Below are 57,671 nucleotides of genomic sequence, written 5' to 3'. Positions count from 1 at the left end.
TGGTTGTACGGTAGTCTGCTTGTTCCTCTCTAATTGACACTTTAAGTAACATTAGAAAAAGGTCGTTTTAAAAACGTAGCTTAAACACCCCGACGATCATTCTGTTAAAATGAAGGTTGACGCATGATTCATCTAAAAAACAACGAAAAAAAAAGGATAAGACCTAGTCTTATCCTTTTTTGATGATCAGCGGAGTCAATTAGATTGCTGTTGTTTCGCCACGGTATACAATACCACGACGTGAGTCTACAGTTACTAACTCGCCATCAGTGATTGTTGAAGTTGCATCTTGTGCACCAACGATTACAGGAATGTCTTGTGCAATTCCTACAACTGCTGCGTGTGAAGTCAATCCGCCTTCTTCAACGATAACTGCTGCTGCTTTTTCAATTGCAGGCATGTATTCTTTATCAGTTGTTGGAACAACTAAAACCATGCCGTCTTTTGCTTTTTTGATTGCTTCATCAGCTGATGAAGCAACAACTGCATTTGCAACGACTGATTTTTGACCAACGCCTTGAGCTTCTAATAATTTTGAACCAATCATTTGAATTTTCATTACGTTAGTTGTTCCACGTTCACCAACTGGTACACCAGCAGTGATCAAGATCAAATCGCCTTCTGAAGCAAAGCCTAAGTCAACTGCTTTTTGAGCAGCTAATTCAAACATTTCGTCAGTTGTTGTTGGTTTTTCAGCAACTGTTGGGTAAACACCCCAGTTAAGCATCAAACCACGTTTTGTACGTTCGTCAAAAGTAACAGCCAAGATGTCAGCATCTGGACGGTATTTTGAGATCATTTTAGCTGTATAACCAGATTCAGTTGCAGCTACGATTGTTTTAACGCCTAAGTTTTTAGCAGCGCGTGCTACAGATAGACCGATTGTTTCAGTCACATCAGTTTTATCAAATTCGTTTAATTGGAAAGTACCTAATTCTGATAATGCATTTTCAGCTTGTTGGTCAATACGAGCCATTGTTGCAACAGCTTCTACAGGGTAGTCACCGTTTGCTGATTCTCCTGATAACATTGTTGCATCAGTTCCGTCAAATACGGCATTGGCAACGTCAGAAGCTTCTGCACGTGTTGGACGTGGGTTTTCTTGCATTGATTCCAACATTTGTGTTGCTGTGATTACTGGGATACCAGCTGCATTACATTTTTTGATAATACGTTTTTGAACCATTGGAACTAATTCGGCAGGAATTTCAACACCCATGTCACCACGAGCGATCATTACACCATCAGAAACTTTGATGATTTCGTCGATGTTGTCGATTCCTTCTTGTGATTCAATTTTAGGGAAGATTTGAACGTGTGTCATATCTTTTTCTTCTAAAATTTCACGAATATCTAAAACGTCTTGCGCTTTACGTACAAAACTTGCAGCGATAAAGTCGATATCGTTATCTAGACCAAAACGAATATCATCTGCATCTTTAGGAGTAATCCCTGGTAAGCTAATTGAAACGCCTGGTGCATTAACCCCTTTACGAGATCCTAGCATTCCAGCATTCTTCACTTCTACAACTAATTCACGAGTTGCTTCGTCTTTTTCAATGATTTCCATATCGATCAAGCCATCATCGAATAAAATGTGTCCACCTACATGAACGTCTTCAAATAGTCCAGGGTAAGTAACAGCGATTTTTTCTTTTGAACCTACATGTTCAGGATCCATTGAGATACGAGTTTTATCTCCTACTTCAAATTTGATGTATCCTGCACGACCAAAATCAGCTTCAGTTGTGCCTTGAACAGTTGTACGAATTTCAGCACCTTTTGTATCTAAAAGGATACCTACATCTTTACCTGTTTTTTTAACTGCTTCACGGACCATTGTCATACGTGATAATTGTTCTTCATGATCACCATGTGAAAAGTTAAAGCGGAAGACATTTGCCCCAGATTCAATCAATTTAGAAATAGTTTCTACTGAATTACTTGCTGGTCCTAATGTACTAACGATTTTGGTTTTTTTCATTTTACAAAACTCTCCCATTCAATTTTGTTTATTTAAAGCTGGTTAAAGCCTAAATACAAAGATAACAAGCTATACCTATTTTTAACTATAGCTTAAATTTAAAATAACAGGCTTTCAATCTTAGAATGAAAGTGAGTTATTTAAGTCATAAAGTGATAAGTCTGGTTTGTGTTTGTTGCTTTCTAGTGTTTCGATGATATCTGCAGCGACCATTTCATTGTCGCGGATACCCACACATAGTCCACCTTTACCTGCACGAAGCAAGTCAACAGCATAAGCACCAAATTTGCTTGCTAACACACGGTCACGTGCGCTAGGTGAGCCACCACGTACTACGTGTCCTAAGATGGATACACGTGTATGGTAATCACCATATTCAGAAAGTTTTTCGGCAAATTCATTTCCGCCCATTACGCCTTCTGCTAAGATGATCAAGCAATGTTTTTTACCACGATCGCGGCCTTCTTGGATTTTTTTAGCCACAGATGCCATATCAAAATCATGTTCAGGAATGATAATTTCATCTGCGCCACCGGCAACACCTGACCATAATGCGATATCGCCAGCGTTACGTCCCATTACTTCAATAACAAACGTACGAACGTGTGAAGTTGCTGTATCACGAATACGGTCGATTGATTCTAAAACTGTGTTGATTGCTGTATCAAAACCGATTGTGAAATCAGTTCCTGGAATATCGTTGTCAATCGTTCCTGGAACACCAACAGCTGGAAATCCACGTCTTGTCAATGCCATTGCTCCATGGTAAGAGCCATCTCCACCGATAACAACTAAACCTTCGATACCGAATTTTTTCAATTGTTCGATCCCTTTTAATTGACCTTCTTCAGTCGCAAATTCAGGGTAACGTGCAGAGTACAAGAATGTCCCACCACGTTGGATTTTATCACCCACATCTGCAACATCTAGACGACGAATATCTCCTGCAACTAATCCAGCAAATCCATAGTTGATTCCATATACTTCGAGCCCTTCATAAATCCCTTTACGAACAACAGCACGAATAGCAGCATTCATTCCAGGTGCGTCTCCGCCACTGGTCAAAATTCCAATGCGTTTCATAATAATCATTCACCTCATTAAAATACTTTATCCTAAGCAATGCTTAGGTTAATAACCTTCTTTGCGTTAACCACGACTAACATTCTAACATTATTTTTAGCAATTGTCTTGATTTACTGATAAAAAAATGAAAAAAAATGAAAGCAAATAGTATATTTTACCGTAAGTTATTTGAAAACAACATTTTCTGGTTGGAGCAAGTAAGCTAATTGACTCTTCAAGCTCTTACTTCCATCGACCCAATAAGCTTCTGCCAGCACTACTTTCCGTTGATTCTTTTCATGGTACATCACGACTGGAATGTACCCAGAATGTTTCTGAAAAATAGTTTGCAATTGTTTCATCGTTTGTGGATCATCAAATTCTTCTTTGATTCGTAAGTAGCAAGTCTGATCTTGATATTGTTCTTCTAATTCTACAGGATCAGCAAAATTTTCGCCAATCAATTGCAACTCTTGGTTGTATTTACTCGTTTCTGTTCGTCCCTGAACAAAGATCACTTTATTCAACTCAAACAATGAACGAAATTGTCGATAGGATTTGGGGAATACAGTGATCGTGATTTCTCCACTGATATCTGTTCCTTCAACAAAAGCCATCAATTCCCCTTTTTTAGTTCTGATTTCACGGATATTTTTAATCATCACTAATACACTGACTGTTTGTTTCGGAATAACTTCAGTAATTAACCGGATTTTTTTAGCTAATTTCAAGCGTTCATAGCCTTCTGTTGGGTGCCCTGAAAGATAAACGCCTAAATATTCCTCTTCTAATTGCAGCTTTTCTTCTAAAGAATAGTCAGCCACTTCTTCTTCTTTTAAAGCCATGATCCCTAGGAGATCTAAGCTTCCACCACTATAAATAATGTTTTGTATTTTTCCTTCTAAATCGAGCATCAATTGTTTTCGGTTTGGTGCCAATTCATCAAACACGCCTACTGCTACTAATGACTGGATCAACTCTAATTTTAGCCAGCGTTTATCTAAACGAATCAAGAATTGATCCACTGATTGATAAGCGCCATTTTCTTTTCGATCTTTTAAGATATCCTCAATGAAGTCTTTTCGGACACCTTTGATCGCAGTTAGACCAAAACGAATCTCTTCTGGATTAATTAGCTCAAAGCCATAATAGCTCTGATTAATGGAAGGTGCTGCTAGTTTTAATTTTTTCTTTCTTGCCTCAGCGATGTATTCTTTTAATTTGGTCGTATTGTGTCGAACCGAATTTAGTAAACTAACAAAAAATGCGCCTGGATGGTGGGCTTTGAGGTACGCCATTTGGAACCCAACAAATGAATAAGCAAACGCATGCGAGCGATTGAAACCATAATTGGCAAAACGTTCGATATAGTCATAGACTTCGACCGCTTTTTCTTTCGAATAGCCCTGACTTACTGCCCCGCTGACAAAGTGTTCCCGCTCTTTGTCAATCACTTCTTTTTTCTTTTTACTGATTGCTCGACGCAAAATATCCGATTGGCCCAAAGAAAAACCAGCCATCTTTGCAGCGATTTGCATAATCTGTTCCTGATACACGATGACACCATATGTGTTTTTTAAAATAGGCATTAAGGAGTCATCAGGATAATGGATCGTTTCTTTTCCTTTTTTGCGGGAAATAAACGTATCGATATTTTGCATTGGTCCTGGACGATATAACGCATTGACTGCCGCAATATCTTCAATTGTTTCTGGTCCTAATCGGCGTAAAACATTGCGAATACCTGCAGATTCAAATTGGAAAACCCCTGTAGTATCTCCTTGTTGAAAGAGAAAAAGTGTCTTAGGATCATTTAAAGGAATTTGTTTCAATCGAATTTCTTTCTTTTCTACTTTTTTAATAGCTTTCAATGCGTAATCAATGATCGAAAGATTTCGCAATCCTAAAAAATCCATTTTGAGTAGTCCGATCGCTTCCACGTCATTCATCGTATATTGAGTTAAAAATGCTTCATCTGATCCTTTTTGTAATGGAACCAGATCTAATAGATTCTTATCACTGATCACAACACCCGCTGCGTGAGTCGAGACATGTCGAGGCAATCCTTCTAAAATCGAAGCTGTTTTAAATAGTAATTGATTTTTTTCACTTAACTGAACTAACTCCACTAAGGGTTTCGATGTCCGATATGCTTCGGGTAAGGTAATTTTCAACTGATTAGGGATCGCCTTTGACCATCGATTGGCTTCGCTTTGTGATAAACCAAAGACACGAGCCACGTCCCTTAACACCATCTTAGCCGCCATCGTCCCAAACGTTGCAATTTGCGCCATATGGTATTGTCCATATTTTGCTCTGACATAATTCAAGACTTCTTCTCTACGATTATCAGGGATATCCAAATCGATATCTGGCATCGTATAACGTTCTGGGTTTAAGAAACGCTCAAAAAGCAAATCATATTGCAAAGGATCGACATCGGTGATCTCCAAGATATATGCAACTAATGAACCAGCCGCTGATCCTCGTCCAGCGCCAGTCACGATTTTTTCTCGATGAGCAAACGCCATGACGTCCCACACGATCAAGAAATAATCATCAAAGCCCATTTGGTGGATAATCGACAACTCATATGCTAGACGCTCTTGATATTCAGGAGTGATTTCTTCGACTCGCTCTACTAATTTTGCGTGGCACAATTCATCAAGGTACTGACCAGCACTTTTCTGATCTGGTACTGGGTAATGAGGCAGCAGCTTTTGATGAAATTGAAATTCAAAGGAAACCGATTGAACTAAACGTTGCGCACCCTCTAGCGCATCAACCAACTGTGCTTCATTAAACCGTTGGATCATTTCATTTTCAGCAAGTAAAAAACCTGTTTTAGTTTCTATCTTTTGTTGGTTGATTGCTTCCATAGAAAGTTGGCTCCCAGCTCGAAGATGTTTCATCGTCTCAAGCGCAAACAGTTCTTCTTGTCTTAAGCTGGCAATAGGTTGTAATGCACATAAGGAATAATTGTTTTCTGCTAGGAACGTTACCCAACCACTTGGTAGTTCTGAGAAACTTTCAGTGATTCCAACATAAAAATCTTGTCGACCTACTTTTTCTTTGAGTGCTTGCCAATGGGCAGTAAAGGTCTCCGTTTGATTAAATTCAGCTACCACAGAATGTTGGGGAGGAACGACGAAAATCAAATGATCTGATTCCGTAAATTCTGATAATGCGAGACTTTCTTGAATCATTTTTTTACTCGACAGCTTCATCAACTGCTGGTAGCCAACGCCATCTTTCGCATATACCAATAAATCAAAAGCTTGGGACTCATAAGTATAAGTAAGGAGCATGCCGACAATTGGCTTTATTCCTTCTTTGATACATGTTTGATAAAACTCAGGTATCCCATACAGTACATCTTGATCAGTTATTCCTAGGACTGTATAACCTAGTGCTCTTGCCTTTTGGACATAATCTTGGATCCTGATCGTGCTTTGCAACAGCGAATAGGAGGTTTTTGTATATAATTGTGGGAAAAACATGGTCATTCCACCTTTTGTATAGTTAGACAATTAATCAATGCGTTCATTTATCTACTATGAATATAGGATAGACGACAACGCATTTGTAATCATTCTCTTTGATTTGCATTTTTATTATTTTATCACATGGACTGGTTAAATCATAAAACTTGTTTTTTTACAACTAGCTTTCTTTACATTCAGCAAAATTCTGGTAAACTAAGCTTAGAAAAGAGGTGTTCTTTATGCGATATATCGTCACATTATTTTGGTCATTTGTCTTAGGTCAAGTCGTAGGTTACATTGGTGGGGCTCTTACAAGCGGTGGCTATGATTTTACTTTAACAACGATTATTTCATTGGTTGCAGGCGTTGTTGTCATTTTACTTGGTGCATTGGCAACTCCTAGAAAAGAAGCCTCATCACATTCATAAAAGCCAAATGAGGGTGGGACGCAGTCTCATCCTTTTTATGTATTTTGATAAAATCATTTCGCTTTCCATTAACTTTTTGGAGTGGAAAAGTTAAGCCTGGGACAAAAGGTCGTCCCGGGCTCTTTATCATGCACAAAAATGAATAATTGTTGTTCCTTGAAATAAGCCTGAATTTCTCAAAACATGAGCGGTTATTTCAACAAATTCTTCCCTAGTGTCATCGGAGTTGCGAGGTTTTAACGAAAGCGACACACGATCTTTTCATCATCTGATCAGAAGCGTTGTCGAAGAACTTTTCTGAAGTTAAATAAAGATAATAAGATATTAGATAAAACAAAGAGACTTGTAGCAATGAACACTGCGCGATAGTTAAAGGCATGCGCAACCGTCGAGCCCACCATCGGTCCAAAGACTTGTCCAAAATTACTACACATTTGATTGTAACTATAGATTCGACTCACTCCTTCTGGCGGCGTGATCTTACTGATGAGTGTATTGATGGATGGCATTAACGCTCCCGTTGAAAAACCAAGAATAAACCGTAAGATCCCCAACTGTAAAGGGGTCGCTACAATAGCCATGGGTAAGTAGCAACAAAAAGATAAGGTTAGCCCTGCAAGCAGTACTTTTTGGTTCCCTATTTTATCCCCTAATTTCCCTAGTTTAGGAGAGGAAAAAACTGCAGACACACCTGAAATCGAAACGATTAACCCACTAACAAATAAAATATTTCCTGAATTCCCGCTTAGCTCACGAATATATAGGGTCAAAATAGGACTGATAGTTGTGATACCAATTTGAAGAATCAAAGTGGTCACAAATAATCCGATTAGAATGGATAAATGATCCATTTTGGCAAAGATTTCTTTTGTACTGATCATATCATTTTTTTCTACTGGTTGAAAATCTTCTTTTACCAAGAAAATGGTTAAAAGTGTTGTCACAAGTAATAATACCCCAGTAATCAAGAAAACATTCTCCATACCAAACCACTGCGCCAACGCACCTCCCATTGATGGTCCGATCAAACTGCCGGCAATTGCTCCAGTCGATAAAGTTCCTAATGCCCAACCACTTTTTTCTTTTGGCGCTTGTGAAGCAATCATCGCAGTCGCGTTAGGAATATAACCTGATAAAATGCCATTTAAAAAACGCATGACCAGTAACCAATACGCATTGGGAACAAAGGCCAACGATCCCATCGTTACCGTCATCCCTGCGGCAGCTCGGATCATCATGAGCTTTCGTCCTTTACGATCTGCCAAATTCCCCCATATTGGCGCTACGATAGCTGAAGCAAAGGCAGTAACAGATATCGCTAGACCGGAAAACAACTCAACTTGATCACTTGGTGTACCCAATTGTTCTACATATACAGGAATAAATGGCATAACTAAACTAAAACTAGCCCCTGTAAAAAAGCAGCCGATCCAAGCCACGAATAAATTTTTCTTCCATTGTATCTTCATTGATCATCCTCATTTCTTTATGTTTCTTTGCAAAAAATTTCTTTTTGAAACAGCATAAATTATGTATTGTTACTATATAGACGAAAGGTTTTGTTCCGAGCAGTACTATCTTCTACTTATTTACTATCTTAACAGTGAAAATCTTATGTTACAAAAAAACACTCTTAACAACTATATAAAATCGTTAAGAGTGCAAATACTACTTTTTTCGAATCATTCAAATGGTGATGGCAAAAAGCGTTTTTTCTTATTAAATTTGTGCTACTTTTTATTGTAAACTTACTCATGTTGCTGTTTCCTGACTTTTCAGCTGGTTCTTTAAGAAAATAGTTCAGCTACCAGTTAGGCTGGTTTACATCGTTGCTAAAATAATAAAGTTAAGGATAAACAAGACCACAACGATCCATAATGGGATTGAAATTTCTTTGAATTTCCCTTTGATTACTTTGACGATCGTGTAAAAAATGAAGCCGACAGCAATCCCATAAGAGATGCTATAGCATAATCCCATAAAGATTGAAGCAAAGAATGCTGGTAGTGCTTCTTCCAGGTCAAGCCAATTGATATCTGTGAATGAAGCCATCATCATCACACCAACTAAAATCAATGCAGGTGCAGTTGCTTGAGTTGGAACGATAGAAATCAATGGTGAAAAGAAACTACTTAATGCAAATAAGACTGCAACCACTACTGAGGTCAAACCTGTTCGTCCACCAGCACCGATACCTGCAGCAGATTCTACATAAGTCGTCGTATTTGATGTCCCAAAGATTGCTCCTACAGATGTCGCAATGGCATCGGCAAAGAGCGCTTTATCCATTTTTGTCTTGAAACCTTTGCCATCTTCTAATGCTTCTTCATCTTCTTTTGAGAAGATCCCCGTACGGCGACCTGTTCCAATGAACGTCCCAATCGTATCAAATGTATCCGATAAACTAAACGCAATGATTGTCATGATTACTTGTGGAATCTTTGAAGAATCACTAAATAATGATTGCATCCCCTCTGGTCCAAAAGCAGCACCAAAAGTCGTGCCTAATTCTTTGAATGAACTTCCTAATGAATTGGCTTGCCAATCAATCGTACTTAAATCAACAACCCCCATCATAATCCCTAAGATAGTGGTTGCCACGATCCCGATCAACATCGCACCACGAACATTTTTTACCACCAGGATCGCTGTTAAAATCAAACCGATCACAGCTAATAAAATCGGTGCATTATTGAAGTTGGCTAAAGCTGGAACGATCCCACCATTGATTGTGACATTCGTTGCCTTGCCTCCGTCAACCACCGAACTAGTGATTGCTGACTGATCAGCTGAAAAAGAGAGAAATCCTGCATTTTTAATTCCAACATAAGCGACAAAGATCCCGATCCCGCCTCCAATCGCATGTTGTAGACTTTCAGGAATGGAATGAATGATCAATTTTCGTATTTTGGTCACAGTAATAAAAATGTTGACCATCCCACAAATAAAGACCATCGCTAAAGCTTGTTGCCAAGAATAACCTAATCCAAAAACTACTGTAAAAGTAAAAAAGGCATTTAATCCCATTCCAGGTGCTTGCGCATACGGTACATTTGCAAACAACCCCATTACCAAAGTACCAATGATCGAAGCGATGATTGTTGCTAAGAACACTGCCTGAAAAGGCATCCCTGATGCTGACAAAATGGTTGGATTTACAAATAAGATATAACTCATTGCAAAGAATGTCGTAACCCCAGCCATGATTTCTGTTGGTACATTTGTCTTATTTTTCTTTAATTGGAAAAACTTTTCCATAAAAAATTTCCACTCCCTGAATTTTTTTGACGTAAAATCAAATAATAAAATAAAATAAGTCAACTATTCCGTTTAAGTCGAACAATTATTGATTATAATTATAATTCGTTCGCTTTTCAATAAAATCATTAAAAAAAGCAACAAAAAAATGCTTAATGTTCGTGTTTTACCTTATAAATGGTTATTGAACAAAATGTATCCGTTCTCTTTAATTTAAAAAAGACTTCTTTTCCCCTTACATTTGCACCTTGTTAAAAAAAATATATGTGCTAGACTGAAACACATACTAGCATTGAAAGGAATGACATTTTTGAATAGAAAGCTCATTGCCATTGATTTAGACGGAACAACTTTAAATCCCGATTCAATCATTACTTCAAAAACTGAAGAAACATTAAAAAAAGCGATTAACGCTGGTCACCATGTCAGTATTGCTACTGGGCGCCCCTTCCGAATGAGTTATCACTATTATCAGCAATTAGGATTGTCTACACCGATGGTCAACTTTAACGGTGCTTTAGTACATATCCCTAATCAATATTGGGCTCATGAAAAAGAAACCTCGATCGATAAACGCATCGTATTCGAGATTTTAGCTCAAAAACGCCAATTGAATTTAGATTTCATTGCTGCAGAAAATCGTGAAACTTATTTTATTGACAGCTTTGATTTTTTTGATGAAAAAATTTTTGCTGCATCAAATCCTAGCCCTCAAAATTTATTATCGCCTAAAAATCTGACAACTGATCCAACCTCTTTACTGGTTCGAACAGAAAAATGCTGTGCTGAACAAGTTTCAGCTGAATTAACCCGTCAATTCGGTAATTTTGTTGATGTTCGTACTTGGGGAGGACCAATGGCTATTTTAGAAATCGTTTCTAAAGGAATTGAAAAAGCCAAAGGCGTTCATCGCATTGCCAATTACCTTGATATCGATCAAAAAGATGTCATTGCTTTTGGTGACGAACATAACGATTTGGAACTATTAGAATATGCTGGCTGGGGAGTTGCAATGAAAAATGGTACCGATCAATTAAAAGGCGTTGCTAACGATGTCACTGAACACACCAACCAAGAAGATGGCTTAGCTACGTATCTAGAAGACTTATTAGCCCTTTAAAATCAAAAAAGACCGTTCCAGAGAAAACAAATTGTATTTCTCTGGAACGGTCTTTTTAGTTGTTGGTCTTTTTATTTTTCCATGAACATATCGTAGTAAGTGTCCATGATTTCTTTTGCAATGACTAGATTCATATGATCTTTTTCATCTAATAAGTTCGGTAGAACGACACTAATTGCAATTTGTGGGTTATCACTCGGACCATAGGCCACGATATTACTATTTACTGTGGTAATATCTGGATGACCTTCAGCTACAGTTTCGGCTGTACCAGTCTTAGCAGACAAATCCATTTTTGCACTAGCTAAAGGTTTAGCTGTCGTATACGCATCTGTTCCATGAACAACTTGATGGAATCCTTCACGAAGGATCGACATATCTGCTGGAGAAATATCAACGGTATCTTCGACTTTTGTTTCCAGCTCTTTTTTCACCGGACCAAGGTTCCCATTTTCATCATTTCCATAGATTCCCTTGACTAAACGAGGTTGGATTCTCTTACCACCATTGGCTACAGTTGAAGCATACTGCGCTAATTGGATCGGTGTATAGGTATCAAACTGACCAAAAGCTAAGTCAGTAAAGTTACCTGGTGTGTACCATTGAGCACCATTATCTGCATTAAATTTCTTCATAAAATCAACAGAACGAGAAATCCCTGGTGATTCATTTGGTAGATCAATCCCAGTTTTTGTTCCTAAACCAAACTGTTTGAACGCTTTACGTAATTCTTCATAGGCTTTTGACTCTTCATTTAGTGAAGGAAGTCCCATATTTGGTGTATATTCCAATCCCAGCATTTTCAACGCAACTTTGATCATATACGTATTCGATGATAGTTCAAGTGCTTTGACTGCATTGATTGCAATACGCCCGCTTCGATTAAAGACCGAACTCTTTTCAGAAGAGCCTTGTAATTTGATTGGCTCATCGACTAACACTTGGTTACCTGAGATCACATTCGTTTGCCAACCAGCAGTTAACGTACCTGCTTTGACTACTGACCCTGGTGTAAAGGCACTAGTAATATTCCCCAAAGCATTTTCTGTCAACTCTTTGGACCCTTCTTGGTGGCTAAATCCTGTCATAGCCAATATCTCACCGGTTTGTGGATTCATCGCTACTGCATACGCCCCTGGCGAATAAGTTGCTTTTCCACTATCCACTAATTTTTGGTAGTTTGTCTTTAAGATATTTTCGACTTTGGCTTGGAAATCAGCGTTAAGAGACAACATGAGGTTGGACCCTTTTTCACCAGCAAAGATTTCTTTTTGATTCGTTACATTCCCATTACTATCGAGGGTTACTTCATATTGGGTTTTTGTTCCTTGTAAAACATCTTCATATTGCTTTTCAAGGTAACTTTGTCCCACACGATCATTACGAGAATAGCCTTTAGCTAAGTATTCATCTACTTCATCAGCTGGTAAACCTTGTTTTTCTGTTGTCACACTACCTAAAATACTTTTGATTGAGTCAGCAGCCGTGTATTGACGTGTCCAGTCGGTTCCTGTGGATACTCCAGGTAGTTCTGAAGCATGTTCGGAAACAACCGCTAATTCTTGATCAGTCACACCTGAATTTTTGATAAATACCGTGTTCAACTCATACGCGCTATTCATGCGTTTAAAAATTGTCGCGATTTTTAATTGTTCTTCATTGAAGTTGATTTCACTATCAGTTACTTTGTCAACTAACGCTTTGTATTGATCGCTGGAATCAAGTTGTTTTTCCTTTGCTGTTAAGCGTTCCGTTGCTTCTTTCAAATGCTTAGGATCAGCTAACCAAAAGTCTTTTTTATCTCGTTCAGTTAAATTTTCATCAACTGGCACATTGATTAATTGATTTAGTCTTGTCGCTACTTTAAGCAGATCCTCTGCCGTCATTTTTGTTCCTCTGGTGAAAGTAATTGCTTGATTCGCTTGGTTCGTCACCAATGGTTTACCTGTCGAATCGTAAATCATCCCCCTCGGAGAACTGGTTTGGATCGTTAGCGTCGATGATGATTTCACTTTGGCTTCCATTGCTTCGCCATTAACGATTTGTAGATAACCTAATCGTGCAATCAATGCGACGAATAATGTAAATATGATGAAAAAAAGAAAATTCAACCGAAAAGGGACATGGGAACGTCGAAATGTTTTGTTTTTCGGCTCTTGTGCACCTTTTTTCAATTTATCCATCCATGAATTGTTTAATAGTTTTTTCATAAACTCTCTCATCATTCCTATCTTTTTCCTACTTACTGTTATGTTTCATTGTACCTAAATTTCTTGAAATAAAAAAGAAGAAACGAAAATCACTAATAAATTCTTTAACTTATTTCAAGTTGATATTCTTTTTTTGTTTCACAGGATAAAATCGTGTCAAGTTTTCAAACAATTCAAACCTTTAAAAAATAAAGTTTTTTATTTAATTTATCATTTTCTTATCGTGAAACACAACAAATGATATTTTTACTGTGGAAAACTTTTTATAATGCTCTTACCGTTTTGAACCAAAGTATCCTTTAATTACTTGTCTGGTTTCACGAACTTTTTCCTTCAACTGTTCATTCTTTGTCATATATAAATAAAAAATAATATCGATAGTAACAAACTGAGCCAGCAAAGAATTTGTAGCAGCGCTTCGATTGGTAATTTCCTTTGGACGTGAGGTTTGTACAACAACATCCGCCAACTTACTTAAAGGATTATTTCCAAATTGCGTTAAAGCAATTACCTCAATGCCTAAATCTTTTGCGATTTCTCCAACTGCTACGACATCCGCGCTACTACCAGAATTGGAGACTAACCATAATACTTTTTTGGTTTCATTGCTTACTAATTGAGGAAGTAAAACATGGATATCTTTTTCAAAAATAATGGGTTTGCCTACTCTAGACCATTTTTGCAAAATGTCTTCCACCACTAAAGATGAAGCGCCCACGCCATATAAAAAGACTGTTTCAGCACTTTCCAGGGTCTCAACCACTTCTTGAATTTTTTCTTCATTTAAAATGTCCACCGTTTCTTTGATTGCCACTTGCGCATTATTTCCCAAAATGTGTTTGATCGAATAAAATGATTCGTTTGGGTGAATATCACTGAAGCCTTCAACGATACCGGTTTGTAACTCGGTCGAAATATTTATTTTGAAGTCAGTCAAACTTTGAAACCCAATTTTTTTGGAAAATCGGACAACTGTGGGCGCACTTAACCCAGCAGCTTCTGCTAACTCGTTCGCAGTCATCGTGGGAATTTTTTCTACATTTTTGATGATATAATCAGCGAGCTTTTTTTCAGTTGAAGAATACTCCTCCATCATGCTCTCAATACGGCTAATAACGCTCATTTGTCTCACTTCCTTTTTCTCTTCCAGTCTAGCTAAGTATACCATATCCCACTAATAAGATCGTGACGTCTGACAAGAAATTTTGTCATCATCTGTAAATAAATGTTGGAGAAAAAGTATGAAGCTAAAAAATAATTGATGAGGTTCGGCTACAGCAATAGAGCCCAAGGCAAGCCTTGGACTCTTAGATAAAAGATTAATTTTTCAAGAAGAATGGACGATTGCAGCTCCTGGTTATCCTATCATTCATATGATAGTTGCACTCTTTATCATGAAAATTTTGTTGTCTCACGTTGAATACTCTTGATAGAAGTCACGAGTATTGAACTCCAATTTATAAATTGATGTCATGAAATAACTTTTAGAGTTGGTGTTCCGCATGTGCTGCTCCTAATTGATTCCTAGAAGTTGAGAAGTTCATAGCATTTTGGATTTTCTCACTTATTCGTGCTAGTCTTTCTTCTTTAGTATTCTCGAATGGTTGTATTGATCGACTGAAAAGTTGTTCTGGCATATCATTTCTATTTGTCGATCTTGCTAATATTTGTTCCATTGTTAACAACACTTGTTTTTCTTCATATTTTTCTTGCTGTATTTTTTCTACTACTATTTTATTTAGGTCTTGATTCCTCATTTTTTGGCTATTGGAATATAACAGTCGGTTGAAAAACTGCTTAAACAAATTTTTTCTGAGACCAAGTTTAGTCTGCTCTTCATTTCTTTGTTTCATTTTGATTTTCGTTATAGGTAAAATATTCTCCATTTCAGTCTTAGCACGAGGAGCTATTTCGATTTGATTCGTAAAATTACTTTTATGAGGAATCAAAGTTGTTTTGAACGCACGAATTTTTGTTGCCATTCTTTTCCGATCGTTTCTTATGTAACTGATCATTTTTATTCTGAAAGAGCGGTCAAGTTTATGGATTTCCTGGTAAGTATTATTCAGTACTTTCTCAAGCGTAGAAAAATCTCGCCTAATCAATTCCAACATTCGTTTAGCGGGACCAACGGACTTCGAATTTTTTTGATTCGTGGATTTATGTTGACTCCTTTGTTTAATCGCATGTTCAATTTTTACGATTAAATTTACTGCTAAGTTCTTTTTTTATGATTGGCTTGTTTTGACTGCATTTCGTTTGTTTGCTCGCTTAACTCATTTTGAGCTACGTTATTTCCTTTTTTATTTAGCCTTTTATTTGTAAAAAAAGTTCCTATTTTCAACCCTCCTTTTTTCCTTTTCAACCTAATAATAGCATAAGATGAAAGGCTTGCTTATTCATCTTTTCGTAATTTCAGAAAAAAAGATTCTCATTATCGCTTTGTTGTTTCAAATTGCACGCTTTAGCTTTAACTCTTAAAAAGATATGGGAGAAGCGTAACAATCCGCTTAGTAAAAAACCGATGGTATCAAAAATCGTTTTCGATTTTCGACACCATCGGTTTGATCTTACATTCTAGGGTAGTCAGGTCACTTTTTCGACTATTGAAATTAACCTTGTCTACTATAATTTTGGACTTCAGCAACCATCGCATCAACGAACATGTTGAGATCTTCTACTGAAGTTTCTTTGCTTCCATATCGGCGAATATTGACCGTTGCATCAGCTACTTCTTTATCACCAACGACTAGTTGATATGGTATTTTTTGTGTTTGTGATGCACGAATCTTATAACCCATTTTTTCATTGCGGTCATCTACTTCAACACGTAGACCTTTCATTTGTAGACGTTCCTTGATTTCATAAGCATAGTCACTATGCGCTTCAACTGAAACAGGAATGATTGTTGCTTGGATTGGTGCTAACCAAGTTGGGAAAGCTCCTTTGTAAACTTCAGTTAAATAAGCAACAAAACGTTCCATCGTTGAAACGATCCCACGGTGGATAACTACTGGACGATGTGTATTTTCGCCATCTTCACCAACATAAGTTAAATCAAAGCGTTCTGGAAGCAAGAAGTCTAATTGGATCGTTGATAATGTTTCTTCTGTTCCTAAAGCTGTTTTGACCTGAACATCCAATTTTGGACCATAGAAAGCAGCTTCTCCTTCTGCTTCGAAGTAATCCAATTCCAATTCATCCATTGCGGCTTTTAACATCACTTGCGCTTTTTCCCACATAGCATCATCATCAAAATATTTATCCGTGTTGTTCGGATCGCGATAGCTCAAACGGAAACGATAGTCTGTAATATTGAAGTCAGCGTAAACTGCGACCATCAATTCCAACGTACGTTTAAACTCATCTTTGATTTGATCAGGACGTACAAAGGTATGCCCATCGTTCAATGTCATTTCACGAACACGCTGTAAACCTGATAGCGCACCTGATTTTTCGTAACGGTGCATCATGCCTAGTTCAGCGATACGGATTGGTAATTCGCGGTAGGAATGGATCGCATTTTTATAGACCATCATATGATGCGGACAGTTCATCGGACGAAGAACTAACATTTCACCATCACCCATATCCATTGGTGGGAACATGTCTTCTTGGTAATGATCCCAGTGACCTGATGTTTTATACAATTCTACATCTCCCATGATTGGTGTGTAGACATGTTGGTAACCTAAGCTGATTTCTTTATCAACGATATAACGTTCAATTGTTCGACGAATCGTTGCACCTTTAGGTAACCAGAATGGTAAGCCTGAGCCAACTTGTGGTGATACCATAAATAGATCTAGTTCTTTTCCTAATTTACGGTGGTCTCTTTCTTTTGCTTCTTCACGTAGACGAATAAATTCTTTTAAGTCTTTTTTATCAAAGAATGCTGTCCCATAGACACGTTGCATCATTTGATTGTTTGAATTTCCACGCCAGTAAGCTCCAGCTACAGATAATAGTTTGAAGACTTGGATACGACCGGTTGATGGGACATGTGGTCCACGGCATAAATCAATAAATTCTCCTTGTTGATAAGCAGTGATTACTTCCTCATCTGGTAATTCACTGATCAATTCTACTTTATAAGGATCACTTGCAAAGATTTCCAGAGCTTCTTCTTTAGAAAGAACTTTACGTTCGATCGGTAAGTTTTCTTTCACGATTTTCATCATTTCTGCTTCGATTGCTGGAAGATCTTCGGCACTGATTTGGTTTTCACCGTTGTCTGTGTCATAGTAAAATCCTGAATCGATTGCTGGTCCGACACCGAAATGGATATTTGGGTACAAGCGTCTCATAGCTTGTGCCATCAAATGTGCGGTTGAGTGACGTACCAATGCTAATGCATCTTCGTGGTCAGGTGTAACGATCTCGATTGATGCATCTTCTTCGATGCCACGATTCAAGTCAATCAATTGACCGTTCACTTTACCGGCTAATGCTTTTTTAGCTAAACTTTTGGAAATACTTGCAGCAATCTCAGCAGTCGTGATTCCCGCATCAAACTCTTTCACTGCGCCATCTGGAAAAGTAATTTTTATCATTAAAATAGCCTCCTTTGATTTTTTGATTGAATGAGTTGACACCAATAAAAAAGTCCCAGCACCTCATAAAAGAGATACTAGGACGAAAGATTCGTGGTTCCACCTAATTTCGAACGTTTACACGTTCCTTGAGCGTTATAACGGTACGACCGCCTTTGTTTCAACAAAGGTTTCGAAAGTGGTCATCCTTTGGTTTTCTTCTGGAAAAGTTTCAGCCTGGCTTTTCCTCTCTTATCGAAGACTCTCAAATTCAGTTGTCTTTCTCATCAATCAACTATGTGTTTATTTAACCACTAATAAAAAGAAAAATCAAGTGTGGGTGTGACTTATTTTTTCCATTCACCATTTACACCATAAGTGCCTTTTTTCATTTCATTGATAATCACATGGATATGTTCTTTTGGTGCTTGGGTATTTTTATGAACAGCTTCTGTAATATCTTTCATCATATTTTCTAATTGTTCTGGACTACGTCCTTCAACTAGTTCTACGTGTACAAATGGCATTGTCTCGTCTCCTTTTAATGATTGCTATCTTAAATGTAAGTGGTCTTTTCAACCCTTCTTCTATGCTATGATCATACCGCAAAAAAAGCAAAGAGAAAAGGTCTTTTCTGATGTTACGTGTGGGATCGCTCATTTTTAGCCCGCAACGCACTTAAAATCGAAACAGTGTCTACCACTTCTTGGAGAACCGCTCCAAACAAAGCGGGGATTACACCCGTACTAGCAACCAGCATTAAAAAAACACAAATAAAAATACCGATTAAAACAGATTGTTTCGCTACTTTCATCGTATCTCTGGAAATCGTTATAGCAGTAGCAACTTTTGTCAAATCATCTTTTAGTATCACCGCATCAGCACTTTCGCTAGCTGCCGTTGATCCGTGTGCGCCCATGGCTATTCCAACATCTGCGATCGTCAAAGCTGGAGCATCGTTGACCCCATCGCCCACCATCGTTACGGGACGTTCACTTTCGGGAATACTCTCAAGGATATTCAATTTGTCCTGCGGCAAACAACGAGCATGAACAGCCGTGAGCCCAACCTCCTTTGCAATTGATTCAGCGATAGCCGGTCCATCCCCTGTGATCATCATCAAATCCGCTACACCCATTGTTTTCAATTGTTCAATCGTTGCTTGTGCTTCTGGACGCAGCACGTCTGAAAATAAGATCGTACCCGAAAAATGGTCATCAATTGCAACATAGATAGCTGTTTTAGTAGATTGGCTTTCTTTGGCACCGACAAATGAAGCTCTGCCAACTTTAACGAAATGTCCATCTACTCTAGCTTGTATTCCTTGCCCCGTGATCTCTTTTAATTCATTCACTGGCAATAACTTTTCGTTATCGACTTCATGGACTAGTGATCGGGCTAAGATATGACTTGATTCTTGTTCAGCACTTGCCGCATAGACCAAGAGCGTTTCTGATGTTACACCAGCTTCTGGATGAATACTTGCTACTTCGAGGACCCCTTTAGTGATGGTACCCGTTTTATCAAATGCAACTGTCTTGGTTCGTGCTAATTTTTCCACAGCAGTTCCTGTTTTGATGACGATTCCGTTTTTACTTGAACGACTCATTCCAGCCACTAAAGCAATCGGTGCAGCTAAAATCAAAGGACAAGGTGAAGCAACAACGAGAACTTCTGCGAAACGAACAGGATTCTTCGTGACCCACCAGGAAATACCTCCGATTAAATAAGCGATCAATGTAAAAGGCACCGCATAGCGATCCGCTAAGCGAACAAAATGAGCTGGTTTTTCTTTTGATTCTTCGACCAATTTAATAATTTGTTGGTATTGACTATCAGCTGCTCTTCTTTCAACGATCATTTGAACGGAACCGTCCCCATTGACTGAGCCAGACATCAGTTCATCGCCTGCTTTTTTTAATACAAGTTTGGCTTCACCCGTTAATGAAGACTCATCAAATTGCGACTCACCTTTCACTACCTTTCCGTCTACGGGCACTAATTCTCCTGGTTTCACCACTAATAAATCATTGATCTCAACAGCTTCTACTGGAATATCTTTCAATTGGTCATTCATCAATTGATGCGCTGTGCGTGGTGTATTGTCCAATAACGTTTGCAATTCTCGACTAGCTTTTTTATTGGCATAGTCTTCCAAACTGTCTCCGCCAGTCAACATGATCAGGATCATCAAACTAGCCCAGTACTCTCCTACCACTAATGTCGCAACAATCGCTGTAATAGCAAGAATGTCCACACCATATTTACCTGAACGTAATGTTTTAATCATCTCAATAAACATAAAGAAAGCCAAAATACCACCCGTGATCGCGATAATCAGAAATGCAAGTGTGGGTCGTTTAAAAATAAATTCGCAAATAAGTGCCGTCATTCCTATCAAAACGGTGATTGAAAACTTTTTAAAATGTGTCATATTGTTCACTCCCTACAATTTTAGGATACTGACTTAGAACTAGAATGAAAACTATTTACACTTAACTGAAAACAACTCTCACTCTCATTGATTTTCTTCTTTCACTTTCCTTCAAACAAATAGTCAAAGATACCTTTTTCTCACTTTTTGTGCTATACTTTTAATTCGTTATTTACGGCGGAAGGAGTAATATACGCAATGAATGAAAGACAACTAGAACAACAACACGTGGATGAAACCATTCAGTTGATCCAGCTTGAACAAAAGCTATTAAACACTAAACAACAATCTCTTACCCAAGAGATGCAAGATTCTACGAAAGACACCGCCAGCCATAAAATCAGAGGTGGGTCTAATGAATCCTTTTATGAATCAGCTGTCGAATACCGCCAACATGAGCAAGAATTGCTTTTAAAATACCATACGCTTGAATCGCAGCAAAAAAGGCTCCAAACGTTAACAGTTATGGAAGACAACCCTTACTTTGCCCGAATCGATTTTAAAGAAGAAACAGATGCAGAGACACTTTATCTAGGAATCGCTTCTTTAAGAGATCTCTCTGAAGAAACAATCGTAATCGACTGGCGTGCCCCAATTGCTAACCTTTATTACGAAGGGGAAATTGGACCAGCCTTCTATGAAACAGATACTGAAAAAATCAATGTTGAATTACTGCTGAAACGTCAGTTTAAAATCTTAGACGGAAAAATTATTTCGATGGTGGATACTTCTGAAGTGATCAACGATGATTTCTTACTAGAGATCCTAGACGATGCCTCAAGTGCGCATATGAAAAATATCGTCTCTACGATCCAAAAAGCCCAAAATGCCATTATTCGTGATACAACAAGTCAAGTGATGTTGATCGAAGGAATCGCTGGTAGTGGAAAAACATCCGCTTTATTACAACGGATCGCCTTTTTACTTTATCACAATCGAAAATGGTTAGATGCCGAGAACGTTTTACTTTTTTCTCCTAATCATCTTTTCTCTGACTATATTTCGACTGTTTTGCCTTCTTTAGGTGAAAGTGGTGTACCTACGCAAACCTTCAAGTCTTATTTGGAACAGTTATTACCTGAATTTTCATTGTTAGAAGAAGAGCAACAAGAAGTTGGTTTTTTATCTGGAGACAAGGACCCGATCCAAACCTTCAAAAGCGGTCTTCAACTAATCCATCAGATTGATCGTTATATCGATCATATTACTGGTTTTGGTCCCTTGTTTAGAGATATGAAAATTAACGGTCGGACGATTTTAGCAAAAGAATCGATCCGCAAATGGTATCAAGAAACCAATGAACTCTTACCGTTACATCAACGTCTCTCCTTGTTGCAAACAAAATTATTAAAAAAATTGGGTGGACTCCAAAAAGATGAGATGCGTCAAAAATGGGTCAAAGAATTAGCAGAAGAACAATTGCAAGACTTATATGCGAATGATCCGAATCTTGAGTATACGGAGCAAAAAGAACAGTCTTTACGGAAAAAACTAGCGAATCAAATCGTGAAGAAAAGATTTCGTCGAATCTACCGCAGAATCAATCAGTTTCAATTTGTCAATTTGACCAAACAATACCTTCACTTTTTACAAACCGTACCTCAGGCGCTGTTGGCTAAAAATGACATTAGCGCAACGATGTGGAACGATCATTCAGCCTTATTAAAAGAGAAGCTTCGTCAACGAGAACTACGACAAGAAGATGCAGTATTATTCTTCTTGCTGATGCGTCGCATCCATCCAGTGTCTGTGATGCAAAAAGCTCGCTATATCTTTATCGATGAAATGCAAGATTTCGCTCCCGCTCAGGTAGCTCTTTTACAAGCGATCTATCCAAAAGCTAATCTCACTTTTTGTGGTGATCTAAATCAAAATGTTTTCGGCAATGAAACGATTACTGGCTCTTTGGATCAACTATTTAAAGACCAAGAAATCACACACTTCCAGTTAACGACCAGCTATCGTTCAACAAAAGAGATCACGGATTTTGCGAATCATTTTCTTACTGAGGAAAATCAAGTAGAAACGACGGCTCGCAAAGGTACGCTTCCTTCTATCGTGAAAGGTTCCTCCTTAGAAGAACGATTAAATTGGTTAAAAACTACGCTTGAAACGACTCAAGAAAATACCCGTTACTGGCGTACCGCAATCATTGGTAAAACACAGACTGAGTGTGAACAACTCTATGAACAGTTGCCCGAATACTTAAAAGATCGTGTCCAATTGATTTCTGATGAAACAGATTTTATGAAACGACAAATCGTCCTACTACCAGCATTCTTGGCAAAAGGGCTCGAGTTTGATCGCGTTTTCTTATGGGGCATCGATGATACAAACTTTGCCACTGACCAAGATCAATTAGTTCTTTACACCATGTGTACAAGAGCCATGCACGAACTCGTTTTAGTTACTTCTGAATCTGAAAGTCCTTTGATTGAATCCATGGACCCAGCGTTATATACCACTATCAATATATAAAAATAAAGGGTTGTGACAAAATTTTTGTCACAGCCCTTTATTCTTAATAAACGGTGTTAAAGAAGTAGCTTCAAAAATAAGAAGCTAACCACTTAGTCACAACCTCGCCTTTTAAACAAATGATTCAGTATCTGGATACTTTAATTTAACTAATGAAATAATCATTCGCAATTCTTCTATATTTTCAGGATACTCAGGATCAAAGACTTTACTATGACGCCCAATCCCCCCGTTATCTATCAGCCGATAAATTCGATTCCAATCAATAAACTGTTCGATTGATCGGAAGTTACTGATCGGATAGCCTCCACTATCAAGGATTTCTGATAAACGAAAAGCTAGATAAGCACTGTCGATCACTTTTACTTTTTTAGAATCATATTTTTCATTTTTTTCAATTAAGATTTTTGTTGGTTGATGTTTTAAGCTCCATTCTAACAAACGAAAGAAAGCTTCCATACGATAATTTTCTTCAAATAATCGAAAGGTTGAATCTGAACGTCTAAAAAGTAAAGGGATTAAATAATTTCTTTTGTAAATCAACATGGGGACGCGATCAACCATACATTCCAAATAGCGATTAAGGTAACCAGTACCTACGTAATTTCCTAAACGATAACCTTCTACACCATAATGGGCATATTTTTTTGCTAATTTTGAACAGTCTGTGATATTCACAGCTAACTCTTCGATCTTTTGGTAACCGCTTAAAATACGTTCAAAAGGCTCTAAACTAATTTTTGCTTCCATAAAATTTCCCCGCCTACATCCACATTCCTATGTATCATTTTTCCAATAATACGTCTATATCAATAATAACACAGGACGAAACAGAATAAAAAATAAAACATACGAAAAAAAGATAAAATCATTGATTCGTCATAAACTACTGTTTTTTCAGAACGAATGATCTTCTTTTAAGCGTAAAAAAATAGTCTGAGAGACGAATCGTCCCAGACTATTAGCAGGTGTAAAAACGAAAAACGGATAAATCGCAAGTCGGAAGCTATCCGATGCTTTCACAACCTTCATTCGTTTTTATCGTTTAGTCTTCCAATGCTACATTATGGAAAACATGTTGAACATCTTCCAATTCTTCCAACGCATCAATCATTTTTTCAAATGTTTCTTGGTCTTCTGGTGAAAGTGTCACTTCATTTTGAGGAATCATTTGGATCTCAGCAATTGAAAAATCAGTGATTCCTTTTTCTTTCAATGCTTCTTGGATACTGTGGAAGTCAGCAACTTCACCATAAACGATGATTTGTCCATCTTCTTCCATGACATCACGTACATCAATCTCTTTATCCATCAAATATTCAAGGATCTCATCTGCATCATCGCCAGCAAAACCAAAAATCGCTGTATTGTCGAACATGTAAGAAACAGCTCCAGAAACACCCATATTTCCGCCGTTTTTACCAAAAGCAGCACGTACATCAGCAGCTGTACGGTTCACGTTGTTTGTTAAGGTATCAACGATGACCATTGAGCCATTTGGTCCGAATCCCTCATAACGTAATTCAGAATAAGTTTCATCTCCCGCACCTTTTGCTTTTTCAATTGCACGGTCAATAATATGTTTAGGTACATTATAAGTTTTCGCGCGTTCAATGACGAAACGTAGTTTTTGGTTAGCGTGTGGGTCTGGATCACCTGATTTTGCTGCTGCATAGATTTCAATCCCGAATTTTGCATAAACTCGGCTATTATTTGCATCTTTTGCGGTTTTTTTCGCTACGATGTTTGCCCATTTACGTCCCATATTCTCACTTCGCTTTCTAATTTTGATCGTTCATTTCTGATAGTGGTTAAGCACAAAAACGTCCTGTTCCATTATACTTGTGAATCTGGATTCTGTGAAGTATTTTTTCTAAATCTAGTCATTTTTTAGGGAGGTGTTTCCTTGTATGATCGATTATAGTCGTCTCTTGGAATAGCTACTCAACAAGCTAGACAAAGAATTTTTTACAAAGCGACATATTCAAAATATTGAACTAAACTTTCATTCAGATTAGTCATTTCACTTTGTTCCCACCAACCAGGTTTATTTCGAAACATAAGGTCTTCTTCCAAAATTTTGTTCAGGTATCGCCCCACCGAGTTGATAGATTTGATCACTCCGAACCAAAAGGTGTGCCAATTCTGCTTCTTTTTTGCCGATTTTTGAGATCAAAGGTATCTCTTTCTTTTCTTTTAAAAACTGTTGTCCTGCCTTGGTGAATCCTAAAATATTCAAGTAACATTTAGCTTGTTGGTCATGGATTTCCTCATGATGGATGTTCAATAATACGTAACAAGCTAAACGTTGGATTCTCGTCCAAGTATATCTTTTCGTCTTGGCTAAAGTGACAAATTCCTCGAAAGAAGTGGCTTTCTTCGCAGCCGATTGCATTCTCACTTCAAGTCCTTCCGTCATCTGATAGATAGTTTTCAAATTGGCTAGCTCCGTAGAAAGCAAACGATAACGTAACAAGGGCCAGTAATTCGCCCATGTTTGTTGCGAACCTGCTTCGATCATCGCTGCGGTGGCAGCAGGTATAAAATTCGTTACGGAGCGTTGTTCACTGAGCGCTTTGCGAATAGCGGTCGCACTTGCGATGGAGGAACTGCTCCATTCTTCATCGTGATAACCAGCACTTTTTCTGGTAATCGGTACTAATTTCATTGGCTGGGCATACTGGGCATTTTCTTTCGCATAGCTTAACCCTAAAATGTGATTAGGAGAAGAAAAATCGAGAGCGATTTCTGGATAAAGTGTGTTGAACACTGCTGTCATCTTCTGCGGATAGCTCATTCCTTGATCAGATAAACGTTGAAATTCACGGTCAATCCTTAATTGGTTTTGCTGTACAAATTTCCCAAAAGCTTCGTAATTAAATGTCGACTCTTCTTCTGTACCAAAACAAAGATGTGTACAGCCGAGCATCTGTAATAATCGGACAGCGCCTTTGGCAAAGTAATCTGCTGATTGCACAGACCATTCTATCGGTAGTTCAATGACCAAATCCACTCCGTTTTGGAGGGCAGCAGTTGCTCTGGACCATTTGTCGATAATTGCAGGCTCACCACGCTGTAAAAAATTTCCACTCATCACTGCTATCACGATATCTGCGCCCGTTTGTTCACGAGCCATTTCCGCATGGTAGCGATGCCCATTATGGAAAGGATTATATTCAACAATAATGCCACAAATTTTCATCGCATTTCCTCCGTTTCTTAATAGGAATAAAACAAACAGTTCATTCTTTCGGTCAATCCTAAAATGATCAATTTGGTTTTTAACTGTAAAAAAATAAGCAGGAGAAATCGAAAAATCGTTTCTCCTGCTTTTCAAATGACGCTTCAGCTTATTTTTAATCAAGATATTTCTAAAGTGTTTTTTTCGTTTTTTAGCAGAAAAACGTCACTATTTGGCGCAGACTTTGTTGATGATTTACTCGTCTTTGCCATTATTCGTTACTTTTATACTATTATAATACTATCTGAAACAATGCGATTCACGGCAGTTTTTTTTTGCGATTACACCTCGCGATAAGGTAATGTTTCGTATTCAACAAAAGACTTTTTTCGTGTCCTATTCCTTATATGCCACAAAAAAGAGACGTTTTGTATCTTCCTTTGGTTGTTCGTCGGTGAAATCACCAAATGCTTCTACCTTAGAAAAACCACTATTTTCTAACATTCTTAAATAATTATCCAAAGAATAAGTTTGCTCTTGATGCAGTTCGTCTTCTCGAATAAACTTACCTGCTTCTTCGGGATCTTCCACGAAGAAAGTCAAGAAATGTTCAATACTATGCTTTTCCTTACCTGGGTAGCTATCCCATAAAAAGGCAAACTGATCATTTTGATAATGGTAACTGTATTCAGGAAAAACCGTGTCGATTTGATAGATAGAATGAACATCGAATATAAAACGTCCATTTTCTTCCAACGCTTGATACACTTCGTCAAATACTTGCTGCACTTCTTGTTCATTCTTCATATAGCACAAAGAATCTGAGAAACAAGTGATTGCTTGGTATTGACCAATTTCTGACAGATCAAGCATGTTTCCTTCAACAAATTGGATTGGTGTTTCCTCTTCAAACGCACGTTGGCTAGCAATCATCAACATCTCTTCTGAAAGATCTAACCCTGTGACATGGTACCCAGCTTTAGCAAAGGCAACAGCTAGAGCACCTGTTCCGCAAGCTAATTCTAAAATATTACATGTTTCACTTGGTAAGTGTCGTTTTGAGAAATCTAACCATTGTTGATATAAGGTTTCATCCATTACCTCATCATAAACGAAAGCAAATGTTTCGTAAGCCATATTAATCGATCCATTCATTTAGGTCAACAAGTGGTGCATCTGACCATAATTTTTCTAAATTATAGAAACTTCTTTCTGGCGCATGGAAAACATGGATGATCAGATCTCCTAAGTCGATCAGGATCCATTTTCCGCCTTCTTTTCCTTCGATACGTTTTACTTCGTAATTGTTTTCTTCTTCTTTTTCAATGATTTCTTCTGTAATTGCATTTAGTTGTCGTTCACTGTTTGCCGAACAAATCATGAAGTAATCTGCTAGTAAAGATACTTCTCTCACATCTAAAGCAACGATATCTTCTGCACGTTTTGAATCGGCAGCTTGCACTGCAATTTGTAGTTGTTCTTTGCTATTTATAGTAATTTCCTCCTAATGGGTAGAGATTATTTTTTAGCTACCCAATGATTATATGTTTCAATTGTTTTTGGATAAATCTGTTGTTCTTGTTCAATCAAGTGAGCTAATGTGTGCTTTGTCTCAAAAGCTACCGCTTCGTCTAAATCAAGCAACGCTATTTCACGCGCATCTTGGACTCCAGGAAACGAACGACCAGGTTCAATATAATCTGCTACATAGATGATTTTATCTAATAAAGACATTTCAGCCGCACCAGTGGTATGAACCCGAATGGCATGAAGGATCTCTTCATCTGTGATACCAAGCTCTCTTTCAACAAAAGAGGCGCCAACTAAACCATGCCAAATCGCATTTCCATAATGAAGAAGCGCTGGGTCATAGCCATCTCGCTTGATAACTAAAATAAATTCATCATCAGGCCGTTCTTTCGCATAATCATGTGTCAAAGCAGCAATACTAGCTTTTTCTAATGAACAGCCGTATTTGCCGGCAAGGGCAATCGCCGTCTCTTCCACCCCAAGAACATGCTTGAAACGTCGTTCACTCATTCGCATTTGGACTTTTTGCATCAACTCTTCTCTTGAGTAAGTTGTGTATTTATTACTATAGTCCATCTTGATATAGCCCTTCTTTCTCGATATACTCAATGACCTTATCAGGTACTAGATAACGAACGGAACAACCTTGCTGGATCTTCTGCCGTATTTTAGTTGAGCTGATATCAATGGTTGGCACATCGACCCAAATCACTGGGTAAGGCGTTTCGGTTGAGTAACCTGCTCGACGAATACCAACAAAATTGACCATTGTCACTAGTTCATCGATTTTATACCATTTTGGTAGATATTCTACCATGTCGCCACCGATAATAAAATAGTAATCGGTATTAGGGTTGTTTTGTGTCAGAGCTTTCATCGTATCATAAGTATAGCTTTTGCCTTTTCGAGATAACTCGATCGGTTCAATAGCTAAAAAAGGATTATCTGCTATCGCAAGTTCAAGCATGTTTAAGCGATGATTGGCAGCGATTGTCGTTTTTTCATCCACATGTGGTGGTTGATAAGAGGGCATTAGATAGACCTCATCCAACCCTAAATTTTTCCCTGCCTGTTCTGCCATAACTAAGTGTGCCAGGTGAACTGGATTAAAAGTACCACCTAAAATCCCCACCTGTTTGCGTTTTTCAAAAATTTGAGGCATCTCTTGAGGAAATACTTGAGATTCGACAAAAGCTTCCGCTTGCGATTTCATATTAACCACTCCTTAAATTGCGTTTACTTCTTTAGAGATACGTTGATATTTTTCCTTTGAAGAGGGTTTGTATAATACAAGAACTCGTCCAATGATTTGAACAACTTGACATCTGACTGTTTCTTCTAAAATACCAGCTACCTCTTCAGGAATCTCATCGGTATTTTGTAATAACGTTACTTTGATTAATTCACGTTTTTCCAGCGCTTCTTCAATCTGAACCATCATGGCAGAATTGATTCCACCTTTACCAATTTGAAAAATCGGTTGTAAGTGGTGTGCCTGGCTTCGTAAAAATCTTTTTTGTTTTCCTCTTAAAGTCATATTCTTCCTTCTTCCTTAAATCAAGGCCTTTCGTTTCATCACATTCACACCTTTTGGCGCCCAACCTGCTACGACTGCCGGTTGTGTCACTGTGATCCATCCTAAGCCAGCAAATACGATATCTGTTTTTTCTTTTACCGAAAATTCAAAACGAACCAATTCGGGAAATTCATTTACTTCACCGGGACGAGGTGGTTGTAATAATCCACCGACGTGTTTCACATAAAATTCATCGGCTTTTGCTAATTTCGTTCGATGAATAGTGACATCATTTGAAACATAAGCAATAAATGAACCGCGTTGCCCACTGATAAAATCAAACCTTGCTAAACCGCCGAGAAAGAGTGTCTGTCCTTCATTCAATTGGTATCCTTTAGGCTTGATTTCTTTCGTTGGTGCAATGATCCTTAAATCTTTTTTTCCAAGATAATGCGCCATTTGATGTCGATGGATAATCCCAGGAGTATCAATCAAGAAGTGCCCATCATCTAAAGGAATCTCGATCTTATCTAAAGTTGTCCCTGGAAATTGAGAAGTCGTAATCACATCTTTGACACCTGCTGTGTTCTTGATGATTTGATTGATCAATGTCGATTTACCGACATTTGTCACACCAACGATATAGACGTCACGACCTTCACGATACTCTTCGATTTTTTTGAGTAGATTTTCCATTTCATTCGCTTTTTTTGCGCTTGTCAATAATACTTCAACCGGACGCAATCCAGCTTCATGTGCACGCTCTTTCATCCATTGGATCATTTTTGGTTTCTTCAGTGATTTAGGTAAAATATCCACTTTGTTTCCGACCAAGAGCACCGGGTTATTACCTACAAAGCGATGTAGTCCAGGGATCAAAGAACCATTAAAATCAAAGATATCGACAACATTGACGATCAAGGCATCTTCTTGTCCTAGTTCATTCAGCAGGCGCAAAAAATCATCATCTGTCAGTGAAACATCTTGGATCTCATTATAATGTCTTAACCGGAAACAACGTTGGCAATAGACCTCACCTGATTCTAGTCCTTTTTCTAATGCTGCTTTTGGTGTATACCCTAATTCATTAGGATGGTCGGTTTGGATCGTTGCTCCACACCCAATACACTGTAGTTCTTCGTTCATTCAATTCCACCTCGCCAGCCCATATCAGGATTGTGTGCTAATAAATAGGCCATGATTTTGCGTTCCCAAAAACGATTGAATCGTGTTTTCCAACTATCCGTTTCAATAATTGGTTTAACCAAGATACTTCTGATACCCGAACGATTAGCTGCTCGGATATCTGTCATGATTTGGTCACCGATCATCACAATTTCATCATCTGAAAGATTCAACATTTTTTTTGCTCGATTCATTCCTACGGCTAAAGGTTTTAATGCCCGAGCAACATACGTCAATTCAAATTTATCGATCGCTCGTGCTACTCGTTCAGAGCTATTGTTTGAAACAACCACTACTGGAATACCAGCATTTCTCATTTCTAAGATCCAGTCGAGTAATTCCTCTGTCCCATCAGGATTGTTCCAAGCGATCAACGTATTGTCCAAGTCAGTCAAAACTGCTTTAATCCCTAAGTTTTTTAATTGTGCAGGGGTTATCTTGTAGATGGCATCGACCATCCATGTTGGTTTATATTTTGAAAACATTTTGTCTCCTCATCTGCAAAAAATGAAGGAGCACGAAATGTACTCCTCAGCCCTATATTATACTTCATTCTTTCCAAAAAAACTACCTCTATACCTGAATCCTTCTGAATAAACAACTATTAACCTGAAATGATGAACAGACCGAAGTTACCAAACACTTTTAAAAGAGAAGAAATCATCCGTTTGACTACACTGATAAAATAAAAACTCTCCAAACACGAGAAACTGTTTCGAGAGTTTTCATTCGATTTTTTATTCTTTGGATGTTACTGACTTTTATAATATTTTGGATAAAAATGCGACTGTTCGTGGATGACTGGTTTGTTCAAAAATAGCCGTCGGTGTACCTTCTTCAAGAATGGTTCCTCCATCCATAAATAGAACTCGATCACTGACTTCTTTTGCAAAGCCTATTTCGTGAGTCACAATGATCATAGTCATCCCTTCACGAGCTAATTGCAACATGATTTCTAACACTTCTCCGACCATCTCCGGATCAAGAGCTGAAGTCGGCTCATCAAATAGCATGACGTCGGGTTGCATGGCTAAAGCTCTCGCAATGGCGACCCGTTGTTGTTGCCCCCCAGATAAAGACTGAGGATAAGTATCGGCTTTTTCTAGCAGACCTACTTTCTTTAGCAGATCTCTAGCAATCTTTGTTGCTTCTTCTTTTGATTGCTTTTTGACTTTGATTGGTGACAAAGTGATGTTTTCTAAAACCGTCATATTAGGGAATAGATTAAACTGTTGGAAAACCATTCCCATTTTTTCTCTTGTTTTAAAAATATCATTTTGCTTGTCGGTAATTGTCATTCCTTCAAACTTGATTTCACCAGAAGTTGGTATCTCTAATAAGTTGATGCATCTTAGTAAAGTGCTTTTTCCCGAGCCTGATGGCCCTAAAAGTACCACGACTTCTCCTGGATAAATTTCAGCGGAAACGTCTTTCAGTACTTCCTGTTCACCGAATTTTTTATTTAAATGTGTAATTTTGATCAATGATTTGGCCATCTATTTTCACCCTTCATCCTTGGTATCCTTTACCTAATCTTTTCTCCCAGCGATTTAGTAACCTAGAAGTAGCAAACGTCATGCTGAAATAAACGGCTGCTGCTATAAAATAAGGCTCTAATGGAACATACGAATTGGATATGACGATTTGCGCCGCTCCCATCAGTTCATTGATTCCGATCGCAGTCAACAGGGAAGAATCTTTAATCAACGTAATAAATTCATTGCCTAAAGGAGGCAAAATATTTCTTAATGCTTGTGGTAAAATCACGTAACGCATCGTTTGTGCTGGACGCAACCCTAATGAATAGGAGGCTTCTGTTTGACCGTTGTTCACTGCCAGGATCCCCCCACGGATGATCTCTGCCACATAGGCACCGGAATTTAAAGATAACACGATCATTCCTGGAAGCAGGCGGCCAAGATCAACAGTTAAAACACCTACTTCTAGATCTTTTGAAGGAAAAAATCCTTGAAGCAATAAAAAGCCGATCATGATTTGTAGAAGCATCGGTGTTCCTCGTAACACTTCGATATAGACATTAGCTAAAACATTCAACGGTTTCTTTTTGGACAATTTTAGTAACGCCATAAGTAAACCGATACCCGTTCCCAAGATCACTGTGACGACCGAAATCATGATTGTTATTCCTGTACCTGATAAAAAATAAGGGAAATATTTATCTAAAAAAGAAAAATCCACTCTGCCTGACCTCTATTCTGTCGCTGTTTTTTCAGCTAATTCGTTATTTTGTTGAATAAATTCTTCAATTTTTCCTTCATCATTCAACTTTTTGATGATTTGGTTTAATTCTTTTTGTAGTTGACTGCTTTCTTTAGGTAACGCAATAGCAAAGGCTTCATCAGGAGCTGGCTCAAGTGAAATATCAGCGATCATCAGATCAGGATTTTGGGCGATATATGATTCGGCGATCGTTTTTTCAACGACTGTCGCAGCTAATGAGCCTTGGTTAACTTCAACGATCATGTTGGGAACTTTGTCGATTGTCACAAGCTTCGCACCTTTCAGTTGCGTCTTAACTAATTCCTCTTGAATGGATCCCTTTTGAGCACCCACATTTTTATCTTTTAGGTCATTCGCATTGCGATAGATTTCTTTATTTTTTTTGTTGATGATTACCACTTGTGGTGGGTTGTAATAATTGTCTGTGAAATCAAATTGTTGTTTTCTTTCATCTGTGGCAGAAATCGCTGAAATAGCAAGATCTGCTTTACCTTCTTTTAAGGAAGCTAAAACGGTATTGAAATTCATATCTGATACTTCAGCTTTTACTCCTAGTTCTTTCGCGATTGCTTTAGCTAAGTCAATATCAGATCCTACGATTTTATCTTTCCCGTCAACCATCGTATGAAACTCAAACGGCGCGTAATCAGCCGACGTAGCTACTTTTAGTACCCCGCTTTTTTTAATCGCTGCTAACTGATCCTTTTCCTGACCTTGAGCAGTCGTATTGCTGCTGCCACATGCACCTAAAGTCGCTAGTGCAAACAGTACCGTTAACATCCCAAAGAATTTTTTCATGTCATTTTCCTCCTACGTTAAAACTTTTGTATTAAGTGAAGTAATTATAGCATGAAACTTTCAAAAAAAAAGCATTTTTTGTATATTTATTTAAAAAAATGTATTTTAAGGCGAATATATTGTATATAAAACAAATAAAAGAATAATTATTTTAGAATAGTTTTCAATAAAATGAAAAAGAGCTAAGAACGAAAAAGTCATCTTAGCTCTTTTACAGGTGTAACCACAGATAAGGTTAGTTAATCTCCCGCAAGAAGATAAAAGTCATCAAACATTCAAGAAGGAAATTTTGGAAATTCTACTTCTTGATGCGAAACACTCTTTATGTGCAAATAATATTTATCAGAGTTCAATTAGATCTGGGAATCAAATTCCATGTCTGATTACTAGTATTTTTCATTGTTCTACTGATAATAGGATTAAAATCAGTTAGATTATTGTCTTCTAGATCCTATCTACACTCACATTAGAATCCTTATCTTGATAACAAAAACAGCGGGAATCTAGTCCGTTATAACCGCCGTTCACTCTGAGTGTATTCTAGTCTGCAGTTGGATTGTTTGCGCAAAATTCATTCACACTATAGGAATGCTAGTAGAACCTTGCACTTATCCAAAGAAAAGAAACGGAGACAAAAGTAGCATCTTCGGAAAATTAGTTGGAATTACTTGATACTAAACATGTTTGTTTCAACCCCTTCTGTGCTCAACTAAGTTTCCTATTCTAAGTAATTCTCAATCAGCTTGTTTGACCAACTAATTATGCAACTGATTAATTCTAAATAATCTTAGAATCATCGTATGGTCTCTAAACAGATCTTATTTTACTAAATATAAACCTCTGTACACATTCCGGTATTCCTCATTTAGCTCAACCTGTTTGAATTTTGAGCGTATCTTAAATCAAGAAAACTGAGACATTGATCAGATTTTTTCTAATCAATGCCCCAGTTTTTAGACTTACATTAATTTGTTTTTTCCTTAATTAACAGAAACTGTTTGGTTTTCAGCCAATAAGTTGCCACTTCCATCATAGAAATTCATTGTTACTTGATCATCAGCTTTGATTAGGTCTGGCTTCACATAATAACTGATTGCCCCATCCTTAAAGCTCCCACCTTTACTGATCAGTTTACCATTGACAAACAAGTGCCCTTGGTGAACTTGGGTATCAGAACCATAGGCTCCTTTGATCGTTTGTGTGCCGATTTTATAAGTCAATTCGTTGATTTCAGCTGTTGGTGTTTGAATAGTGACATCAATCTCTGATCCTGGAATTTGTTGTCCTCGATTGTTGGCACCCATCAAGACTACCTGATCGTCTTCTGACACTTTAAGGTTTCCTACATAATAACTGAACTTGCCATCTTTGAAGCTGCCGCCTTGACTAACTTTTTCGCCATTGACCAACAAGATTCCTTGGTAAACATCGCCTGTGTAGCTTCCTTCGATCACTGTACTGATTCCCACACGATGGGCTTCTGTTAATTGACCCAGTTGTTCTCCTATAGTCACTGGTTGTGGGTCCCCTAGTGGTGTATCGAATTTATCATAGCCTTGAATCGTTGCTTGATCCCCTGCTTTGATGATTTGAGAGTTCACATAATAGCTAAACTTGCCATCTTTATAGGTTCCGCCCCAGCTGATTACTTCCCCATTCACTACTAGTTTTCCTTTATGGATATCCCCCGTATAAGATCCAGTAATGGTTGAATCACCTAGCTTATAAGTGTCCACCTGATCAATTGATCCTGAAGATTCGGAAATCACTTCAATCTCTTTGGAATCTATCAATTCCTTCTCTTTGTTGTAGCCATCTAATACGACTTTGTCGCCGACTTTTAATTTGCCAACACCGACATAATAGCTGAATTGACCATCTTTGAAGCTACCGCCCCAGCTAACCACTTTGCCATTAACGGTTAATCGGCCGAGAGACATATCCCCTGTGTAGGTTCCAGTAATATTGACATCTCCTACATGATATTCTTGTGGTTTCAACTCACTTTTCACTAGTTCTGCCACATAAGTTCCTGCCGTTAAATCCCCAGTTCCGTAATTTGTCATAAAGTCAGCAGGTGAATAGCCTTTGGACTGACCATCTTCACGAATCCAATTTCCTGTCAGCTGATCTCCATCGTTCAATGCTTTCGGTGCTGATAAACCAGTGTCTCCAACCGCCTTAAAGTGATCGCCTAGTGTTAATTTAGCAAGAGGTGTATTCTTAAACATACTTCCCATCGTTGTTACTTTGCTAGTGTCAAAGCTACTTACATCTAGACTTGTTAAGTTATCCATATCGTAAAACATTGTACTCATATCTGTTACATTACTAGTATCAAAGCCACTTAGATCTAGGCTTGTTAAGTTCCCCATCTCTCTAAACATCTCGCGCATAGTTGTTACGTTACAAGTATCAAAACCACTTACATCTAGACTTGTTACGCTACTCATACCGGAAAACATACCATACATACTTGTCACGTTACTAGTATTCCAACCATTTACATCCAAATTTGTTATGTTTTTCATACCCAGAAACATATAACTCATAACTGTGACTTTACTGGTATCAAAGCCACTTACATCTAAACTTGTTACGCCGTTCCTATAAAACATATAAGACATATCTGTTACTTTGCTGGTGTCAAAGCTACTTACATCTAAACTTGTTAAGTTACTCATCTCTTTAAACATCTCGCGCATGTTTGTTACGTTACTAGTATCCAATTGATTTAACCCTTCAATTTCAGTTAAATTATTAAGATACTTGGATCCGGTAAGATCACTACTAAATAAGTAGGCAGAATCTTCCGGAGCAACTACTTTTCCAGCCAAGACAATTTTCTTGATGGCTTCACTATCTACTTTGTCGCTGTTCCAAGGTGATTCTTCATAGCCACTTAATTCACCTGCTTCGATCGTCAATACCCCTGTATTTTCTCATCAAACATATACGGACTAGTGCCCCACGTGCCTGTTTCAACGGAAACATACGTGCCAGCAGTCAGATCACCGGTGCCATAGTTTTTCATGAAATCTTCTGCTGTATAAACCTTCCCTGTGCCATCTTCTCGCTTCCAGGCAGAAGTAAGTTTTGCATTTTCGGAGCCTGATTCTACAAATTTAAAGGTATCTCCTAGAATTAATTTCTTAAGTGGAGTATCAACAAACATATCACGCATATCTGTCACTTTGTGAGTGTCAAAGTTGCTTAAATCTAGACTTGTTACGCGACTTAAACCTTGAAACATCGTATACATACCTGTTACATTACTGGTATCAAACCCACTTACATCTAGGCTTGTTATGCTACTCATATTTTTAAACATATAATTCATAGATGTTACGTTACTAGTATCAAACCCACTTACATCTAGATTTATTACGCTACGCATATCGGAAAACATACAACGCATATCTGTTACGTTACTGGTATCTAGTTGACTCAACCCTTCGATTTCAGTTACATTCTTAAGTTGCTTACCAGTGTAAGTTGAACTAAACAAATAGCCAGAATATTTTGGAGCCACTACTTTCCCAGACAAGACAATTTTTTTGATTGCTTCATAATCCACTGTTCCGCTGTTCCATGGTGATTTTTCATAGCCACTTAACTCACCTGCTTCGATCGTCAATGTCCCTGTGTTTTCATCAAAATTATACGGACTGGTACCCCACCATCCTGTAGCAGAAACGTACGTGCCAGCAGTCAAGTCACCGGTGCCATAGTTTTTCATGAAATCTGCTGCTGTATAAACCTTCCCTTTACCATCTGCTCGCTTCCAGGCAGAAGTAAGTTTTGCATTTTCGGAGCCTGATTCTACAAATTTAAAGGTATCTCCTAGAATTAATTTCTTAAGTGGAGTATCAGCAAACATACCACCCATATCTGTCACTTTGCTAGTGTCAAAGTTGCTTAAATCTAGACTAGTTAAACTGCTCATACGGCGAAACATATCACCCATATATGCTACGTTACTGGTATCAAAGCCACTTATATCTAGACTGGTTAAACTTTGCATACCGAAAAACATAGAATCCATCACTGTTACTTTACTGGTATCAAAGCTATTTAAATCTAGACTTGTTAATCTACTCATACTGTCAAACATAAACGCCATTTCTGTTACTTTACTGGTATCGAAGCCACTTACATCTAGACTTGTTACGTTGCTCATACTGTAAAACATAGCATCCATATTTGTTACGTTACTGGTATCAAAACCACTTACATCTAGACTTGTTACGCTGCGCATACCGTGAAACATATACTCCATATTTGTTACGTTACTGGTATCCAATTGACTCAATCCTTCGATTTCAGTTACATTTGTAAGGTACGAATAAGAAAATAGGCGTCTAGAATCTTCCGGAGCAACTACTTTTCCAGACAAGACAATTTTCTTGATGGATTTAGCATCTACTTTTTTGCTGTTCCATGGTGATTCTTTATAGCCACTTAACTCACCTGCTCCGATCGTCAATACCCCTGTATTTTCATCAAAAGTATACGGACTGGTACCCCACGTACCTGTTATCTCGGAGGTAGCTGCCACGTTCGCTTTTTGCGCTACTTTTGGCGCTTCAGCTGTTGGATTAGTTGCATCCCCTTCACTTTCGGCAGTCGCTGCTGTTGCTTGTTCTTGTTCTTTTGCTTGTTCCTGGGTGTTCTCAGTTGTTTCATCCGTTGCTTCATCAGTTGTTGCTAATGAATCACTAGTTGTAGTGGTTGAATCCGTTGGGTTTACTAACGGCTCTGTGACGTTTTGTATCGTTTGATCGATGACTTCTTTTGCTTCATTCGCCTGTGTTTGTTCAGTAGCAGTTTCAGCTGTTGGTGACAAAGTATCCGCTAATGCCATCGTTGGTGCGATCCCAGCATTTCCCATCACACCAGCCACCGCAAACATCGTTAATAGCTGTTTTTTACGTTTTGCTGTTAATTTTTTCTTACTCATATTTACTCCTTTTTTTCTCTTATTTTTGATCATTACTTTCTCGTCAATACCACTTCATCAGCTTTAGGTGTTTTCTCTGTTTTCAATTGATATCTCTTTCCAATGTCCATTTTGTTACCGAAGCTGACAAAATCGTATGGATCATCTCCCCTGTAGCTTTTATTTTACTTGTTCTAATCAAGAGTAAACGCTCAATATAACTAATTAATATTCTTGAATCTTGATCGTTTACCATAACTGTTTTGTTGTATGTATTTTTTTCATTGATTGAGGAAATCAATCAAGCTTTCTCTACTACTTATCATCTGAAAAAATTTTTCATCTACATGTTACGATTTATGTAAAGGTTCATAAGTGGCAGAATAACCTGCAACCTTTTAGACAGGAGAAAGATTTAAATATATCAAAAAAGGAAGTGGAGACAAAAGTAGTTAGCATCAAGAAATAAGAAGAGATTCCCAAAAATTGACAAGAAACACAAAAACTAGTTTTTTGCTGTTGATTGTTACCTACTTGGTGCTTCTCAAATTTTTCGTAAATTTCAGCAGATTTTCCGAAGACGCTGCTTTTGTCTCATGTTTATTTGTTTTTTAGAGATACTAGATGAGACTGAGACAAGTTCTGTCCCAGTCTCCTTGAAAAATTATAGAACCCATATTCATGCCAACCAAATGGTAGACACATGATTATATTCAACAGAGCGATTATCGCATTCCCATTTATAAAATCTCTGATGAATGATAGAGGATAATCTCCAATCCTTGTATTCAATGTTTTTTAAAAAAGCAGAAAGGGTAATAAAAAAACTATCAACGTGAAATAACAAAAAAATCTGAGACAGAATGAAATTCATTCTGACCCAGATTTGATTTTACACCATTCATCAGTCCTTATTGACAAAGAGCCGAAAAATTCAAAAAGCAATCGACCTCCAAAGCTGTTCCTGTTATCTAACAGGAAACGGTGGGTAGGTCGATTGCTTTATTCATTCAATTTGGTGCATAACTGTTTGTCTTATTCTTTATAACTGTTTAAAATTTACGGAATCTTTGATAACGTCGTTCAAGCAACTCTTCAGTGGAAGTTTGACATAGTTCGGTCAATTTTTCAATCAATGATTTTTGTAACATTCGACTGACTTTTTCTTTACTTAAAGCTTGCCCATTTACTGTTTCCGGTATCACACGATCGATGACATCTAATTCTAATAATTCAGCTGCCGCAACTTTCATTAATTCAGCCGCTTCAGCTGCTCGACTACCATCTTTCCACAAGATCGACGCAAAACCTTCAGGAGATAAGACAGCATAAATCGTCTGTTCAAGCATCCAAACTTCATCAGCTAAGCCAAGAGCCAATGCTCCTCCGCTTCCACCTTCACCGATGATGATTGCAATGATCGGTACTTTTAGATCAGACATCTCTAATAGGTTTCTGGCAATCGCTTCTCCTTCACCACGTTCTTCTGCACCAACACCACAATAGGCACCAGCAGTATTAATCAGTGTGATAATAGGACGATGGAATTTTTCTGCCTGTTTCATCAGACGAAGTGCTTTACGATAGCCTTCTGGATGAGGCGAACCAAAATTTCTACGAATATTTTCTTGAAGGTCTCGTCCTTTTTGGATCCCAATAACTGTGACAGGTTTTCCATCTAATTTGGCAACCCCACCAACGACTGCTTCGTCGTCTCCAAATAAACGATCGCCATGAAATTCTTGAAACCCCTCAAAGATATCTTCAAAAAAATCAAGACTCGTCCAACGATCCTTTTCACGCGCCAGTTGAACGATCTCATGTGCTGTTTTATCCATGATTTATCCAACCTTTCTGCGTATGCATTTCCAACAAATGATGGATCGTTTCTTTTAGTTCTTTTCTAGGAACGATTTGATCAACAAATCCATGGGTAAGTAGAAATTCTGCTTTTTGGAAATCTTCCGGTAATTCTTGTTTGATCGTTTGTTCGATCACTCGTCTACCGGCAAAACCAATCAAGCTTTGGGGTTCAGCCAGGATCACGTCGCCTTCCATTGCAAAACTCGCTGTTACGCCGCCTGTAGTTGGATCGGTCAATACTGTTAGATAAAACAAACCGGCATTGCTATGACGTTTGACAGCTGCTGAGATTTTTGCCATCTGCATCAAAGAAAAAATACCTTCTTGCATTCTGGCTCCTCCAGAAGCAGTGAACAAGACAACGGGTAAGCCAGCTTTTTCAGCCCGTTCAAACAAACGGGTGATTTTCTCCCCTACAACGGTTCCCATACTGCCCATGATGAAATTAGAATCCATGACACCAATCGCAAATGGCAGACCGTGAATCGTTGCTTTTCCTGTCAATACCGCTTCATGCAATCCTGTTTTTGCTTGCATAGTTTGGATCTTTTCTTGATAATCAGGGAAGTTCAAGGGATCTTTCGTTACTAAGTCCGTGTCCCATTCTTCTAAACTTTTTTCATCGATGATCAATGCTAATCGTTGCCAAGCACCAATACGAAAGTTATAACTACAATGAGGGCAAACCTTCTCATCACCAATATCTTTTGTATAAATGATGTGTTTACAATTAGGGCATTTAGCCCACATATTATCTGGAATAGACGGCGCATTCGTTGGTTGTTCTGCTCGATTAGGATTAATTCGAATGTATTTTTTCTTTTTGAATAAAGCCATCTACTCTTCTCCTATCTCTGTTTCAGGTGTCCAGTTCGGTAAAAAATCTTCTTGTAAAAAGGCGGTACTATAGTCCCCTGCGATGACTGCTGGATGACTGATTAAATCCATTTGGAACTCCGCGTTCGTGATCACTCCATCGGTAACCACTTCGCTTAACGCTCGTTGCATTTTCATCAATGCCTCAAAGCGAGTGTCTGCATGAACGATCACCTTAGCGATCATTGAATCATAATAAGGTGGAATCGTATAGCCAGAATAAACGGCACTATCAACTCGAACGCCCATGCCTCCTGCTGGCAACAAAAGGTTTTTGATTGTTCCAGGTGATGGTGCAAAATGAAAAGCTGGATTTTCTGCATTGATCCGACACTCAATGGCGTGACCAGAGAATCGCACATCTTCTTGTTTGATTTCCAACGGTTGCCCCGCAGCAATTTCAATTTGTTTTTTTACCAAGTCAATGTTTGTAACCATCTCAGTTACCGGATGTTCGACTTGGATCCGCGTATTCATTTCCATGAAATAAAATTCTCCCGCTTCATCCATTAAAAATTCAATCGTTCCAGCATTTTCATAATTAACCGCTTTGGCTGCACGAACTGCCGCAGCTCCTAATTCTTCTCTTTTATTCTGAGAGATGACCACTGAAGGGGATTCTTCTAATACTTTTTGATTATTTCGTTGAAGAGAACAATCTCGTTCGCCTAAATGAAGGACATGCCCATAATGATCACCAAGGATCTGTACTTCAATATGTCTTGCTGGATAAATGATTTTTTCTAAATACATTTCATCATTTCCAAAAGCCGCTGCTGCTTCTTGCTGCGCAGAAGAAAAATGTTGCGGTAATTCTTCTTTTGATAAAACTTTACGAATCCCTTTTCCGCCACCGCCAGCGGCAGCTTTAAGCATGACCGGATAACCAATCTTATCCGCTACTGTTAGTGCTTCTTCAACTGTTGATAATACGCCATCACTTCCTGGAATAACAGGTACATTGGCTTCTTGCATCAAGCGACGTGCATTGATTTTATTCCCCATCGCATCGATCGTTCGACTCTTTGGACCAATAAAAGCAATATTACATTCTTCACACATAGAAACAAAACGGCTATTTTCAGATAAGAACCCAAAACCTGGGTGAATCGCTTCTGCTTTGGTCACGATGGCTGCACTCAAAACTGCTTGGACATTCAAATAGGAGTCCGTCGCTTTTGCAGGACCAATACAAATTGCTTCATCTGCCAATTGAGTATGCAATGCGTCAGCATCTGCTTGTGAGTAAACAGCAACAGTCTGAATACCAAGCTCACGACAAGCGCGAATAATTCGTACGGCGATTTCGCCACGATTAGCTATCAAAACTTTTGAAAACATAACTCACCTATCCAATCATAAAAGTTAATTCAGCTTCAGCAACTTTTTTGCCATCCACTTTTGCAATTCCTTTACCAATACCAGCAGAAGATTTGATTTTCGTAATTTCTACTTCAAGATACAGTGTATCCCCTGGAGTGACTTTTCGACGGAATTTTGCTTTGTCTAAACCACCAAAATAAGCAGTCTTTCCTTTAAATTGTTCCAAGGATAATAACGCAACTGCTCCTGCTTGTGCCATCGCTTCAACGATCAAAACACCTGGCATCACAGGTTCTTCTGGAAAGTGACCTTGGAAAAATGGTTCGTTGATCGTCACATTTTTCTTTGCAATGATTCGTTCGCCTTCCACCATTTCATCGACACGATCAATCAGCAATAGCGGATAACGATGTGGTATGATTTCTTTAATTTCTTGAATGTTCATATTGCTCCTCTTTCCTCTTTTGCTTAATTTGGTTGAATTCTAAATAGTGGTTGATCGTATTCAACAACCGCTTCATTTTCAACAAGAATCTCAACGATTTTCCCATCGACTTCGCTTGTGATTTCATTCATCAATTTCATTGCTTCAATGATACAAATCACTTCACCTTTTTTGACACTATCTCCCACTGACTTAAATTGTGGTTTATCAGGGGCAGGTTGTAAGTAGACGATTCCAACAATCGGTGATTTTACCTCGACACCTTCGAAACTTTCTTGTGATGCTTCGACAGATGCTTGAGGTGCTTCACTAACTGGCGTTTGTTGGATTGGTGTTTGAGGTACTACCGTATCTCTAGGCGCTTCTGTAGCTACTGGCATTGGAGCCATTGTTCCCATTCCACGACTAGATTCATTTTTATTCATATATAATTCAAATTGACCTTCTCTTAAATCAAATTCAGTTAAAGTAGATTGATCGAATTGACTGACTAATTCCTTGATCTCATTGATATTCAAGATTATTCCTCCCAGCGTTTCATACACAAGACCGCATTGTGACCACCAAAGCCTAACGAATTGCTCATTGCATAAGTCAATTGCGCTGGTTTGCTTTCATTGATGACAACATTCAAGTCAATTTCCGGATCTTGTTTTTGGACATTGATGTTTGGTGGAATAAATTGATGTTCCAGCGCCATTAAAGTAGCTAACGCTTCAATCCCTCCAGCTGCACCTAATAAGTGTCCAGTCATGGATTTCGTACTGCTGACATATGTTTCTTTGAATGAATCACCTAATGCCAGTTGGATCGCTTTTGCTTCTGCTTGATCATTAGCGGGTGTACTTGTCCCATGGGCATTGATATAGCCAACATCTTCTGGCTTAATACCCGCTTCATCCATGGCTAATTTCATTGCTTTGGCAGCGCCTGAACCATCTGGTGTAGGAGCAGTCATATGGAACGCATCACAATTAGCGCCGTAACCAACGATTTCTCCATAGATTTTTGCACCACGAGCTTGAGCATGTTCTAAAGATTCGATCACTAAGATACCCGCTCCTTCGCCCATCACAAAACCGTTACGTTCTTCATCAAAAGGAATCGAACCACGAGTAGGGTCTTCAGCATTCGATAGAGCTGTTAGTGCAGCAAAGCCAGCAATTCCCATTTCACAAATTGTTGCTTCTGCCCCACCAGCTAGAATGACATCTGAATAACCATGTTTGATATTGCGGTAAGCTTCACCAATAGCATTCGTTCCACTCGCACAAGCAGTAACGATTGCTGTACAAATCCCTTTAGCACCTACACGTAGTGCAATGTTGCCGGCAGCCATATTTGCAATAGCCATTGGAACAAACATTGGTGAAACACGTTGCGCGCCTTTTTCGTGTAACCGGATCACTTGGTTTTCGATCGTTGGCAATCCGCCGATACCGGAACCAACAATGACACCAAAACGATCTTGATCGATTTTCTCTTTATCTAGACCGCTCATCCCTAATGCTTCTAGTGCTGCATAGATCCCATAAATCGAGAACATGTCCATCCGTTTGCTGTCTTTTTTTACAAAATATTTATCGTATGGAAAATCTTTGACTTCACCTGCTAGTGTGATTCCAGTTTCTGTGGCGTCAAATTTAGTAATAGGAGCAATCCCATTCGTTCCTTTTTGCAAACTATCTAAAAAGCTTTCAGCATCATTACCGATTGGTGAAGTGACACCATAGCCTGTAATTACTACTCGATTCATTATTGTTTTCCTCCTTTTTATCCGTGCATCACGAGACCGCCATCAACATTGATGACCTGTCCTGTGATATAAGGACTCTCTGCTAAGAAAATCGCAGCATTCGCAACATCTTCCACGCTGCCAAAACGTTGCATTGGAATTTGTTTTACTACTTGCTCTTTGACTTTATCAGATAACACTTCGGTCATATCCGTAGCGATAAAACCAGGAGCAATGGCATTACATGTAACACCGCGTGCAGCCGCCTCACGAGCAACAGATTTTGTAAAACCAACGACACCTGCTTTGCTTGCTGCGTAATTGGCTTGTCCGACGTTACCAATCAATCCTGAAACACTTGACAAGTTGATAATTGCACCTTCACGTTTTTTCATCATTTTCTTTAAAACGTGTTGTGTCATATTGAATGTTCCTGTTAGATTGATATCTAAACAAGCTTTAAAATCTTCTGCTGACATGCGCATCAATAATTTATCGTTCGTAATCCCTGCATTATTGATTAGAATATCGATTGATCCTAATTGTTTTTCTGCTTCTTCTACCATCAAACCAGCTTTTTCATAATCTGAGATATCGCCAGAAACACCGATGCAGTTCACACCTTGAGCTTTGATCTCATTGATTTTTTCTTCTGGAATTGCTTTTCGTCCATTTAAAACGATGTTTGCGCCTGCTTTTGCAAAAGCTAGCGCCACAGCGGCACCAATTCCTCTTGTGCTACCTGTAATAAATACGTTTTTTCCTGTTAGCTCCATAACATGCCTCCGATACTTGTCATTGTTTCTTCTAAAGTTTGTTGATTTTCTACTCTTAAAACCGGAATCGTTTTATCGATTTTCTTCATAAAGCCACTTAATACTTTACCTGGACCAACTTCGATCACACGTTCCACACCAAGTTCTTTTAATTGATGGATGCTTTCATAAAAATGTACCGGCTTCATCACTTGTTGTTCAAGCAGAGTCGGTATCCGATCTTTGTTCATGATTTCAGTTGTCGTATTACTGATGACAGGAATTGTTGGCTCATTAAAAGTGATCGCTTTTAGCTCAACGGCTAATTTTTTTGCTGCTGGCGCTAAGATTGCTGTATGAAACGGACCACTCACATTAAGTGGAATCATTCGTTTGATGCCTTTTTCTTGCATGATTCTTACTGCTTCATCCACTGCTTGTTCTTCACCGCCAATTACGATTTGTTGGGGTGTATTATAATTTGCAGGCGAAACAATTCCTAATCGTTGAGCTTCCAAACAGCTTTCTTCAATAACTTCTACAGGTGCATTCATAACAGCTACCATTTTCCCACTACCAAGTGGTGCAGCTTCAGTCATATAAGCCCCTCGTTTTGCCACTAAAGCGACTGCTTCACTAAATGACAAAGCTCCACTAGCTACTAAAGCGGAATATTCGCCTAAACTTAATCCTAGAGCAGCTTGAGGTGTAATCCCTCTTTCTTTCAACAAACGATAAAAAGCAATGCTGACCGTTAAGATTGCTGGTTGTGTATAAGCGGTTTGATTGAGTCGTTCATTTTCTGAAAAACACAATTCCGCCATATCATAGCCTAGAATATCACTTGCTTCATCAAACGTTTCTTTGACGATAGTTTCTTGATAGAGATCTTGTCCCATGCCTGGATACTGAGCGCCTTGTCCGCTAAATAAAAATGCTGTCTTCATGTATTTTCTCCAATATTTTTAGGATATATGCTCATGTCTTGATTTATTAAAAAGGACCAAGACACTCCTATTTAAGGAAAATGTCCCAGCCCCCAACCTAATCTTAATGATTATGCAGTTTGTTTTTCAACATAAGTTACTAAATCTTGAACTGTTTTGATGCCGTCTTCTGTTTCGATTTTCACGTCAAATTCGTCTTCGATTTCATTAATGATTTGGAATAAATCCAAGCTATCAGCTTCTAAGTCTTCTTGGATGTTTGTTGTTAATTTGATTTCTTCTGTTTCTTTTCCTAACTCTTCTGCAATAATTTCTTGAATTTTTTCGAATACCATACTATATATTCCTCCGATATTGTTTACAATTTTATGTTTTATCAGCTTACAGTTCCATGAGGATACTTCCCCATGTTAAACCTCCACCGTAACCTGTAAATACTACTTTTTGTTTTTTTCCTAAAGTGATTTGCCCACTAGCTACCGCTTCATCTAATAGGATTGGAATACTTGCAGCAGAGGTATTTCCGTATTTATCCATATTGGTTAAGAATTTTTCTTGCGGTATTTTTACCTTGCGTGCAATTTTCTCAATGATTCTAAGATTTGCTTGATGTAAAAGCAGATAATCAACTGACACATTTTGAGTGATGTCTTTAATGTTTTTTGCAACGTCTCTTACAGCAAAATCAAAGATATCTCTTCCTATCATTGATAAATAAAAAGAGCCTTTTGCATCCTTTACATACACCGGTGATCCGTTCGAATGATAGCCAGCTGTGAGTGACGATCCTCGAGTGCCATCTGCTTCCAGATGTTCTGCAATTATTTTCTGCTCTGTACCAGCTTCAAGTAACACACCACCAGCACCATCACCAAACAGGACAGCCGTTGAACGATCAGACCAATCGATTAATTTGGATAATGTCTCGCCACCAATCACTAATCCTTTATTTGAACCGCACCGAATCATTTTCTCTGCCATGCTTAAAGCATAAACAAAGCCTGAACATGCTGCACTAAGATCAAATGCAATTGCATTTGTTGCACCAAGTTTACCTTGAACCTGGACAGCCACAGAGGGTGTCGTAAAATCAGGAGACATGGTTGCTACAAGAATGAAGTCAAGTTCTGTCGGATCGATGTTCTTTTTTTTGATGAGCTTTTCTGCTACTAAATAGCAAAGATCAGAAGTTTCTTGATCTGTGACGCAACGCCTTTGTTTGATACCTGTTCGCGATGAAATCCATTCATCTGAAGTGTCCATCATTTTGGAAAGATCATCATTGGTAATGATTTTTTTGGGAAGGACACTAGCTGTTGCTGTGATCGTTCCAAATTGTTCCATTAAAAATCCTCACTTGTAATCTCGCAAAAAATCATGCAAGTTTTTCAATGCAGCCAGTAAAGCTTGCTGTTCGTCGGTAGCCATGCCATCCAAGATATTTTTGACCATTTCACGATGAAAGTGCTGATGGACACGATATAAAAGTTTGCCTTTTTTTGTCAGTCCTAATTTCACCACTCGTCGATCATCTTCACTTCGAATGCGTTCAACATAGTCTTTCTTTACTAACTTATTGATAGCAGTGGTCAAGGTCCCAACAGTAATCGACAGTTCTTTGGCTACTTCTGAAGTCGTTTTTTTCTTGTACATACCGATTGCCTCGATCGTATGCATCTCTGTAATTGACAAATCTTTGAACTGAGATTTTTTTAATTCAGATTCTTCGATTGTCAAAATATCATTGAAGACACTAACAAGATAATCATTTACTGTTTTCAAATCTGGTTCCATGTTCCACCATCCACTAATTAGTTTGATTATCAAATCATTTGATGTTCAAACTATATCTTAACTTTTTTCAAAATGCAACCTAAAAAGCTCATTTTTTTCGATTATGAACTTTTTCTAAGAAAAAATTCATTTTAAAATCCTATTAAATCAACAATCACTCATTTAAACATTAAAAATATTTCTCAAATAAATATTTTGATTATCAAACTATTTTTACTTAATACTCAGCAAACGAAAAGGTTGTTCCTTTGCCGTAAATTTGATATAGTATTTTTTGATAAAAAAGGAGAAAGAACGTTGAAAGAAAAAGTAAAAAAACTCCCCTTGCTTCCTGGGGTATACTTGATGAAAGATCATACCGGAACTGTGATTTACGTGGGAAAAGCGAAACAATTAAAAAATCGTGTAAGTAGTTATTTTCGTCATAGTAAACAACATTCAAAAAAAGTTCGCCGATTGATTCATCATATCGCTGACTTTGATTTTGTCGTCGTGGATACTGAATTAGATGCACTATTGTTAGAATGTCAATTAATCCAGTACTACCGCCCTTTTTACAACCGTCAAATGAACTATTTTAGTAACTATAATTATTTACATATTACAAATAATGGTTTTTCCCTTTCGGATATGCCACTTGCCCGTACTTACGGTCCCTTTCGACTTTACAAAAAAATGCCGGCTATTTTACGCATCATTGAAGAAACCTATCAGATGCCGTGGCTGTCTGAAATCAGCCTTTTAGCTTTAAATACACAATTACCGGAAATGAATCAGTTGTCATTTGAACAAAAGAAAAAAGAGATTCAAAATCTGTTGCAAGGGCGCAATAAAAAACTAATCACTTACTTGAAGAAAAGGCAAAATCATTTTATCGAACAATTGAATTTTGAAAAAGCTGCCCAAATCCAACAAGATATTGAGTTATCCACAGCTTTCATTAAAAGAATACAGGCGCAGAAACTATTTCTAAGGACGCCTAAAATCACTTTCCATTTACCTCTGGCAGCGGACGAAACGAAACAAAAACATTATTTGATTTGTTACGGTCAACTGGCTGAAACGGCCATTACGTCTAATGATGAATCTCCTTATTTTTATTATGAAAATGCAAAAGCTGGTTTGTCCTTGAAGCGACAGTTGCAAAAAGAAGAAATTGACCCCGTCCTTATACTAATGAGTTACCATAAGAAAATTCACGCCCAAAATGAATTGTAAAATAAAAAGAAACCTTGAACTACCAAACATTGGTCTACAGTTCACGGTTTCTTTTCGTTGTTTTATCCATTTAACCAATTATTCCCCTAATCTTCTCACTAGCCGAAAAAAATCTAAGGAAAAATAGGCGTCACACTTTTTCTTCTATTCATCGGAGCAGTCTCTTGCTGATACGAACGCTTGTGGATAGAACACGCCCATCCTGGTCACTTCAAGAAGACTTCTTACGAACGAAGCCTGATCCATTAAGCCATAAAAAAAGCAGCTCTAAAGCACCAAGAGAAGATTTTCTAAAAAATCCTCTCTTGGTTGCTCAGAGCTGAACGCTTCTTTCATGATCTTTTATTGGATCAAGTCATAAATTTCCATTGCAACGATATCGATATTGTCAAATTCATATTGTTGATGTGAATCTGTTTCAGTTAATTCAAATGTTTCAGTTGCTTTGTCATAAGTAACTGTACATTTTTCAACGCCCTCTTTTTCAAAACGACGGACTTGCAGTTCATTATCTGCTGATTCGACCATTGCCTCCAGTCGTTTAATGATTGCAACTAATTGTGAATGTGCCATCGGAGGTCCTCCTTTTCTTATTTCTGTTATATTGTAACAAAAGCACAGACGACTTGCATTGATTTTCTCCAAAAAAAGCGAGTTTTTTAAGATTTTTTTTCTGGGTTCTTTCCTTCAGGCCACCAAAGCTTAATCAATGCTTGAGTACCGTCATTTTCAAATCCCTGATCTGCTAATTGTTCATATAATTTTAAAGCTTGCGTTGTCGCTGGTAACTTCAATGCCATTTTATCTGCTTCATCTAACGCAATTTTCAAATCTTTAATAAAATGTTTAACAAAAAATCCTGGCGTATAATCCTCTTTTAAAATACGAGGAGCATAATTACTTAATGACCAGTTTGCAGCACTGCCTCCTGAGACTGTTTCAATGACTTTTTCAAAATCAAGTCCTGCTTTTGAAGCATAAGCAAGTAACTCGGTCATGCCTGTCATAGTCCCTGCAATCATGATTTGATTTGCCATTTTCGCATGTTGGCCTTTTCCTGCTGTCCCATGTAAAGTAAAAGTAGATCCCATCACTTGAAACAAAGGTAAAACTTTTTCATAGACACTTTTTTCACCACCAACCATGATTGTCAAAGTGGCATTCTTCGCACCCAGATCTCCACCTGAAACTGGTGCATCTAAAGCAGCTGCACCTTTTTCTGTGGCTGTTTTTGCAATTTTTTCTGCAAGCGTTGGGGTACTAGTTGTTAGATCAACCAAAATTCGATCTTGGACATCCGTTGCAAAGATCCCATTTTCGCCATAGTAAATTTCTTCTACATCTTGGGGATAACCAACCATCGAAAAGATGATCTCACTATTTTTAGTGACATCTTTAGGTGTTTCAGCCCAAATGGCTCCTTTTTTGACTAGCTCATCCGTTTTTGCTTTTGTTCGATTATAGACAGTTACTTCATGTCCTGCGTTCATAAGATGCTCAGTGATTGCGCGTCCCATGACTCCTGTCCCGATAAAACCTAATTTCATATTCGTGACCTCCTAAAAATCAAAAAATCTTTGTCTCTATGCTAAGTATACGCCAGAAACAAAGATTTTTTTAGGATAAATACCTAAATTTATCGTTTAAATGAATTTAATTTGATTTTTATTCTTTCGATGGATGCCTCTTCTTCTTTTCGTTGCATTTCTTTTTCATGATAGATAATCATATCTTCATAAAATTCAATCATCGCTTCTCCAAAGTGCGTAGAGGAAATATCATATAATTTTGATTCCAATACTTTTTGGTCACGAGGGACTTCACTTTTTATATAATCAATAAGTGCTGGTGCGAAATCCTCATCGGTTTCAAATGTTTTCCCAAGGGAGGGATGATCAAACAAACGATTAAGATAAGCATTTCCCTCAATTACACAAGGTGTCCCTGAAGCCATTGCTTCCGTATAAGTTAAACCTTGTGTTTCTGAAGTTGAGGCACTAACAAAGTAATCAGCTGCTTTATAATACAATGCCACATCTTCGTTATCGACTTCTCCAGTAAATTGGACAAATTCATCCAATGCTAGTTCGTTGATTAGCTCTTGCAACTCTTCAAGGTAAGGCCCTTTGCCAACGATCACCATTCGTGCATTGGGATATGCTTTTAGAACTTGGGGAAACCCCTGGACCAATGCTTGAATATTTTTTTCATAAGAGATACGACTTAAAGATAAGATCATTAACTCATCATCTTTGATATTCAGCGATCCTCTGATTTCTTTGATAGCTTTTTGCGTGATTCCTTCCCTTTTAAATTTCTCAATATCGATCCCTGTAGGAATCACTCGAAGTGGTGCGACAACACCATAACTTCTTAATGTATCAATTACTCGTTCACTGGGACAGACAACTCCTGTTGTATGGTTAACAAATAAGCGGGAGAGATATCTGACATGAGATTGACGTATCACTTTGCCTTTAGCAATATAGTGTAGATAATCTTCATACATCGTATGATACGTATGGATCAATGGTATTTTCAGCTTTTTAGCAACCATTTTACCTAAAATCCCTGCACCAAATTCTGTATGAGTATGAATCAGTTCTAATTCAAGTTCCTTCGCTACTAAATAAGCGTACCACATACCTCGTACCACTATTCGCCGATCTTTAAAGGAAACGAATGGAACACTCGGCATACGAATGACATCTTTTTCTATTTTATCAGCATTTGGATCGGTTGTCGTAAAAATATAGACTTCATGTCCATGTTTTTCTAGTTCATTTTTTAAGGTTTTGATCGATGTAGCAACTCCGCTTACCTGCGGAAAATAGGTATCGGTAAAAAAGCCAATTTTCATGATTTTTTGCCTCCAAACTACCCTTTATTATTTTGTCTTTCATTTATGGAAGAATCTGCTTCTTCTAACACTTGTGTATACACCAATTTCAGTTGCTCACCAATTTTCTCAATACTTCGTGCTTGGGCAGTCTGATATCCAGCTGCCACTAGACTAGGAACTTCTTCTTCCACGATCTTTTTGATCAATACGGTAAATTCTTCATTAGAGCGACCCATGTAACAATTTTTTTTATCTTCTAACCAGCCATCATAGACTGGAATGTCTCGTACAAGAACATTTTGCTTACTTGCTAGTGCCTCTAATACTACAATTCCTTCTGTTTCTTCATAAGATGGGAAGAAAAAAAGGTCAGCGCCTGAGTATGCACCCTCAATAATTTCTCCCCGAATATATCCTGGAAAGATCACATTATCTGGGTGTTCTTCTTTCACAATCTGTCGGATATTTTTTGGGATCGAATACATAGGTACATGTCCAAACCAAATAAATGTATATTCCGGGAGTTTTTTTGCAATTTCTACAAAATCAATGATCCCTTTACGAGCAAAAAAAAGGCCAACACAGATAATCACTTTCTGATCTGGTGATAATTTGAAATAGTCGCGAAATTTTTGTTCTTTGATTGGATCTGGTTGATATTTTTTTAGATCAATCCCATTTGATATCGATTGGATCGGTAAATCTATGCCGTAACTTTCCAGTAATCGTTTAGAATATGGCGTAGGTGTGATGAGATAATCCGCCTTTTGATATAATCCCACTAAATATTTTTTTACTAATGGCGATAATTGATTAGAGCCAATAAATGAGTTACGAAAATCTTCCTCTGTTGAGTGAGCATGATAGACGATCTTCTTGCCGTCTTTTCTTGCTTTATTGACCATATTGTGACTATTGATACCATATGTATTGATGTGTAAGATATCATAGTCATCTTTACTATCTAGCGTGTAGGGAATCCCCATTTCTTTTAGAGCACGTTTTTGGTGGTCAAGCGCTCGTCCAATACCAGATTTCGCAAGTATTTTTTCACTTTCAAAATATAATAATACCTTCACCTTACGTCCTCCTTCATTTATATAGTATAACATAGCGCTGAACCTGTCACTCAAACTTAAGCCCTATTTTAAAATAACTCTATTTTTCATTCCTTATTTTTACCTATATGTAAAAATCCCATTGTAAAAAGCTGATACAGCTACTATCGCTGTACCAGCTTTTACTCGTATTATTATTTTACGTATTCATTTACAAGTTCAACGACTTCTTCCATCGTGTCACATTCTTTCAAAGCACGATCAGCAAGTTCTGCCATCTTCGTTGTATCTAAACGTTTCATTAAACTACGTGTTTTCAAGATTGATGTTGCACTCATTGAGAATTCATCTAATCCCATACCTACAAGTAGCGGAACTGCGGTTTGATCCCCAGCCATTTCGCCACACATACCAGCCCATTTACCTTCAGCATGCGCTGCATCGATCACGTTTTTAATCAAACGTAGGATTGATGGGTTGTAAGGTTGATACAAGTATGAAACACGTTCGTTCATACGGTCAGCTGCCATAGTGTATTGGATCAAGTCATTCGTTCCTACTGAGAAGAAGTCAACTTCCTTAGCAAACTTGTCAGCTAAGACAGCTGCTGCTGGAATTTCGATCATGATGCCGACTTGGATCGTATCAGATACTTCCACGCCTTCATTCAATAATTTTTGTTTTTCGTCTTCAAAGATTGCTTTTGCAGCACGGAATTCTTTAAGAGTCGCTACCATTGGGAACATGATACGTAAGTTTCCATGAACAGATGCACGTAATAATGCGCGCATTTGCGTACGGAACATTTCGTCACCTTGTTCTGACAAGCTGATTCGTAATGCACGATAGCCTAAGAATGGGTTCATTTCATGAGGCAATTGTAAGTAAGGTAATTCTTTATCGCCACCGATATCCATCGTACGCACGACAACCGGTTTACCTTCCATACCTTCAAGAACTGCTTTATATGCTTCATATTGGTCATCTTCAGTTGGGAAATCAGGAGAATCCATGTACAAGAATTCTGTACGGTAAAGACCAACCGCTTCCCCGCCGTTATTATGAACACCAACTAAATCTTTTGGTGTACCAATATTTGCTGCTAATTCAAAATGTTTGCCATCAGCAGTAACAGTTTCAGCATTTTTTAATTTTTCCCATTCTGCTTTTTGAGCAGCGTATTCAGCACCGATTTTTTCAAATTCAGCTTTTTGTTCAGCTGTAGGATCAACGATTACATCGCCTTCAATCCCGTTAACAGCTAACATGTCGCCTTCTTTGACTTTAGCAGTGATTTCTTTTGTACCTACGATCGCTGGGATTTCTAAAGAACGTGCCATGATCGCTGAGTGTGAAGTACGTCCGCCGATGTCAGTTACAAACGCTTTAACAAAATTGCGATCTAATTGAGCAGTATCACTTGGTGTCAAATCATGAGCAACAACAACTACTTCTTCGTTAATCATTGATGGATTTGGTAATGTCACACCTAGTAAATGCGCTAAAATACGTTTCGCAACGTCGCGGATATCAGCCGCACGTTCTTGCATATAAGCGTTGTCTTCCATAGCTTCGAACATACTGATATACATATCAGTTACTTCTTTTAATGCTGATTCAGCGTTTACGCTGTTATCATTAATGTTTTGTTTAATTTGACCAACCATTTCTGGATCAGACAGAACCATCAAGTGTGCGTCAAATACTTGCGCTTCTGCTTCACCTAAGCTTTGCGCTGCTTTTTCACGAATTTGTTGCAATTCTTCAGTAGATTTTGCTAAAGCATCATCTAAACGAGATGCTTCAGCTGCTGTATCTTCTACTGTTGTCTTACTGAATGTTAAATCCGGTTGAACTAGCAGGTAAGCTTTTGCAACGGCAACGCCGTCACTAGCGGCAATCCCTTTTAGCATTTCAACCATTATTCAGATAATCCTTCTTTCTTCATTGTATCAACGATAGCTGCCATTGCGTCTGCTTCGTCAGCACCTTCAGCTGTGATTGTAACGTCAGAACCTTGACCCACACCTAAAGACATAACGCCCATGATAGATTTCAAGTTTACTGATTTACCTTTATACTCTAAGTTTACATCAGAGTTAAATTTGCTTGCTGTTTGTACTAATAATGTAGCTGGACGTGCGTGGATTCCAGTTTCTGCTACTACGTGAAATTCTTTCTTTTCCATATTAATCGGTCTCCTTTAAGTGAGTGTTGTTTTTATGTGAGGGTTTTCTTTTTTAGCAGTTTACTAAGAACACTAATAAGTAGTACCCTTTCATTTGTAAAGATTACCATTTTTTCCCGATAGATACAACAGTTTTCATTTAAATTCAACTAAAAGTGTGGAAAATAATTAGCACTACTTTTAAAAATATGAATACATAGGATAACAACCGTATTCATTCTACCTCACTTCTTTTTTTAGTTGCTTTGATTCTCTTTACTGATCCCTCAGTAAAGAAGCAAACAAAACTAGACTCTGCCAAGCGAAATATCTCCTTCTATTTATCACTTTTATCGAAGAACGACTTATTCATTTCTTCATTTATTTTGAAAAACTAAATACTTGCACGCGTCCTAAAATTTAGTATAATTATAGCCAAAGGTCAATAATGGTCAATAACATTTTTTACCTTTTCAACTTTTGAGTAAATGAGGGTTATTCTTTTACCTTCGTAGTCACGCGTTGTAAAATAGAATGGAAACATGTGAATCATGTGAAAGGACGTGAATCATTTATGCTTTGTCAAAATTGTGGGAAAAATGAAGCAACGATCCACTTATATGCAACAGTAAACGGACAGAGAACGCAACTTGATTACTGCCAAAGTTGCTATCAAAAAATTAAAAATCAACAAAATGGAGGTCTGACTAGTATGGCTCAAAATGATCCTTTTGGTTTTGGCAGCTTGGACGACTTATTCCGCTCCATGTCCCGCCAAATGCAACAGCAAGGAAACTATGAACAAACTCCTCCAACCCAATTCGGTGGTAACAACAACTTTAACGGCGGTCAACCACCGCAACAAGGAAATTCCGAAGGTCTTTTAGGAGAATACGGAATCAACATCACCGAACAAGCTCGTCAAGGTGACATTGATCCTGTGATCGGCCGTGATGATGAAATCAAACGTGTGATCGAGATTTTAAACCGTCGAACAAAAAACAATCCGGTATTAATCGGTGAGCCTGGTGTTGGTAAAACTGCCGTAGTTGAAGGACTTGCACAAAAAATCGTAGATGGCGATGTGCCGCAAAAATTAATGGATAAAGAAGTGATTCGTTTAGATGTGGTTTCTTTGGTTCAAGGAACTGGTATCCGTGGACAATTTGAAGAACGGATGCAAAAATTGATCGAAGAAATTAAGCAGGCTGAAAATGTCATATTATTCATTGATGAAGTCCATGAAATTGTCGGTGCTGGTTCTGCTGGTGACGGGAACATGGATGCGGGAAATATTTTAAAACCAGCTCTAGCTCGTGGCGAACTACAAATGGTTGGTGCCACTACATTAAATGAATACCGCATCATCGAGAAAGATGCAGCTTTAGAAAGACGGATGCAACCGGTTCGGGTCGTTGAACCTTCTGTTGAGGAAACAATCAGTATCTTAAAAGGATTGCAAAAACGCTACGAAGACTACCATCACGTCAAATATACCGATGAAGCAATCGAAGCTGCAGCTATTCTCTCAAATCGTTATGTTCAAGATCGTTTCTTACCAGATAAAGCGATTGACTTGCTTGATGAAACTGGCTCAAAGAAAAACTTAACGATTCAAATCGTTGATCCTAAAACCATTGATAAAAAACTTGAAGAAGCACAGGAACAAAAAATCCAAGCTTCTAAAGAAGAAGACTTTGAGAAAGCCGCTTATTATCGTGACCAAATCAGTAAATTAGAAAAGATGAAAGAACGTCAATTAACAGATGAAGAAACGCCTGTTATCACAGAAAAAGATATGGAAAAAATTGTGGAAGAACGTACGGGCATCCCCGTTGGCGATCTAAAAGAAAAAGAGCAAACACAATTGAAGAATCTTGCGACTGATCTAAAAGCACATGTGATTGGACAAGACGATGCCGTAGATCGTGTGGCAAAAGCTATTCGTCGTAATCGGGTTGGCTTGAGCAAGAAAAACCGCCCTATCGGGTCATTTTTATTCGTAGGTCCAACTGGTGTCGGCAAAACTGAATTAGCCAAGCAACTGGCATTTGAATTATTCGGTTCCGAAGATTCAATGATTCGTTTTGATATGTCTGAATACATGGAAAAACACAGTGTATCTAAATTGATTGGTTCTCCTCCTGGCTATGTGGGCTATGAAGAGGCAGGTCAACTTACTGAAAAAGTACGTCGTAATCCTTATAGCTTGATTTTATTGGATGAAGTGGAAAAAGCACATCCTGATGTGTTACACATGTTCC

General features: G+C 38.1%; 46 protein-coding genes and 1 pseudogene (1 of these 47 running past the window's edge). 5 read left to right on the top strand and 42 right to left on the bottom strand.

What is annotated here, in order from left to right:
- Positions 1 to 199: 199 nt before the first annotated feature.
- The 3 genes from pyk to dnaE form a co-directional block, all read right to left on the bottom strand.
- Entirely contained in the window at positions 200 to 1,984 is a 1,785-nt protein-coding gene (gene pyk / locus IGK91_RS04190) for a pyruvate kinase (protein WP_181934226.1), read from the bottom strand.
- 120 nt (positions 1,985 to 2,104) lie between these two features.
- Positions 2,105 to 3,067 carry a 6-phosphofructokinase gene (gene pfkA, locus IGK91_RS04185; protein ID WP_010719641.1) on the bottom strand — a complete coding sequence of 321 codons (963 nt, stop codon included), beginning with the start codon at positions 3,065 to 3,067 and terminating at the stop codon, positions 2,105 to 2,107.
- A gap of 167 nt (positions 3,068 to 3,234) precedes the next feature.
- Positions 3,235 to 6,549: a DNA polymerase III subunit alpha gene (dnaE, locus tag IGK91_RS04180; RefSeq protein WP_010738118.1), complete on the bottom strand. Its 3,315-nt coding sequence runs from the start codon at positions 6,547 to 6,549 to the stop codon at positions 3,235 to 3,237.
- A gap of 224 nt (positions 6,550 to 6,773) precedes the next feature.
- Here dnaE and IGK91_RS04175 point away from each other — a divergent pair, with 224 nt between their 5' ends.
- Positions 6,774 to 6,962: a YjzD family protein gene (locus IGK91_RS04175; protein WP_010719643.1), complete on the top strand. Its 189-nt coding sequence runs from the start codon at positions 6,774 to 6,776 to the stop codon at positions 6,960 to 6,962.
- Positions 6,963 to 7,234: 272 nt separating this feature from the next.
- Here the strand turns inward: IGK91_RS04175 and IGK91_RS04170 are convergent, their stop codons facing one another.
- Positions 7,235 to 8,431, bottom strand: coding sequence for a multidrug efflux MFS transporter (locus IGK91_RS04170; protein ID WP_010738119.1), 1,197 nt, complete (start codon positions 8,429 to 8,431; stop codon positions 7,235 to 7,237).
- Positions 8,432 to 8,783: 352 nt separating this feature from the next.
- A complete protein-coding gene (locus IGK91_RS04165) occupies positions 8,784 to 10,220 on the bottom strand; it encodes an NCS2 family permease (RefSeq protein WP_010738120.1) in 1,437 nt (478 codons plus the stop codon).
- 310 nt (positions 10,221 to 10,530) lie between these two features.
- Here IGK91_RS04165 and IGK91_RS04160 point away from each other — a divergent pair, with 310 nt between their 5' ends.
- Positions 10,531 to 11,340 (top strand): Cof-type HAD-IIB family hydrolase, encoded by an 810-nt coding sequence (locus IGK91_RS04160; protein ID WP_309597265.1) that lies wholly within the window; start codon positions 10,531 to 10,533, stop codon positions 11,338 to 11,340.
- Positions 11,341 to 11,411: 71 nt separating this feature from the next.
- Here the strand turns inward: IGK91_RS04160 and IGK91_RS04155 are convergent, their stop codons facing one another.
- The 6 genes from IGK91_RS04155 to IGK91_RS04130 all read right to left on the bottom strand — a co-directional run bounded on the left by IGK91_RS04155 (position 11,412) and on the right by IGK91_RS04130 (position 20,516).
- Positions 11,412 to 13,565: a peptidoglycan D,D-transpeptidase FtsI family protein gene (locus IGK91_RS04155; protein ID WP_181934225.1), complete on the bottom strand. Its 2,154-nt coding sequence runs from the start codon at positions 13,563 to 13,565 to the stop codon at positions 11,412 to 11,414.
- A 259-nt stretch (positions 13,566 to 13,824) separates the two neighbouring features.
- Positions 13,825 to 14,673, bottom strand: coding sequence for a MurR/RpiR family transcriptional regulator (locus IGK91_RS04150; RefSeq protein ID WP_010719648.1), 849 nt, complete (start codon positions 14,671 to 14,673; stop codon positions 13,825 to 13,827).
- Positions 14,674 to 15,034: 361 nt separating this feature from the next.
- Positions 15,035 to 15,532, bottom strand: coding sequence for a hypothetical protein (locus IGK91_RS04145; protein ID WP_135982564.1), 498 nt, complete (start codon positions 15,530 to 15,532; stop codon positions 15,035 to 15,037).
- Positions 15,533 to 16,162: 630 nt separating this feature from the next.
- Positions 16,163 to 18,103 carry a threonine--tRNA ligase gene (thrS, locus tag IGK91_RS04140; RefSeq protein ID WP_010738124.1) on the bottom strand — a complete coding sequence of 647 codons (1,941 nt, stop codon included), beginning with the start codon at positions 18,101 to 18,103 and terminating at the stop codon, positions 16,163 to 16,165.
- Between the two features lie 326 nt (positions 18,104 to 18,429).
- Positions 18,430 to 18,609, bottom strand: a complete 180-nt coding sequence (locus tag IGK91_RS04135; RefSeq protein ID WP_002287649.1) for a 2-hydroxymuconate tautomerase — start codon at positions 18,607 to 18,609, stop codon at positions 18,430 to 18,432.
- A gap of 113 nt (positions 18,610 to 18,722) precedes the next feature.
- Positions 18,723 to 20,516 (bottom strand): heavy metal translocating P-type ATPase, encoded by a 1,794-nt coding sequence (locus IGK91_RS04130; RefSeq protein WP_010719651.1) that lies wholly within the window; start codon positions 20,514 to 20,516, stop codon positions 18,723 to 18,725.
- Positions 20,517 to 20,714: 198 nt separating this feature from the next.
- On the opposite strand from IGK91_RS04130, the gene helD reads away from it, so the two are divergent.
- Positions 20,715 to 22,994, top strand: a complete 2,280-nt coding sequence (gene helD / locus IGK91_RS04125) for an RNA polymerase recycling motor HelD (RefSeq protein WP_181934224.1) — start codon at positions 20,715 to 20,717, stop codon at positions 22,992 to 22,994.
- A 111-nt stretch (positions 22,995 to 23,105) separates the two neighbouring features.
- On the opposite strand, the gene IGK91_RS04120 is transcribed toward helD, so the two are convergent.
- The 25 genes and pseudogenes from IGK91_RS04120 to fabT all read right to left on the bottom strand — a co-directional run bounded on the left by IGK91_RS04120 (position 23,106) and on the right by fabT (position 48,122).
- Positions 23,106 to 23,744 (bottom strand): hypothetical protein, encoded by a 639-nt coding sequence (locus IGK91_RS04120; protein WP_010719653.1) that lies wholly within the window; start codon positions 23,742 to 23,744, stop codon positions 23,106 to 23,108.
- Between the two features lie 295 nt (positions 23,745 to 24,039).
- On the bottom strand, positions 24,040 to 24,759 hold the full coding sequence (locus tag IGK91_RS04115) for a YebC/PmpR family DNA-binding transcriptional regulator (RefSeq protein ID WP_010719654.1): 720 nt from the start codon (positions 24,757 to 24,759) through the stop codon (positions 24,040 to 24,042).
- 282 nt (positions 24,760 to 25,041) lie between these two features.
- Positions 25,042 to 26,196, bottom strand: a complete 1,155-nt coding sequence (locus IGK91_RS04110; RefSeq protein WP_081125029.1) for a nucleotidyltransferase — start codon at positions 26,194 to 26,196, stop codon at positions 25,042 to 25,044.
- 375 nt (positions 26,197 to 26,571) lie between these two features.
- Positions 26,572 to 27,312 (bottom strand): class I SAM-dependent DNA methyltransferase, encoded by a 741-nt coding sequence (locus tag IGK91_RS04105; RefSeq protein ID WP_010719656.1) that lies wholly within the window; start codon positions 27,310 to 27,312, stop codon positions 26,572 to 26,574.
- Between the two features lies 1 nt (position 27,313).
- The gene (gene rsfS, locus IGK91_RS04100; protein WP_010719657.1) at positions 27,314 to 27,637 is read right to left on the bottom strand and encodes a ribosome silencing factor; all 324 of its coding nucleotides are present in this window, start codon (positions 27,635 to 27,637) and stop codon (positions 27,314 to 27,316) included.
- 56 nt (positions 27,638 to 27,693) lie between these two features.
- Positions 27,694 to 28,281 carry a bis(5'-nucleosyl)-tetraphosphatase (symmetrical) YqeK gene (gene yqeK / locus IGK91_RS04095; protein WP_010719658.1) on the bottom strand — a complete coding sequence of 196 codons (588 nt, stop codon included), beginning with the start codon at positions 28,279 to 28,281 and terminating at the stop codon, positions 27,694 to 27,696.
- Complete coding sequence (locus tag IGK91_RS04090) at positions 28,271 to 28,918, bottom strand: nicotinate-nucleotide adenylyltransferase (RefSeq protein ID WP_010738127.1); 648 nt, start codon at positions 28,916 to 28,918, stop codon at positions 28,271 to 28,273. Before IGK91_RS04090 ends, yqeK begins: the two co-directional genes overlap by 11 nt.
- A gap of 12 nt (positions 28,919 to 28,930) precedes the next feature.
- Positions 28,931 to 29,242, bottom strand: coding sequence for a ribosome assembly RNA-binding protein YhbY (yhbY, locus tag IGK91_RS04085; RefSeq protein WP_010719660.1), 312 nt, complete (start codon positions 29,240 to 29,242; stop codon positions 28,931 to 28,933).
- A 15-nt stretch (positions 29,243 to 29,257) separates the two neighbouring features.
- Positions 29,258 to 30,367 carry a ribosome biogenesis GTPase YqeH gene (yqeH, locus tag IGK91_RS04080; protein ID WP_081123625.1) on the bottom strand — a complete coding sequence of 370 codons (1,110 nt, stop codon included), beginning with the start codon at positions 30,365 to 30,367 and terminating at the stop codon, positions 29,258 to 29,260.
- Entirely contained in the window at positions 30,364 to 30,891 is a 528-nt protein-coding gene (locus IGK91_RS04075) for a YqeG family HAD IIIA-type phosphatase (RefSeq protein WP_010719662.1), read from the bottom strand. Before IGK91_RS04075 ends, yqeH begins: the two co-directional genes overlap by 4 nt.
- Before the next feature lie 276 nt (positions 30,892 to 31,167).
- Entirely contained in the window at positions 31,168 to 31,902 is a 735-nt protein-coding gene (locus tag IGK91_RS04070; RefSeq protein WP_010738129.1) for an amino acid ABC transporter ATP-binding protein, read from the bottom strand.
- A gap of 13 nt (positions 31,903 to 31,915) precedes the next feature.
- Complete coding sequence (locus IGK91_RS04065) at positions 31,916 to 32,605, bottom strand: amino acid ABC transporter permease (RefSeq protein WP_010738130.1); 690 nt, start codon at positions 32,603 to 32,605, stop codon at positions 31,916 to 31,918.
- A 12-nt stretch (positions 32,606 to 32,617) separates the two neighbouring features.
- A complete protein-coding gene (locus IGK91_RS04060; protein ID WP_010738131.1) occupies positions 32,618 to 33,445 on the bottom strand; it encodes a transporter substrate-binding domain-containing protein in 828 nt (275 codons plus the stop codon).
- A gap of 980 nt (positions 33,446 to 34,425) precedes the next feature.
- A pseudogene (locus tag IGK91_RS04055) lies at positions 34,426 to 38,405 on the bottom strand (BspA family leucine-rich repeat surface protein).
- A 1,031-nt stretch (positions 38,406 to 39,436) separates the two neighbouring features.
- Positions 39,437 to 40,222, bottom strand: a complete 786-nt coding sequence (locus IGK91_RS04050) for an acetyl-CoA carboxylase carboxyl transferase subunit alpha (RefSeq protein ID WP_010738133.1) — start codon at positions 40,220 to 40,222, stop codon at positions 39,437 to 39,439.
- Entirely contained in the window at positions 40,215 to 41,084 is an 870-nt protein-coding gene (accD, locus tag IGK91_RS04045; RefSeq protein ID WP_010738134.1) for an acetyl-CoA carboxylase, carboxyltransferase subunit beta, read from the bottom strand. Before accD ends, IGK91_RS04050 begins: the two co-directional genes overlap by 8 nt.
- Positions 41,085 to 42,464: an acetyl-CoA carboxylase biotin carboxylase subunit gene (locus IGK91_RS04040; protein ID WP_081123512.1), complete on the bottom strand. Its 1,380-nt coding sequence runs from the start codon at positions 42,462 to 42,464 to the stop codon at positions 41,085 to 41,087.
- A 7-nt stretch (positions 42,465 to 42,471) separates the two neighbouring features.
- Complete coding sequence (gene fabZ, locus IGK91_RS04035) at positions 42,472 to 42,891, bottom strand: 3-hydroxyacyl-ACP dehydratase FabZ (RefSeq protein WP_081123511.1); 420 nt, start codon at positions 42,889 to 42,891, stop codon at positions 42,472 to 42,474.
- A 23-nt stretch (positions 42,892 to 42,914) separates the two neighbouring features.
- Positions 42,915 to 43,409 (bottom strand): acetyl-CoA carboxylase biotin carboxyl carrier protein, encoded by a 495-nt coding sequence (accB, locus tag IGK91_RS04030; protein WP_010738136.1) that lies wholly within the window; start codon positions 43,407 to 43,409, stop codon positions 42,915 to 42,917.
- 2 nt (positions 43,410 to 43,411) lie between these two features.
- On the bottom strand, positions 43,412 to 44,647 hold the full coding sequence (fabF, locus tag IGK91_RS04025) for a beta-ketoacyl-ACP synthase II (protein ID WP_010719674.1): 1,236 nt from the start codon (positions 44,645 to 44,647) through the stop codon (positions 43,412 to 43,414).
- A 17-nt stretch (positions 44,648 to 44,664) separates the two neighbouring features.
- Positions 44,665 to 45,402, bottom strand: coding sequence for a 3-oxoacyl-[acyl-carrier-protein] reductase (fabG, locus tag IGK91_RS04020; RefSeq protein ID WP_010719675.1), 738 nt, complete (start codon positions 45,400 to 45,402; stop codon positions 44,665 to 44,667).
- Complete coding sequence (fabD, locus tag IGK91_RS04015) at positions 45,393 to 46,328, bottom strand: ACP S-malonyltransferase (RefSeq protein ID WP_010738137.1); 936 nt, start codon at positions 46,326 to 46,328, stop codon at positions 45,393 to 45,395. Before fabD ends, fabG begins: the two co-directional genes overlap by 10 nt.
- Positions 46,329 to 46,438: 110 nt before the next feature.
- Entirely contained in the window at positions 46,439 to 46,663 is a 225-nt protein-coding gene (locus tag IGK91_RS04010) for an acyl carrier protein (RefSeq protein ID WP_005876288.1), read from the bottom strand.
- A 46-nt stretch (positions 46,664 to 46,709) separates the two neighbouring features.
- Positions 46,710 to 47,672 (bottom strand): beta-ketoacyl-ACP synthase III, encoded by a 963-nt coding sequence (locus tag IGK91_RS04005; RefSeq protein WP_081123510.1) that lies wholly within the window; start codon positions 47,670 to 47,672, stop codon positions 46,710 to 46,712.
- A 9-nt stretch (positions 47,673 to 47,681) separates the two neighbouring features.
- Positions 47,682 to 48,122: a fatty acid biosynthesis transcriptional regulator FabT gene (gene fabT, locus IGK91_RS04000; RefSeq protein WP_010719678.1), complete on the bottom strand. Its 441-nt coding sequence runs from the start codon at positions 48,120 to 48,122 to the stop codon at positions 47,682 to 47,684.
- A 345-nt stretch (positions 48,123 to 48,467) separates the two neighbouring features.
- Here fabT and IGK91_RS03995 point away from each other — a divergent pair, with 345 nt between their 5' ends.
- Positions 48,468 to 49,340 carry a GIY-YIG nuclease family protein gene (locus IGK91_RS03995; RefSeq protein ID WP_179133086.1) on the top strand — a complete coding sequence of 291 codons (873 nt, stop codon included), beginning with the start codon at positions 48,468 to 48,470 and terminating at the stop codon, positions 49,338 to 49,340.
- A gap of 342 nt (positions 49,341 to 49,682) precedes the next feature.
- Here IGK91_RS03995 and IGK91_RS03990 read toward each other — a convergent pair whose 3' ends face one another.
- The 6 genes from IGK91_RS03990 to IGK91_RS03965 all read right to left on the bottom strand — a co-directional run bounded on the left by IGK91_RS03990 (position 49,683) and on the right by IGK91_RS03965 (position 55,428).
- Positions 49,683 to 49,913: a YkuJ family protein gene (locus IGK91_RS03990; RefSeq protein WP_010719680.1), complete on the bottom strand. Its 231-nt coding sequence runs from the start codon at positions 49,911 to 49,913 to the stop codon at positions 49,683 to 49,685.
- An 86-nt stretch (positions 49,914 to 49,999) separates the two neighbouring features.
- On the bottom strand, positions 50,000 to 50,887 hold the full coding sequence (locus IGK91_RS03985; protein WP_010738140.1) for an NAD(P)-dependent oxidoreductase: 888 nt from the start codon (positions 50,885 to 50,887) through the stop codon (positions 50,000 to 50,002).
- Between the two features lie 89 nt (positions 50,888 to 50,976).
- Positions 50,977 to 52,200 carry a glycosyltransferase family 4 protein gene (locus IGK91_RS03980; RefSeq protein WP_010719682.1) on the bottom strand — a complete coding sequence of 408 codons (1,224 nt, stop codon included), beginning with the start codon at positions 52,198 to 52,200 and terminating at the stop codon, positions 50,977 to 50,979.
- A gap of 17 nt (positions 52,201 to 52,217) precedes the next feature.
- On the bottom strand, positions 52,218 to 53,261 hold the full coding sequence (locus tag IGK91_RS03975) for a glycosyltransferase (RefSeq protein WP_014834761.1): 1,044 nt from the start codon (positions 53,259 to 53,261) through the stop codon (positions 52,218 to 52,220).
- 173 nt (positions 53,262 to 53,434) lie between these two features.
- Entirely contained in the window at positions 53,435 to 55,162 is a 1,728-nt protein-coding gene (gene ptsP, locus IGK91_RS03970) for a phosphoenolpyruvate--protein phosphotransferase (RefSeq protein WP_010719684.1), read from the bottom strand.
- Positions 55,162 to 55,428: a phosphocarrier protein HPr gene (locus tag IGK91_RS03965; protein ID WP_010719685.1), complete on the bottom strand. Its 267-nt coding sequence runs from the start codon at positions 55,426 to 55,428 to the stop codon at positions 55,162 to 55,164. The genes ptsP and IGK91_RS03965 overlap by 1 nt, the downstream gene beginning before the upstream one ends.
- A 553-nt stretch (positions 55,429 to 55,981) precedes the next feature.
- Between IGK91_RS03965 and IGK91_RS03960 the strand changes: the two genes are divergently transcribed.
- Positions 55,982 to 57,671, top strand: the 5' portion of a protein-coding gene (locus IGK91_RS03960; RefSeq protein ID WP_034867873.1) for an ATP-dependent Clp protease ATP-binding subunit. Its footprint extends 548 nt past the window's final position; only the first 1,690 of its 2,238 coding nucleotides appear in the window; its start codon is at positions 55,982 to 55,984; the stop codon falls past the right edge of the window.

It is taken from the genome of Enterococcus sp. DIV1208 (assembly GCF_050530455.1).
GTDB classification, from domain to species: Bacteria; Bacillota; Bacilli; order Lactobacillales; family Enterococcaceae; genus Enterococcus_B; species Enterococcus_B hirae.
The sequence above is the reverse complement of the archived record's forward strand: the minus strand, read 5'-3'. Positions and strand labels throughout refer to the sequence as shown.

What these genes read in the sequence shown, in the direction of transcription:
- IGK91_RS04075 (WP_010719662.1), bottom strand. Translation starts at nt 30,891, where the DNA reads ATGTTTTCAAAATATAAACCAACATGGATGGTCGATGCCATCTACAAG.
- IGK91_RS04135 (WP_002287649.1), bottom strand. Translation starts at nt 18,609, where the DNA reads ATGCCATTTGTACACGTAGAACTAGTTGAAGGACGTAGTCCAGAACAA.
- IGK91_RS04150 (WP_010719648.1), bottom strand. Translation starts at nt 14,673, where the DNA reads ATGAGCGTTATTAGCCGTATTGAGAGCATGATGGAGGAGTATTCTTCA.
- IGK91_RS03990 (WP_010719680.1), bottom strand. Translation starts at nt 49,913, where the DNA reads ATGGCACATTCACAATTAGTTGCAATCATTAAACGACTGGAGGCAATG.
- helD (WP_181934224.1), top strand. Translation starts at nt 20,715, where the DNA reads ATGAATGAAAGACAACTAGAACAACAACACGTGGATGAAACCATTCAG.
- yqeK (WP_010719658.1), bottom strand. Translation starts at nt 28,281, where the DNA reads ATGGACTATAGTAATAAATACACAACTTACTCAAGAGAAGAGTTGATG.
- IGK91_RS04050 (WP_010738133.1), bottom strand. Translation starts at nt 40,222, where the DNA reads ATGGATAAAACAGCACATGAGATCGTTCAACTGGCGCGTGAAAAGGAT.
- ptsP (WP_010719684.1), bottom strand. Translation starts at nt 55,162, where the DNA reads ATGGTTGAAATGCTAAAAGGGATTGCCGCTAGTGACGGCGTTGCCGTT.
- IGK91_RS03965 (WP_010719685.1), bottom strand. Translation starts at nt 55,428, where the DNA reads ATGGAAAAGAAAGAATTTCACGTAGTAGCAGAAACTGGAATCCACGCA.
- IGK91_RS04130 (WP_010719651.1), bottom strand. Translation starts at nt 20,516, where the DNA reads ATGACACATTTTAAAAAGTTTTCAATCACCGTTTTGATAGGAATGACG.
- yhbY (WP_010719660.1), bottom strand. Translation starts at nt 29,242, where the DNA reads ATGACTTTAAGAGGAAAACAAAAAAGATTTTTACGAAGCCAGGCACAC.
- IGK91_RS03980 (WP_010719682.1), bottom strand. Translation starts at nt 52,200, where the DNA reads ATGAAAATTGGCTTTTTTACCGATACCTATTTTCCGCAGGTAAGCGGA.
- fabD (WP_010738137.1), bottom strand. Translation starts at nt 46,328, where the DNA reads ATGAAGACAGCATTTTTATTTAGCGGACAAGGCGCTCAGTATCCAGGC.
- IGK91_RS03985 (WP_010738140.1), bottom strand. Translation starts at nt 50,887, where the DNA reads ATGAAATTAGGTTTTATCGGGACAGGAGTCATGGGACGCGCAATCACT.
- pyk (WP_181934226.1), bottom strand. Translation starts at nt 1,984, where the DNA reads ATGAAAAAAACCAAAATCGTTAGTACATTAGGACCAGCAAGTAATTCA.
- fabT (WP_010719678.1), bottom strand. Translation starts at nt 48,122, where the DNA reads ATGGAACCAGATTTGAAAACAGTAAATGATTATCTTGTTAGTGTCTTC.
- dnaE (WP_010738118.1), bottom strand. Translation starts at nt 6,549, where the DNA reads ATGTTTTTCCCACAATTATATACAAAAACCTCCTATTCGCTGTTGCAA.
- IGK91_RS04070 (WP_010738129.1), bottom strand. Translation starts at nt 31,902, where the DNA reads ATGGCCAAATCATTGATCAAAATTACACATTTAAATAAAAAATTCGGT.
- thrS (WP_010738124.1), bottom strand. Translation starts at nt 18,103, where the DNA reads ATGATAAAAATTACTTTTCCAGATGGCGCAGTGAAAGAGTTTGATGCG.
- fabG (WP_010719675.1), bottom strand. Translation starts at nt 45,402, where the DNA reads ATGGAGCTAACAGGAAAAAACGTATTTATTACAGGTAGCACAAGAGGA.
- fabF (WP_010719674.1), bottom strand. Translation starts at nt 44,647, where the DNA reads ATGAATCGAGTAGTAATTACAGGCTATGGTGTCACTTCACCAATCGGT.
- IGK91_RS04040 (WP_081123512.1), bottom strand. Translation starts at nt 42,464, where the DNA reads ATGTTTTCAAAAGTTTTGATAGCTAATCGTGGCGAAATCGCCGTACGA.
- IGK91_RS04010 (WP_005876288.1), bottom strand. Translation starts at nt 46,663, where the DNA reads ATGGTATTCGAAAAAATTCAAGAAATTATTGCAGAAGAGTTAGGAAAA.
- IGK91_RS04175 (WP_010719643.1), top strand. Translation starts at nt 6,774, where the DNA reads ATGCGATATATCGTCACATTATTTTGGTCATTTGTCTTAGGTCAAGTC.
- IGK91_RS03995 (WP_179133086.1), top strand. Translation starts at nt 48,468, where the DNA reads ATGAAAGATCATACCGGAACTGTGATTTACGTGGGAAAAGCGAAACAA.
- IGK91_RS04170 (WP_010738119.1), bottom strand. Translation starts at nt 8,431, where the DNA reads ATGAAGATACAATGGAAGAAAAATTTATTCGTGGCTTGGATCGGCTGC.
- IGK91_RS04090 (WP_010738127.1), bottom strand. Translation starts at nt 28,918, where the DNA reads ATGAAATCGCAAGCGGAAGCTTTTGTCGAATCTCAAGTATTTCCTCAA.
- IGK91_RS04165 (WP_010738120.1), bottom strand. Translation starts at nt 10,220, where the DNA reads ATGGAAAAGTTTTTCCAATTAAAGAAAAATAAGACAAATGTACCAACA.
- IGK91_RS04145 (WP_135982564.1), bottom strand. Translation starts at nt 15,532, where the DNA reads ATGGCAACAAAAATTCGTGCGTTCAAAACAACTTTGATTCCTCATAAA.
- IGK91_RS04005 (WP_081123510.1), bottom strand. Translation starts at nt 47,672, where the DNA reads ATGGAACAATTTGGAACGATCACAGCAACAGCTAGTGTCCTTCCCAAA.
- fabZ (WP_081123511.1), bottom strand. Translation starts at nt 42,891, where the DNA reads ATGAACATTCAAGAAATTAAAGAAATCATACCACATCGTTATCCGCTA.
- IGK91_RS04105 (WP_010719656.1), bottom strand. Translation starts at nt 27,312, where the DNA reads ATGGCTTACGAAACATTTGCTTTCGTTTATGATGAGGTAATGGATGAA.
- pfkA (WP_010719641.1), bottom strand. Translation starts at nt 3,067, where the DNA reads ATGAAACGCATTGGAATTTTGACCAGTGGCGGAGACGCACCTGGAATG.
- yqeH (WP_081123625.1), bottom strand. Translation starts at nt 30,367, where the DNA reads ATGAACGAAGAACTACAGTGTATTGGGTGTGGAGCAACGATCCAAACC.
- IGK91_RS04115 (WP_010719654.1), bottom strand. Translation starts at nt 24,759, where the DNA reads ATGGGACGTAAATGGGCAAACATCGTAGCGAAAAAAACCGCAAAAGAT.
- accD (WP_010738134.1), bottom strand. Translation starts at nt 41,084, where the DNA reads ATGGCTTTATTCAAAAAGAAAAAATACATTCGAATTAATCCTAATCGA.
- IGK91_RS04155 (WP_181934225.1), bottom strand. Translation starts at nt 13,565, where the DNA reads ATGATGAGAGAGTTTATGAAAAAACTATTAAACAATTCATGGATGGAT.
- IGK91_RS04110 (WP_081125029.1), bottom strand. Translation starts at nt 26,196, where the DNA reads ATGAAAATTTGTGGCATTATTGTTGAATATAATCCTTTCCATAATGGG.
- IGK91_RS04060 (WP_010738131.1), bottom strand. Translation starts at nt 33,445, where the DNA reads ATGAAAAAATTCTTTGGGATGTTAACGGTACTGTTTGCACTAGCGACT.
- IGK91_RS04120 (WP_010719653.1), bottom strand. Translation starts at nt 23,744, where the DNA reads ATGGAAGCAAAAATTAGTTTAGAGCCTTTTGAACGTATTTTAAGCGGT.